This is a genomic window from Paraburkholderia youngii (assembly GCF_013366925.1).
GTDB classification, from domain to species: Bacteria; Pseudomonadota; Gammaproteobacteria; order Burkholderiales; family Burkholderiaceae; genus Paraburkholderia; species Paraburkholderia youngii.
The window spans coordinates 1,430,733-1,486,910 of the sequence record NZ_JAALDK010000002.1 but is presented as its reverse complement, the minus strand read 5'-3'; the positions used below and the strand labels follow the sequence as shown (position 1 = coordinate 1,486,910).

Here is a 56,178-nt window from a genome sequence, read left to right as displayed (position 1 = left end):
TTGCCGCGTGACCAGCGACCCGTCGGCGAACAGCTTCACCAGATGCGGCTTCAGCGTGTTGCGGCTGCTGCCCGCGACGAAGCCTTCGATGTACTCGCGGTTGATCTCGTCGCCGAGCCCCGCGCCCGCGATCAAGGCCAGCGACGCGACGCGTTCGGGAGCCTTCGCGGCGACCGTCATCGACACGGCGCTGCCCATCGAATGGCCGACCAGATGCGCGCGCTCGATGCCCCGGTCATCGAGAAACGCGATCACACTGTCCGCCAGTTCGTCGAGGCTGCCCGTGTCGACCGCCTTGCCCGACTCGCCGTGCCCTGGCAAATCCAGCGCCCACACCGCGCGGTGCGCGGCGAGATCCGCATGGTTGAAGAGCCAGTTGTTCAGATCGCCGCCGAAGCCGTGGATCAGCACAGCGGGCGTGCCGCCGTCGCCGATCTTCAGGTAACGCACGGTGCGCCCGCCGATCTGCGCTTTTTCCGGCTGCGGCCCCGCGTCCGCGGCATCCGCGGTGGCCGGCACGAAGTCGCGCTGGAACGCCTCGACGGCTGCATCGATGTCGGCATCGGAGGTCTCGGCGTCCGCGACCACGCCGAGCAGCGCGCCGATCGGCAGCGTGTCGCCCTGCTGCGCGATCTGCCGGCGCAATGTGCCGTCGAAAGCGCACTCGACGCCCGACGATATCTTGTCGGTCTCGACGTCGAGTATCTCGTCGCCCTTCGCGACTTTTTCGCCGACCTCCTTCAGCCAGCCGTTGACCTGCCCCTGCTCCATCGACAGCCCCCACTTGGGCATCGTGATCATGTGAATCGGCATTGCTCAGCTCCTTACTTTCCGCACGGCCGCGGCGATGTTCTCCGCCGACGGGATATACATGTCTTCGAGCACGCCTGCGAAAGGCGCGGGCGTATGCGGCGCGGTCACGAGTTCGATCGGCGCCTTCAGCGAATGGAACGCGCGCTGCGCGACCAGCGCGGCGATATCGGTCGCAATCGAGCAGCGCGGATTCGACTCGTCGACCACGACGACGCGTCCGGTGCGCTCAGCGCTTTCCAATATCGTTTCCTCGTCGAGCGGCGAGGTCGTGCGCAAATCGATCACCTCGGCCTGGATGCCCTCTTTCGCGAGCGTTTCGGCGGCATCGGTCGCGTGATGAACCATCCGGCCATACGTGACGATCGTCGCGTCGTCGCCTTCGCGCACCACGTTCGCTTCACCGAACGGAATCGCATACGACTCTTCCGGCACGTCGCCGTCGCGGCCATACAGCAGCTTGTGCTCGCAGAAGATGACCGGATCGTTGTCGCGGATCGCCTGGATCAGCAAACCCTTCGCGTCGTACGGCGTCGACGGGCACACCACCTTCAGGCCGGGTATGTGGGTGAACAACGACGTCAGCATCTGCGAGTGCTGCGCGGCCGCGCGCAGGCCAGCGCCCTGCATCGTGCGAATCACGACAGGCGTCACTGCCTTGCCGCCGAACATATAGCGAAACTTGGCGGCCTGATTGAAGATCTGGTCGAAGCACACGCCCATGAAATCGATGAACATCAGCTCGGCCACCGGACGCAGACCGCATGCGGCCGCGCCGACCGCCGCGCCAATGAACCCGCCTTCCGATAGCGGCGTGTCGAGCACCCGCCCCGGATATTTGTGAAAAAGCCCTTTCGTCACACCGAGCACACCGCCCCAGGCATCCTGCTCGCCTGGGGACCCGGCGCCGCCCGCGTTGTCCTCGCCCATCACGATGACGGTTTCATCGCGCGCCATCTCCTGGCTCAGCGCTTCGTTGATCGCCTGAGAATACGTGATCTTCCGTGCCATGACTGTCTCCTGTCGATCGGAGTTAGCGCTTTAGCTGTCGACTGGTGTTGGCGCTTCAGCGCCTACTCCAGTCCCATGCAAAGCTCTTACTGCGATCCCATGCAAAGCTGAAGGTTGATTGATTCGCGCTGTGGATTACGGATAGGACACGTAGACGTCGGTCAGCAGGTCGGCAGCCGTCGGCAGAGGCGCGGCCTTCGCTTCCGTCACTGCGCCGTCGATCAACTGCTTCACCGTCGCATCGATGCCGCGCAGTTCGTCGGCGCTGAGCATTTCGGCCCGCACCACGCGCTCCTCGAAGCGCTTCAGGCAGTCTTTTTCGTCGCGCAGCTTCTGCACTTCGCCGGGCGCGCGATACGTTTGCGCATCGCCTTCGAAGTGCCCGAAATAGCGCGACAACTTCATTTCGACGAGCGTCGGGCCACCGCCGCCGCGCGCCCGCTCGATCGCGGCGCCCAGCGCCTCGTGCACCGCGAAGAAATCGAAGCCGTCGACGATCACGCCGGGCATGCCAAAGCCGCTCGCGCGGTCGGCGATGTTGTCGGCCGCGACCGACCATGTCGACGAGGTCGCCTCCGCATAGCCGTTGTTCTCCGCAACGAAAATCGCCGGCAGGCGCCAGACGGAAGCGAGATTCATCGATTCGAAGATCACGCCCTGGTTCGACGCCCCGTCGCCGAAGAAGCACACGCCGACGCCGCCGGTCTTCTTTAGCTTCGCGGCGAGTGCGGCGCCGCACACGAGCGGACCGCCCGCGCCGACGATCCCATTGGCGCCGAGCATCCCTTTCGACAGATCGGCGATATGCATCGAGCCGCCTTTGCCACGGCACACGCCGGTGCTGCGGCCGTAGATTTCGGCCATCATGCCGCGCACGTCCACACCCTTCGCGATGCAGTGGCCATGACCACGGTGCGTGGTCGCGACATAGTCCGCATCGTTAAGATGCATCATCGTGCCGACCGCCGACGCCTCCTCGCCGGCATACAGATGCACGAAGCCGGGTATCTCGCCGGTCGCGAATTCGACGTGCAGACGCTCCTCGAACTCGCGGATCGTGCGCATCATCCGGTACGCTTCCAGCAGCTTTTCCTTGCTCAACTGCGTCGAAACAGACATGGTGTGTCTCCTGGGAATGATCTCGATGGTCACTGCTACTTCAGCCGGCTTTGCTTCCAGCGTTGGCTTCCTCCTGAGTTGATTAGCTCCGACGCGCCGCCGCTTCGCGCATCAACTGCCGCGACGCGCAAAAGCGCAGCGTGCGGCCGACATCGACCGTGAGCGGTCCCGCCCAGTCGAGCGCGATCTCGTAGCGGTCGTCGCGTTCGAGCTCGATCTCGCGCTCGCCGTCGAAGGCGAGCGTCCCTCGTTCGGTATGCAGCGGCGTCCAGCAACCGGCTTCGAAACGCTCGCAGGTGCGCATCGTCACCTGATCGACACGGCCCGGCGCGAGCGGCGCGAAGATCGGCACGCCGGATTCGCCCGCACGCGCGAACGTCAGATGCAGCCCGTAGGGCGCGCCGCGCTCGACCGGCGCCCACGCGCCGCCGATCGACGACAGGCCGATGCCATCCGGCGCCGCGAACGTCAGAAACAGCGCTTCGAGATCCGCCGGCTCGCAGACCGCCCGCGCGCCGACGAACCGCTGCCGGCTCACGCACACATCGACCAGCGCGATTTCCTCCCGCCCCTTGTTCGGGCCCGCGACGCAGCGGACCACGAGACGCTTGTTGCGCGTCAGCGCGACCTCGGGCGGCACGAGCCCGGAAGCGGCGAGCGCGCCCGCGAGGCCCGCCACCGTCGCTTCGCGCAGTTCTGGAAACGCGTTGTTGGTGCCCGTCGACAGCGTCAGCAGCGGCACGTCGCCGCAATGCGCGGCTACCGCGCGATGCGTGCCGTCGCCGCCGAGCACCGCGATCAAGTCGACACCCAAGCCGACCATTCGCGCGACACCCGCGTGAGTGTCCGCCGCGCTGTCCGTGATCGGCAGTTCGAGGAATTCGACCTTCGGCCAGGGCTGCGGCTCGGCCACGGCTGCATGGGTTTCGAGCGCACGCAGCACCAAGGCGGCGACCCCGGTGCGGTCGCGCAAGGTCAGCACGCGAGCGACGCCGAACATGCCGAGGCCCGCGAGAAGGCGCACGACCATGTTCGCTTTCTCGGCGGTCGGAAACACCGAAGCGTGTGTAGTGAGGCGTCGAATATCACGGCCCGATGCCGGGTTCGCGATCACGCCGACGGTGATGGGCGATAACACTGGCTTGTCTCCGGTGCGCGAGTTGCGAAGCGGACTTGCTGGGGTGAAGCGCGCTTGCTGTCGCGTTTGCTTTCGTCTGCCTGCGATACTGCAAAGGTCGGGCCAGTTGCTTGCGCGCCGTGCGCACGGGCTGGAAGCGTTGTATTCAAAGGGCAGACGCGGGGCCCGCGTTCACGGCCGCTTTCATCGGACCTGCGCCGCGCAGTTCACTGTGTCTCACGAGCGCGCTTCGCGACGAGGCGCGAGGCTCGACACACGCCGCGGCGCTTGAGCGGCACCGCGCCAGACAAGGGTTTGCGCGATGCGACCAGCGTCTCGCCAGCCTCTGAGACGTTCGTCTCACGCGCCTCGGGTGCTGCGCCGCAATGTGATTGCTCGTGGCGGATGTGCTACAAGACAGGGACTCGCCCTACTCGGTGTCGCTCGCCTGGAGCCGGCCATGCCCTATGTTTCTCAAACGCAGCACGTCGATCGCGTACGCGGGGCCATCGAAGGACGCTTGCCCGCGCCAGCGAATTCGCCGCGCCTCGTGTCGTCGTGGCAGCGCTCGTACGAGCAGTACCGGCTCGACCCCAGCTCCGTGATCGGCCCGCGCGTGCTGTCGTCCGCCGAGCTGCGTGAAGTCCAGGGCAAGGAGGAAGCCTTTCTGCGCGCATCGGGCCAGTGCCTGACGCGGCTGCACGAAATGATTCGCGTCGCCGACTATTGCGTGATGCTGTCCGATGCGCACGGCGTCACGATCGACTATCGGATCGACCGCGACCGGCGCAACGATTTCAAGCATGCGGGGCTGCATATCGGCTCATGCTGGTCCGAGCGCGAAGAAGGCACATGCGGCATCGCGAACGTGCTCACCGATCTCGCGCCGATCACCGTGCACAAGACCGATCACTTCCGGGCCGCGTTCACGACGCTCACGTGCAGCGCTTCGCCGATCTTCGCGCCGACCGGCGAATTGATCGGCGTGCTCGATGCCTCGGCGATCCGATCGCCCGACAACCGCGACAGCCAGGGGCTGGTTTTTCAACTGGTGCGGCAAAGCGCGAGTTTGATCGAGGACGGCTACTTCCTGAACCAGACCGCGCAGCACTGGGTGCTGTTCGGCCATCAAAGCCGCCATTTCGTCGAAGCGCAACCCGAAGCGCTGATCGCCTTCGACGAATGCGGCAACATCGCCGCCGCGAACCGCAAGGCGCATGAGAGCATCGCGGGCCTCGACGGTCCGCGCCACATCGACGAAATATTCGATACGTCCGAGGTCCGTCTGCACGACGTCGCGCGCACCGACATGATCGTGGCGCTGAGGCTGCGCGCGACCGGCGCGATGCTGTATGCGCGCATTCGCGCGCCGATGAGACGCGCGGCCCGCCCGCTCGTCACGACACGGCCGGGCGATGTGCACGCCGATGGCAGCATCGGCGCAATGAGCCGCTTTCTGCACAGCTCGGACGAACGGATCGCGCGCAACGCCGAAGTCGCCTTGCGGATTGCCGGCAAGCGGCTGCCGGTTCTGCTCCTCGGCGAAACCGGTGTCGGCAAGGAGGTGTTCGCGCACGCGGTGCACGACTCGGGCTCGCGGCGCACGCGGCCGTTCGTCGCCGTGAATTGCGGCGCGATTCCGGAGCCGCTGATCGAGAGCGAGCTGTTCGGTTATGCGCCTGGCGCGTTCACCGGCGCGCGCAGTCGCGGCGCGCGCGGCAAGATCGCGCTCGCGCATGGCGGCACGCTGTTTCTCGATGAAATCGGCGACATGCCGCTCAGCCTGCAAACCCGCCTGCTGCGCGTGCTCGCCGAGGGCGAAGTGGTGCCGCTCGGCGGCGATACGCCAGTGCGCGTCGATATCGACGTGATCTGCGCAACGCACCGGGATCTGATGCAGATGGTCGATGCCGGATCGTTCCGCGAGGATCTTTACTATCGACTGAGCGGCGCGACGCTGCGGATACCGCCGCTGCGCGAGCGCGCCGACATCCGCGATGTGATCGATACGGTGTTCAACGAGGAAGCACAGGCGGCCAGCCATGTGCTGATGCTCGATCCGCAATTCGCCGAGCGCCTTGCCGCCTTCTCGTGGCCTGGCAATATCCGGCAGTTGCGCAACGTGCTGCGCTATGCGTGCGCGGTCTGCGATTCGGCTCGCGTCGAGTTGCGGCATGTGTCGCCAGACTTTGCCGCGCAACTCGCGCCCGCCGCGACGCCGGCTCTCGCGGCGGCCTCCACGTCGCCGGCCAGCGCCGACGACGAGCGGGCACGGATCGTCGCGGCGCTCACGCGTTGCCAGTGGCGGCCTAACGCCGCCGCGCAGGCGTTGGGCATATCGCGCGCGACGCTGTACCGGCGCATCGCGCGGCTGGGCATCGTCGGGCCGCATCGCGCATAGGCGCCGCGAAAGGCGGCGGGGGTCCAAGCCCGCCGCTGCCGACACCTCGCCCGATTCCCACGCCCGCATCCAGCGAGTGAAATCTTTCCGCAGTTCGTCCATCGCGAGCGAAAAGATTTTATTTCCGCCCCACCCTGCTCCCACGCGCAATTTGTGCCGACAGACAGGCATGACTTGCCGGACTCAGTGATCGGTCGCAACCAAAGACCATCCACTACCGCACATCGCATGTCCTGAACGGCTCACGCGACGCACTCGCGACCCGCAGGACTCCCCCTCTCTCTCCAGATTTTCTCGTGGGCCGCCTCGCGGCAGCCCGCGCTATTGTCATGATTGGACGACGTCAATTTCTTGGCTGTCTTACCGCGCTCGGCGGAACTGTCGCATTGAGCGCGTGCGGCGGTGGTGGTGGTAGTAGTGGTACGCCGGATGCCGGCGGTTCTTCCACGGGCAATTCCGCGAGTCCGTCGGGCACCGCGGCATCACCCTCTACCGGCACGGCAAGCTCCGGAATCGCGGCCTCGACGGGCACGACGGGCACGACCACCGCGAGTATTGCGCCCTCGACGGGTAGCGCGACCACGGTGGCGAACGGCTCGTCGCCGGCTCCATCAAGTGGAACGGGACGCGCCGACACGTCCGGCGCGAGCTCGGGCGACAGCTCCGGCTCAGCATCAGACCCGAACTCGGGGTCGCCCGGCAACGCTTCGAACGCTTCGCCACAGAACACGACGATCCCGCCGGCGACGGTAATCATCGACAGTCAGAACGCGTCGTGGACCCTGGTCGGCGGGTCTGTCTACAGGAACGGAGTCGCAGCGGGCGACACCTACAACGTTTCGTTGATCCTCTGGTACGGGAGCGCGGTCTATCACGAGGGAACCGGCGGTCAGTTTTACGGATGGAATGGGACGACATGGTTTGCGTGCAATGACCCGCGTTTGGGCGGCACCTCCGCCGACGGCGCCATGATCCCGCCCGCGACGTATCTGATCGACAAGGCCGGCTCGATATGGACCGTCGTGAACGGCGTCGTGTATCGCAATCGCAATGCCGTCGGCACGATGTCGAATGCGGCGCTGCTGCTGTGGTACGGCGGCAAGTTCTGGGCACAATCGACCGGCGGTCAGTTCTATGTATGCGGCGATGCGGATCAATGGTTGCCGTGCAGCGATCCGCGCATCGCGACCGCGGCGCCAGCCGGCTCGTTTCACGGTATCAACGGGCATTACGATTACCTGTATTCGACGTCACAGATCGTATCGATCATGCAAGCCCTCGGCTGCTCGACGTACCGGCTCAGCTGTACGGACTACGCACCGCAACTCGCCATGGTCCTGGCGTTGGCGCAAGCATTCCAGCCGGCGGGCTTGACTCTTTTCGTGCTGATCGACGTCGGCATCTACGACGGCAACGGCAACCTGTTCACGAGTGAAGCGGCGGCCTATACGCGGGGCTTCAATTGCGCGGTGACTGTCGCGTCGGCATTGCAACCCCACGGCGTGACCATGTATGAATGCGGTAACGAACTGACGCGCGCGAACGGGATCATTCTCGACTCCACCAGCGCGGGAACGAGCGTCGTCGACTTCAACAATACGAACTGGCCGCTGATGCGCGGTGCGATGCGCGGCATGATCGACGGCGTGAAGTCGGTGCAGGCGGATGCTAAATGCGGCGTCAACTTTTGTGTTGCTGATATCGGCGCGTCCGACGCTCTGTGGGATGGCAAGCAGCCCGATGGCACGAGCGGCCATCCGACCGTGAGGTGGGACCTGACTACGTGGCACAACTACGAGGTGTACGGCGACATCTTCGACATCGGCACCGACGGGTCCGGCCCGGGCTTCGATTTGCCCACTTATTGCAAGGCCCGCTATGGCGTCCCCTTCGTGATCTCGGAATGGAACACGGGGCCGGAGAAGAGCGAGGCATACCGGGCCAACTACATCAGCTCGCGTCTGCTCACTTACTATCAGGCGAGAAAGACGAAGAACATCCAATCGGCGATGTATTACGAGCTCGATAGCGGGGACTCCACCTACGGCCTGATGATCAACGGCACGGCGCTTGCGCTTCCGTATAACGCGTTCGCGAGTTTTATCGCGAGCCATGCCGATAGCTGAGCGTATGTTGCGACGCGTACTTTCCGATCGCCTTAAACAAGGAGAATGGCCACCAACTGACCGGCAGTTGCAATAACGACAGCCAGTTCGACCGGATTGGCCAGAAGAAGGCCGAGAAAATCTGAATCGATAGCGCGCGCGCGCCAGGTCCCGACAAAACCGACCGACAGAATCAGCCCGAATAAAAGATCGAATCCAAATCCTGCGGCGATCCATTTGTTATGCCTGACGACATGCTCAGCGAATGCGAACATTGCCAGAAAGGCGATTTGGGATATGAGAACAACCAGTACCGCAATATGCTGCTGATTATCCTTTTTCATTGGCTGGCGGAAATCCGGTTGCTCGAAGCCGCTAAGACCTCCTTGCTCGTCTGGCCGAACTTCGGCAATACGGGCGCCTACGGGGGCAGACACCCGGGGCAGACACCCGCATGCCCTCAAGTACGAAGTTGGCCCCGGCTTCGGTCGTGGCCTGAGCGCTGTCAGCGCCAGGCCACGACCGACCGTGACCGTCGCACCCACTCCATTCGCGGCGCAACCGTTATTCGACCGCCTCGCCGTGCAGCACCAGGTCCAGTCCTTCGCGCTCTTCTTCTTCGGCAACGCGCAAGCCCATCACTGCGTCGATTACCTTGAGAAGGACGAACGAAACCACCCCGCTGTAGATCAGCGTCGTCGCGACACCCTTGAGTTGCAGCAGCACGTCACCGTCAGCGCCACCGATGTCCTTGACCGCGAACACGCCCGTCAGAATCGCGCCGATGATCCCGCCCACGCAGTGCACGCCGAACGCGTCGAGCGAATCGTCATAGCCGAGCTTGTGCTTGAGCCACGTGGCCGACCAGAAGCAGACCACGCCCGCGACGATGCCGATCACCAGCGCGCCTACCGTGCCGACGAAGCCCGACGCCGGCGTCACCGCCACCAGACCCGCGACCGCGCCCGACACGATACCGAGCACCGACGGCTTACCCTTGGCCGCCCATTCGGCGAACATCCATGCGAGCGCCGCCGCGGCGGTCGCCACCTGTGTCGCGAACATCGCGAAGCCGGCACGGCCGTCCGCCGCTACCGCCGAACCCGCGTTGAAGCCGAACCAGCCGACCCACAGCATCGCGCCACCGATCAGCGTCAGCGTCAGGTTGTGCGGCGCCATCGACTCCTTGCCGTAGCCGACGCGCTTGCCGAGCACCAGACAGCAGACCAGACCCGCGATACCCGCGTTGATGTGCACCACCGTGCCGCCCGCGAAGTCGAGGATGCCCGCGGTAGCCAGCCAGCCGCTCGGTTCCCACACCATGTGCGCGATCGGCGAGTAGACGATGATCGACCACAGCGTCATGAACACCAGCATCGCCGAGAACTTCATGCGGTCCGCGAACGCACCGGTGATCAGCGCCGGCGTGATGATCGCGAAAGTCATCTGGTAGACGAAGTAGACCGTCTCGGGGATCGTCGGCGCGAGATGGCTGACGGTCAGCGTCGTGGCCTTGTCGCCCTTGATGTAGTTCATGCCCGTCATGAACACGCGCGAGAAGCCGCCGATGAACGAGTTGCCCGGCGTGAACGCGAGGCTGTAGCCGACCACGGTCCAGACGATCGTCACCAGACAGGTGATCGCGAAGCTTTGCATCAGCGTCGCGAGCACATTCTTCTTGCGGACCATGCCGCCGTAGAACAGTGCGAGGCCCGGGATCGTCATGAACAGCACCAGCGCGGTGGAAGTCAGCATCCACGCGGTGTCGCCGGAGTTGATCTTCGACGAATCGACCGAGAACGGTGCGGTCGGCGCGGCCGGCGCCGATGCAGCGGCATCCGCCGCGGGAGCCGCGGACGCTTGCGCGACCGGCACGGAGGCGGCCGCGGGTGCCGACGCGTCTTGCGCGAATGCGGGGCTCAGCCCGCCCGCGAGCAACGAGCCCGCCATCAACAAAGTCATCAACAGTTTGCGCATCTCTCTTTCCTCTTGTCCTGTGTCTTTATAGGGCGTCGGCGCCGGTCTCGCCGGTGCGGATCCGGATCACCTGCTCGATCGGTGTGACGAAGATCTTGCCGTCACCAATCTTTCCAGTGCGCGCCGCACGCTCGATCGCTTCGATAGCCTGATCGACGATGTCATCCGGCACGGCGACCTCGATCTTCACTTTCGGCAGGAAATCGACGACGTACTCCGCGCCCCGATACATCTCCGTATGGCCCTTCTGACGCCCAAAGCCCTTGACCTCCGTTACCGTGATTCCAGAGACGCCAAGCGATGACAAGGCTTCACGAGCCTCATCAAGCTTGAATGGCTTGATGACCGCACTTATTAGTTTCAATTTGCCTCTCCGTTGATCGCCCATGCCGATGCTGGCCGCCGTTGACGGTGGCTCAGCGCGCGGGGACGTTCAAAGCAACTGTCATGCCATCCGCACGAACGGTATCGGAGCGGGAGAGTTATCGGAGGAGCCGCGCGTTGGGTTTTCGGCGATCAGATGGATGCCGTGAGAGACGGAGCGCGATTGAATGGCGGGACTGTCAGAAGGCTTCTTCGCGGTATGCGGCATGTACCCTGGCACCATGCGCGAGCGCGCTTTCCTGTTGTCCGTCCAATATGGGGCATGCGTGCACGGTTCCGTCGCCTGCTATTACAGATTCATTAATCGAAGCTTCCAGGTTTCCACTCGCAGGCGCGGCACTCGCGGACGCCTGATCGGTCGAGCGCAACTCCGCGTGCTAACGTGAACAGAGATCGCGACTCTCGAACAGGAACGTAGCAGGATGATTTCGCATGTATTCGTTGGGGTGAATGACTTTGACCGCGCGTTGAAGTTCTATTCGGCTGTCATGAGCGAGTTGGGACATCAACTGAAGTTTTGCGAGCCAGATAGACCGTGGGCTGGTTGGATGGCTGTGGGTATGCCGCGTCCGCTTTTCCTTATCGGCAGGCCATATGATGGCAACCCCGCAGAACACGGGAACGGCCAGATGGTGGCATTGCTTGCGCCTGATCGTCGTTCAGTCGACAACGCACACGCTACCGCGCTGGCAAATTCAGGTTCTTGCGAAGGCCCTCCCGGTTTGCGCGCGCACTATCACCCGAACTATTACGGGGCGTATTTTCGCGACCCAGAGGGAAACAAGATTTGCGTGTGTAGTCACGATCCAGAGTGCGCATAGCTATTCCGGCAGGCTCCGGAGTCCTCCCGCCGATGCGGCTGCGAAGGCGAGCTATGCGCACATGCTTCGGAAAGACGCTCTAGCAGGCTGTTGAAAAGCGCCCCGTCATGACGACCGAAGCTATGTTCAGGAGACTTGCGCGTGCGATATTGCGCTGAATTAACGGTTCACCGCGCGATCTGCGCGGGGCAGGCGCACGCATGCGGCTCGTCTGGCGCGCAGTCTTCGCGCATTGGCGGCTCATCGCGTCGCTCCTCGCGGCACCATCCCTGGCATTCGGGCCATGCGGGTCAGATTGCTCGCAACCATCGTCAGCTTGAAGTGCTGGTCGACGCGCTTGAGGCCGCGATAGACCGTCTGCCGGATCCGCCCGATGGTTTTGCCCCAGCCGAAATGCTCTTCGATTCGTTTGCGGATGATCTGGCTAGTCCGGTAGCCCGCATGCCGCGAAGTGCGACCGTCGATGGCGCTGCCGCCCCAACGCTCATCGTTGCGCGCGACATGCGGTGTCACGTTGCGAGCGCGGCAATCGTTCACGAAGTCACGGGTGTCATACGCCTTGTCGGCGCCAACTGTCTTCGCATGAGTACCTGGCACGCAATCGAGCAATTGCAATGCGCTGGCCCGCTCGGCAAAACCATCTGCGTGACTAACCACGGCGCCGACCACCAGCCCCGAGCGATTCTCCATCAGGATGTGCCCGTGGTAGCACAGGATGGCCGGGCTCTTGTGGCTCTTCTTGAACAATCGCGCCTCCGGATCAGTAGTCGACTCGTGCGTGGCATTGCTACGTCGCTCGCCTTTCCAGTCGGTGTCGGCGTTGCGGCCACCGCCGGCTGGCGGACCATCGTCCGGGCCGTCCTTGCGGCGGAAGCTTTTGTGACTGGCCCACGCCTGAATCAGCGTGCCGTCCACCGAGAAATGCTCTCTCGACAGCAAGCCCCGCTTGTCCGCCAGGCTCATGACTTCGGTGAAGAACGCTTCCACGACTTCATGCTCCAGAAGCCGGTCGCGGTTCTTCGAGAACACCGAGTGGTCCCACACGGCGTCCTCAATCGCCAGCCCGACAAACCAGCGGAACAGCAGGTTGTAGCGCATCTGCTCCATCAGCATGCGCTCGCTGCGTACGGAGTAGAACACCTGCAACAGCAGCGCCCGCATCAGCTTCTCAGGCGCAATCGAGGCACGACCGGTGTCCGCGTAGATGACGCTGAACAGCCCGTTGAGCCGTTTCAACGCATCATTCACCAGCAACCGGATCGGTCGCAACGGGTGATCTGCCGGGACGAAGTCCTCGAGCTTGACCGTCGTGAACAGGGGTTCCTGCATCTCGTCCATTCCGCGCATCGCATCCGCTGCCAAAGATCATGAACACGATATCCATAACGCCCGTCCTTCAAACCCCGTTTACACGGGATCCAAATTCAACAGCCTGCTAGACAATACGGTCCAGCGCCTTGGCGAACCTGGCGACCGAACCCTCGACGTCATGCAGTTTGTCCAGGCCGAATAATCCGACCCGGAAGGTTTTGAAGTCTTCAGGCTCGTCGCATTGAAGAGGAACGCCGGCCGCGATCTGCAAACCGGCATCGGCGAACTTCTTGCCGGATCGTATGCCGTCATCGTCCGTATAGCAGACCACGACGCCCGGAGCCTGAAAACCTTCGGCCGCCACGCTTTTGAAGCCTTTGTCACTCAGCAGTGAGCGAATGCGCTTGCCGAGTTCAAGCTGCTCGGCTCTCACTTTGTCCAAGCCATATGCTTCGGTTTCCTTCATGACGTCGCGCAGCGTCGCGAGACTGTCCGTCGGCATCGTGGCGTGGTACGCGAACCCGCCGTTCTCGTAGGCTTCCATGATCTGCAGCCACTTGCGAAGATCACAGGCGAAGCTGGTGCTGGTCGTCGCGTCGATTCGTTCGCGGGCGAGCGGGCCGAGCATGACCATGGCGCAGCAAGGTGACGCGCTCCACCCTTTTTGCGGTGCGCTGATCAGCACATCGATGCCACTGGCCTGCATGTCCACCCAGATCGTGCCGGAGGCGATGCAGTCGAGAACGAACATGCCGCCGACCGCATGCACGGCGTCGGACACCGCGCGCATATAGGCATCGGGCAGCATCATTCCGGATGCGGTTTCCACATGCGGCGCGAACACCAGATCCGGCTTGTGCTCCTTGATCGCGGCGACCACTTCTTCGATTGGAGCGGGTGCATAGGCGGCCTGCCTTTGTTGGCCGACCGGACGCGCCTTCAACACGATCGATTCGGACGGAATGCCACCCATGTCGAAAATCTGCGACCAGCGATAACTGAACCAGCCATTGCGGATGACCAGACACTTGCTGTTCGTCGCGAACTGCCGGGCGACGGCTTCCATGCCGAACGTGCCGCTGCCTGGAACGATTACGGCCGACTTCGCGTTGTAGACTTTTTTCAGGGCGCCGGAAATATCGCGTACGACGCCTTGAAAGAGCTCCGACATATGATTGATCGATCGGTCGGTGTACACGACCGAATATTCGAGGAGTCCCTCGGGGTCGACATCGGGAAGTAAACCTGGCACGTTCGCCTCCAGTAATTGACGAGTAAAAGAATCGAAAACAGATTCTAACGAAAGCTGCCCGCAGCGGCATCGGCGGAGACGCCTTCGTTACCCATCCGGCCGACGCCGATGGCCTCGTCTCAGGCGCTGCTCACGGGAAGATCGGTGTGGTGGGTTCCGCGCCCTCCAGATCGGCCTTCGGTACATGCTGCGCGACCATCTGCTCGATCTCCTCTTCTCGCGATCCAGGCACGTCGGCCATGATCAGGAACTGGCCGTCGCGTATGGCGCCGCGAAAACGCTCGAGTTGTGCGTTCGGTTCGCCGACGCCGATCATCGCGGCCGTCCAGGCCCCGAAGCCGGCTCCCGCCAACGTCAATGCGACGACGGCTCCGCCAGCAATGGCGAGCTCCGCGGGAGGAAACGCCAGCGCCACGAGGCCAACGAGCGCTCCAGTCGCACCGCCGAGCGCCACGCCGCGTTCGAGCGAGTGCACGACGTCGCTGCTTTGCAGCAAAGTTGCCTCGGGTAACTCTTCGAGTGCGACGCTGTGATTCGCGAGAACATGGATATGCCGCCATGTGATCCGCGACCGCAGCAAGTCGTCTACGATCGCCTTCGCGGTCGTCGTGTCGGGTGCGAGGAAATAAAGGCGTCTCATCTCGATCCTCCATCAATCAAGCCACCCGCCAACGGGACGATGCTGTTTATCGTACGCCTGCCGCAGGCAATACTGTGGGCGGACGATCACTGCTGTATGCCAGCTTACAAATTCAGGAAATTCTCTTAAACACGTATGGTTAAGCATAAATCTGCTGCCCGACAATTTCGCGTAGTTCCGGCAACCATGCAGATTTACAGTCCACATTACGTTAGGCGTCCAATCGGAGGGAAACGATGACACGCGTTCGCGTTCAGGGCTTCACCATCTCGCTCGACGGATACGGTGCAGGCCCGAATCAGGACATTGACAATCCGCTCGGCGTTGGCGGGACGGAATTGCATCAGTGGCTAGTCCCAACCCGCACGTTCCAGCGGGCCTTGTTCGGCAACGACGGCGGTACCACCGGCGTGAACGATGATTTCGCCGCCCGTGGCTTTGAGAATGTCGGGGCCTGGATTCTTGGCAGGAACATGTTCGGCCCCATTCGTGGGGAATGGCCGGACGCCAACTGGAAAGGCTGGTGGGGGGACAGTCCGCCGTATCACGTCCCGGTCTTCGTCCTGACCCATCATCCGCGTGCCCCGATCGAGATGAAAGGCGGCACGACGTTCCACTTCATCACAGGGGGCATTCGCGAGGCGCTCGACCGCGCCCGCGAGGCCGCTGCCGGAATGGACGTGCGGATCGGCGGTGGGCCGCAGACAATCCGGCAGTATCTCCGCGAGGGCCTCATCGACGAACTGCACATTGCCATCGCGCCGGTCCTGCTTGGCCGGGGAGAATCGCTGTTCGAAGGGGTCGACTTGCGGGCCCTGGGGTACGAATGCGTTGAATTCGTAGCGTCGGACAAAGCCACGCATGTCGTTTTAAGGCGCCAGGGACACACGGACACCTAACCCGGTCTCGTACCGCATACTTCGGTGAATCGCCCCCCGAAAGGATCGACATGGTTGCCAACCTTCCACGCTCCTGGTTGACCTGGAGCGCGCCTGCGGCCGCTGCGCAGGCCGCCGGTCGCCCGCTCGTGGCGCTGGAATCGACCATCATCGCGCATGGCATGCCCTACCCGCAGAACGTTCGCACCGCGCGCGAAGTGGAGGCGTTGATCCGTGACGCGGGCGCCGAGCCGGCGACGATCGCGCTGATCGGCGGCCGAATCCACATCGGCCTTTCGGACGACGAACTGGAAATGATCGGCCGTTCCGACCACGTGCATAAGGTCAGCCGCCGTGACCTGCCGGCGGTGCTGGCAGGCGGCGGCCTGGGTGCCACGACCGTGGCTGGCACGATGATCTGCGCGGCGTTGGCCGGCATCGAGGTCTTCGTCACCGGCGGCATTGGCGGCGTACACCGAGGCGCCCAGCACACCTTCGACATCTCGGCGGACCTGCAGGAACTGGCGAAGACCTCGGTCGCGGTGATCTGCGCCGGTGCGAAGTCCATCCTGGACATCGGGCTCACCCTGGAATACCTGGAAACCCACGGCGTGCCGGTGCTCAGTTGCGAACAGGACAATTTTGCGGCGTTCTACACGCGTGACAGCGGCTTTCGCGCGGACTTCAGGCTGGACGACGCGGCGCAGCAGGCACGCTTCATCCGCACCAAGTGGGACCTCGGCCTCGACGGCGGTGTGGTGTTGAGCACGCCGGTGCCGGAAGCGGCAGCGATGTCGGCCGAAGAGATCGAGGCGCTGACTCGGCAGGCGCTCGACGAGGCCGTTGCGCAAGGAATCACCGGTAAGGCCGTCACCCCCTTCCTGCTGGCGCGCATCAAGGCGTTGACAGGCGGGCGCAGCCTGGCGACAAACATCGCGCTCGTAAAACACAATGCCGAGGTCGGCGCAAGGCTGGCGCTGGCGTTGGCACGCTCGAAGCGCGGGGCGGGCGCGGTGTAACCGCGTGCTATCTTTGACGGATTCGAAGCCTTCCTGTGAGGAGGGCTCATCGAGGCGCATTCGCGCTGACTCCGGAATATCTGCAAGCCACACCGCGTGGAATTGCTGCGGCTCCCTGGTTATACGAGTATGGATTGCAGACGTCCAGAGGTTTCCGCGCGCTCAAAGTCTGGATAGCTCTGAAACAGCATGGCGTCGAGAAGTTCGGCCGTCTGATCGATCAAAACATCGCGCAGGGTCGCTACCTCAGTGAGCTCATCGTCTCTGAGCAACGCCAACGGTGCAAGGAGTACATTGCCTCAGGGTCGCGATATGCAATCACCGGACCCGTCGGGACGACCTGGATCTGCTGGTCAGGGAAATCGTTCGACTCGGAGACCAGATTTTGCGTGCAATTCGTAGCAGCTGACTCGGACTGCGTTGGTATGCTTAACGCTATTAACGGCGGAGCCGCGCCCCATCTTTCTGTCTTGAACCGCAAGGTTGACGGAACCCAACGGAGGGCAGCATGAATAAGAGCAATGCGAGCAGAATAATCGGCGCAACGCTAGTCGCGGCCATCGCGAGTGGCTCGGCCTATGCGAACGGGCAACCCGGTCTGAGCGCGACGGCCGACGTGGTCGCGCAAAAGGTGGCGGCATCGGGTTCACCTCCTCGACCCAAGCCGGATACTTCGATAGTTCGCGACGTTCGCCGTGCCCTCAGGCGCGTACCGGATATGGATGATTCAAAGATTCACATCAGGGCGAGCCACGGCGTCGTTACGCTCACCGGCACGGTGCCGGAGAGTTGGCAGATCTCGCGCGCCGCCAATGCGGCGAGATCGGTGCTCGGTGTCAAGACGGTGAGGAACAGATTGACCGTGCGAGAGAGCGACGAAGCAGCCATTGAGCAGCGTCCCGCGGCATCGGCCGGATAAGTAGTTGATGCTCGACAGATCGGACCGGATTGCACCTTTCGTGTAGGCCGGTCGCCTGCGTCTGCTCGCCCTACGTTGTACTCCACCCCAAACTGAATATCGAAGAGGTCTGGGTCGAAGGCCGCTCGACGCCAAGGGGCTCCCCCTAGCGTCAACTGAAACCGGAGGACGTGGCAGCGATTCTCGCTGACGCTATGGAAGGCGTGAACGCGAAGCTGGCGGCGATAGACGCCTCATGGACGCAGCACTAACCATTTCGATTCCTGACGATAAAGGCGGCTTAATGCCGCCTTTTTTAATCCTGCACCAGCAGGAATATGCAATAGAAATCGAGATGTCCGAAACAATCGTAAATAGTTGTCAAAACGGGCTTATCCCGAATTAAAGCGATTGACCAGGCTCCCGCTTCGGCGGGGCTCCGCAAAATCGCGAGTCTTGCAGGCAAGCGGCACCACCATGACTGGGCATAGGCCACGTCCGCGCGTAGTGCCGCGAGTGAGTATGGAAATCGCGCACGCGCTTCGTCATGCGAACGTGCGCCACCCAACGGGAGATATCCGGCGAAGCAGTCTTCCTCACCGACGAGCAGCCCGTCGAACTTACCCATGCTGTCGCCATAGACGATCACGTCTGGATCCGGCCCGTCCATCACTGCGAGTGCCGCCGCCACGACGGTCTCAGCCGCGTTGGTCACGCTGCGGCAACCGGGCGTGTCCACGTCCTGAATGACCGCCACCCCCGAGAAGAAGCCCACCAGCGCGAAGCCACGTGGCTTGGGATTTCCGTGAACATCGGGCGACCTCGCTTTTTTGGAAGTGTGTGGCAATGCGTGGAAAACACTGTGGCCTTGGACTACAACAAAAAGACGCAAAAAACAACATGAACCGGCAGTTGCCGGGAGGCCTGCTGAGAGCGCGGACAGGTGAAAATTCGCCGCAAAGCCGTGGGCTAATGGGTCTTTGACGCATGACCGGAATCCGCGAGACACCTACCCACCTCGCCTTTTTCGAGCGGAGGCCGCGGGCATCGAACCGCAATAAAAATCGCGAACAGCGAGGAAACATGTGTTATTTTGTGGCATTGTGACGGCCGAACCCGACACGCCGTAGCGCGCTGGTGCGCGCGATGAACCCCGACGAGATCGACGTGCTAGTCACCGATGCGCCGCTCGACGCGCACTATGCCCAGATTTTCGCCGCGGCAGGCGTAGAGGTGCGCTATCCGGGCAGCACGGCCGCGCCGATGACCGCTGCCCTCGCAGAAGAGACGGAGGGACCGGGCGAGGCAGCGCATCGATCGCCCCTGCGCGGTCCGCCCGACGCAACTTGCCACGCAACCAGCGACGCCACCGCCGACGATACGCACGGAGAGCCACACCATGCTCGATAACCGCTCAGCGGGGCCCGTGCCCGCTTCATTGAACCCGAACCACCTGCTCGCGATCGAGCGCATCGACTACATCGTGCAAAGCCTCGAGGCGAGCGGCTCGGTCAGCGTCGCGAACCTGTCGGCGACGCTCGGCGTGTCGCGCGAAACGATCCGCCGCGACCTGAAGATTCTCGCGGAACAGGGCCGCGCGAATCTCGTGCACGGCGGCGCGGCGAAGCGGCCCGTCGCCGAACCGTCGCTGGCAAGCCGCGTGGCGGTCAACGCGCTGGGCAAGGCGGCCATTGGTGCCGCGGCCGCACGACTCGTCACGGATGGCATGGTCGTGCTGATCGATTCGGGCTCGACCACGCTGGGTCTCGCCGAGGCGCTGCAGCATCATCGCGACCTGACCGTGATCACCAACAGCCTGCCGATCGCACTGATGCTGTGCCGCGCGCCCGGCGTAAAGGTCGTCGTGCTCGGCGGCGACATCGACCCGAACGACGAAGCCGCTATCGGCGTCGAGACGATGACCGCGCTCAGCCATTTCCGCGCCGATCTCGTGTTTGTCGGCGTGGGCGGCATCTCGCCCGAAGGCGAATTCACCGACTACTCGCGGCTCGCCGCCGAGCAACGTCATCTGATGATGAAGTCGGGCAAAAAGGTTTACGTGCTCGCGGACCACTGCAAGTTTGAACAGCAGATCCCCGTACTGATCGCGCCTGTGCCGCATATCGCCGGACTGATCGTCGACGCCGAGCCGCCCGCGGGCATCGTCCGCGCCTGCGCCGAACAGCGCTGGGAAATCATCATCGCCAATCGCCACAGCTAGCATGACGATGACGCTTCCCGTGTTTTTCGCCGTGCTGTCGGCCGCGCTTTTGCATGCGGGCTGGAACGCGGTGATCAAGGTGCGCCTCGATCCTTTTCTGGCGATGACCCTGCTGTGCATCGCCTGCGGCCTGATTGCGCTGCCGTCGCTCGCGTTCACCGGATTCGCTCGGCCTGCTGCGTGGCCCTGGGTGGCGGGATCGGTGACGCTTCATTTCGGCTACTACGTGTGTCTGAGCGAGGCATACCGTCGTGCCGACATGAGCCAGATCTACCCGATCGCGCGCGGCTCCGCTCCGCTGATCACCGCCCTCGTCTCCGTCACGATCTTGCACGAGACGATGAGCGCGGGCGGCGTCGCGGGAGTCGTGCTGCTCGGCAGCGGCGTGTTGCTGCTGTCGCTGCGCGGACGCCATCACTCCGCATCTGAAAGCCGTGTCGCGCTCGGCTTCGCGCTGCTCACGGCGGTGACGATCGCGGGCTACACGGTCGTCGACGGCGTAGGCGCACGCGTCGCCGGCAATCCGAACTCCTACGCGGCGACGCTATTCGTGTTCGATGCGTTGCCGATGCTGACGCTTTGCCTGTATCGCTACGGGCCGGCCGGCATGGCGCCGATGCGGCGTTTCCTGCTGCCGGGGTTCGCGGGCGGCGCGATGTCGCTCGCGGCGTACTGGATCGTGATCTGGGCGATGACCGTCGCTCCCATCGCCCTCGTGGCGGCAGTGCGCGAGACGAGCGTGGTGTTCGCCGGCATCATCGCCGTGTATGTGCTCAAGGAGCCGTTCAGCCGCGTGCGTACCGCGGCCGCTACGTTGACGTTGGCTGGTCTCGCGCTGATGCGGCTGTTCTGATTCCGAGCGTGGGTTTCGGCGCTGACGGCAGGCCACTGGCCTTCTGACCGGTGCCGCAACCGGCCGCGCGTTGCATTCGATCACCCCCCGTCCCCCTCCAGCCTCCCCATGCGGGTTTGTCCCGATCGGAGGCCGCTTCCCCATATCCTTCGCGGACTTCGCCAACTTCCAGGCGGCGTTTCGCGTGTCCGACCGGAATGTGGCAATTTTTGGCATCTTGACTGTTTTTGTTGCAGCCCCTAGAGTGGGTCTCACGCACCTGCGCAGTACCCAAATCGACCCACAAGGAGACATCGATGACCGGTTCCACGTATGCATCGCCGGCTTGTTCCGAAACCGGCGATCCGCTGTTGCTGACCCCCGGACCACTGACCACGTCACGGACCGTCAAGGCCGCGATGGTTCACGACTGGGGCTCGCGCGACGCCAACTTCATCGAGATCAATCGCTCGGTGCTCGCGCGCCTTGCCGCGATCGCCAATGGCGCGCGCGACTGGGTGACGGTGCCGATGCAGGGCTCGGGCACCTTCGCCGTCGAGGCGATGCTCACCACTTTCGTGCCGCCCGGCGGCGAGGTGCTGGTGCTGATCAACGGCGCGTATGGCAAGCGCGCGAAGCGCATCCTCGAAATCGCCGGCCGCAAAGCCGTGGTGCACGAAACGTCCGAGGACACGCCGCCCGATCTCGCCGAGATCGACAAGGTGCTGGCCGCCTCGCCGTCGATCACGCATGTGTTCGCGGTCCACTGCGAGACCACCGCGGGCATTCTCAATCCGATCGCGCAGATCGGCGCGCTCGCGGCCCGCTACGGCAAGGGTTATCTGGTCGATTCGATGAGCGCGTTCGGCGCGTTGCCGCTCGACGTGCAGACGATGCATATCGATGCGGTCGCCGCGTCGTCGAACAAGTGCATCGAGGGCGTGCCCGGTCTCGGCTTCGTGATCTGCCGACGTGAAGCGCTCTCCCGCACGCAGGGCAACGCGACCACGCTCGTGCTCGATCTGCACGAGCAGTGGACCAACCTCGAAAAGACCAGCCAGTACCGCTTCACGCCGCCCACGCACGTGATCGTCGCGTTCCATCAAGCGCTGGAGGAATTCGATGCCGAAGGCGGCGTCGCGGGGCGCGGCGCGCGTTATCGCAACAACTGCCGGATTCTCGTCGAGGGCATGCGCGCGCTCGGCTTCAAGCCGCTGCTGGCTGAAGCGCTGCAGGCTCCGATCATCGTGACTTTCCATATGCCCGAGGACCCGCGCTTCGAATTCCAGCGCTTCTACGACAGCCTGAAGGCGCGCGGCTATGTGATCTATCCGGGCAAGCTGACCGTCGCGGACTCGTTTCGCATCGGCTGCATCGGCCGGCTCGGCGAGCGCGAGATGCGCGCGGCGCTCGGTGCGATCAGTGAGGTCCTCGATGAAATGGGCATGAACGCGCCAGTCGCGAAAACGGCATGAAGGGGGACATCATGAGTACGCTGCAAGACACCGTCCTGAGCATCAATGGGCGCGACTATCGCTTTCCGGCGGAGCCGGTCGTGGTGATCTGCCTCGACGGTTCGGAGCCCGCCTATATAGAAGAAGCCGCGAAGGCCGGGCACGCGCCGCATCTCGCGAAGCTGCTGCGCACGGGCACGAGCCGCATCGCCCAATGCGTGATTCCGAGCTTCACGAATCCGAACAATCTGTCGATCGTGACGGGCCGCCCGCCGAAAGTGCACGGCATCGCGGGCAACTACTTCTACGACCGCGCGAGCGGCGAAGAAGTGATGATGAACGACGCCCGCTTCCTGCGCGCGCCGACGATCTTCGCCACGTTCCACGACGCTGGCGCGAAGGTCGCCGTCGTCACCGCGAAAGACAAGCTGCGCACGCTGCTCGGCAAGGGGCTCGACTTCACGAGCGGCCGCGCAATCGCCTTTTCGGCTGAAAAGGCCAACGAGGCTACCCGCGCCCAGAACGGCCTCGGCGACGTGCTCGCCTACGTCGGCAAGCCGCTCCCGGATGTGTATTCGGCCGACCTGTCCGAGTTCGTGTTCGCGGCAGGCGTCAAACTGCTCGACACGTTCCGGCCCGACCTGATGTACCTGTCGACGACGGACTACGTGCAGCACAAGGCGGCGCCGGGCTCGCCCAAGGCCAACGACTTCTACGCGATGTTCGACCGCTACGTCGGCGCGCTCGATGCGGCAGGCTGCGTGCTGGCGATCACCGCGGACCACGGCATGAACGGCAAGCATCGCGCGGATGGCGCGCCCGACGTGCTGTACCTGCAAGACCTGTTCGACGAATGGACCGGCGCAGGCCGCTCGCGCGTGATCCTGCCCATCACCGATCCGTACGTCGCGCATCACGGGGCGCTTGGCTCTTTCGCCACCGTCTATCTGCCCGAGGGGCTCGCAGCGGCTGAAGCAGCGGCGCTGCTCGAACGGCTGCGCCAGACCGAAGGCATCCAGCTCGCGCTGACGAGCGCCGAGGCCTGCGAACGCTTCGAGCTGCCCCCCGACCGTATCGGCGACGTCGTCGTGGTCGGCACACGCGCCAAGGTATTCGGCACCAGCGCCGCGCGTCACGACCTGTCGGGACTGACCGAGCCGTTGCGTTCGCATGGCGGGCTAACGGAGGAGAACGTGCCGCTGATCGTCAACCGCAAGACCGACTGGCCGGCGGACCGCGCGCTGCGCAACTTCGACATCTTCGATGTCGCGCTGAACCACGTAGCGCGGTCCGCCGCGGCATAACGCGTCGATCACAACAACCCGCGCGTCCCGCATCTCGCGGCGGCCTGCGGGCTCCACCGGATCATTGAACGAGGTATTCGATGAACGTCATGACCAAACCCGCCTTCAGGCAGGAATCGATGCGCATCGCCGGCCAACACACGAGCACCGACGAGCTGATCGAAGTCTTCAACCCGTACACGAACGAGGTCGTCGGTACCGTGCCCGCGGGTCGTCCCGAACACGTGCAACAGGCGTTCGCAAAAGCGCACGCATTCAAGCCGCGGCTCACGCGCTTCGAGCGTCAGCGCATCCTGCAGCGCACGGCCGAGATCCTGAGCGAACGCAAGGAAGACTTCGCGCGCCTGATCACCGCGGAGTCGGGGTTGTGCTGGAAGGATGGGCTTTACGAGGCGAGCCGCGCCTACGACGTGTGGTCGTTCGCGGCGCAGCTCACGATCAAGGACGACGGCGAGGTCTATTCCTGCGATATCAGCCCGAACGGCAAGAACCGCAAGATTTTCACCACGCGGCTGCCGCTGCTCGGCGTGATTTCGGCGATCACGCCGTTCAATCATCCGCTGAACATGGTGAGCCACAAGCTGGCGCCCGCGATCGCGACCAACAACCGCGTGGTGCTGAAGCCCACCGAGCTCACGCCGCTCACCGCGCTCGCGCTTGCCGACGTGCTCTATGAAGCGGGCCTGCCGCCCGAGATGCTGAGTGTCGTCACCGGCAATCCGCGCACGATGGGCGATGCGATGATCACCGATCCGCACTGTGATCTCGTCACGTTCACAGGCTCCGTGCGGATCGGCAAATATATCGCGCAGCACGCCGGCTATCGCCGCACGGTGCTGGAACTCGGCGGCAACGATCCGCTGATCGTGATGGAGGACGCCGATCTCGACAAGGCCGCGCAGCTCGCGGTAACCGGTGCGACGAAAAATTCGGGGCAGCGCTGCACGGCGGTCAAGCGGATTCTCGTGGTGCAAAGCGTGGCCGACGCGTTCGTCGAGCGCGTGCTCGTGCATGCGAAAAAGCTCAAGTGCGGCGATCCGATGGACCCGTCCGTCGACGTGGGCACCGTCATCAACGAGGCCTCCGCGCAACTGTTCGAGCGACGCGTGGCAGACGCGCAGGCCCACGGTGCCCGGGTGCTTTACGGCGCGCCGCGCGAGGGCGCGCTGTTCCATCCGACAGTCGTCGATCACGTGCCATACGACTGTGAGCTCGTGCGCGAAGAGACCTTCGGCCCGGTGATTCCGATCATCCGCGTGCCCGATGCGCTCGATGAAGTGATCCGGGTTTCGAACTCGACCGCATATGGCCTTTCGTCGGGCGTCTGCACGAACCGGCTCGACTACATCACGCGCTTCGTCAGGGAGCTGGAAGTCGGCACCGTGAACGTCTGGGAAGTGCCCGGCTATCGCACGGAGATGTCGCCGTTCGGCGGCATCAAGGATTCAGGCAATGGTTACAAGGAGGGCATGGTCGAGGCAATGAAGAGCTACTCGAATGTGCGGACCTGGTCGATCCCCTGGGAGTGACCGGCCGCGCGACCAAGTGAAATGCTGACCTCATCCGAACTCAACGCAAGGAAGGATGGATATGAAAACTCGTCTGATGGCTCTCGCCGCCTGCGCGCTCGCCATGGCAACGCCCCCCCTTTACGCACAGTCCGACGTCGTGACCATCTATGCCGCGGATGGTTTGCACGACGGTTCGCCGAGCTGGTTCGGCAATCAGTTCGAAGCCTTCACGCAGGCGACCGGCATCAAGGTGCAGTACATCGAGGCCGGCTCGAGCGGCGTGGTGGACCGGCTGAGCAAGGAGAAGTCGAACACCCAGGCGGACGTGCTCGTGACGCTGCCGCCCTTCATGCAGAAAGCCGCGGCTGACGGCCTGTTGCAGTCCTATTCGCCGGCGGGCGCCGACAAGATCGAGACGCGCGACAAGGACCCGAAAGGCCTGTACTACGCGATGGTCGGCAACTATCCGAGCTTCATCTACAACTCGGCGGTGCTGAAGAGCCCGCCCAAGACCTACGCAGACCTGCTCGCGCCGCAGTTCAAGCAGAAGATCCAGTACTCGACGCCGGGCCAGGCCGGCGACGGCACCGCGCTGATGCTGCAGACCTTCCACGCGTTCGGTGGCAAGCCGGCCGGCTTCGACTATTTGCGCAAGCTGCAGACCAACAACCTCGGGCCTTCCGCATCGACCGGCAAGCTCACGGCGCTCGTCAACAAAGGCGAGCTCTTCGTGGCCAACGGCGATATGCAGATGAACCTCGCGCAGATGCACGACAACCCGAACGTCGCGATGTTCTTCCCGGCCGGTCCCGACGGCCGCCGCACGACCTTTGCGTTGCCCTACTACGTCGGCCTCGTGGCGAACGCGCCGCATGCCGGCAACGGCAAAAAGCTGATCGATTTCCTGTTGAGCGCGCCGGCGCAGCAGGAGGTCAGCAAGGTCGCGTACGGCTTCCCAGTGCGCACCGATGTTCATCCGTCGGACAGCAACTTCCAGACGTTGAACACGTTGCTGAAGGGCGTCGACATCTGGCAACCCGATTGGAACCAGGTGCTCCAGGAGTTGCGTCCCGACGTGGCCGCCTACAACCAGGCGATTTCCATCGACTAACCCAGCTACCGACGAGCGACTAATGGCAAACACCATGACCATGGAACGGGGGCCGCAGCGGCGCGCCTCCGCTGCGCCGACCGTCATCGCGCACGGAGCGAGCGGTATCGGTTTCGAAGGCGTGTCGGTGGCTTACGGCAGCCAGACCATTCTGGAGTCTCTGACGCTGACCGTGAAGCCCGGCGAGATCGTCGCGCTGATCGGCCCGTCCGGCTCCGGCAAGACGACCGCGTTGCGCGCCGTCGCCGGCTTCGTGCAGCCGAGTGCCGGGCGCATCACCATCGGCGATCGCGACGTGACCCGGCTGCCGCCGTACGCACGCAACATCGGCATGGTGGTGCAGAACTACGCGCTGTTTCCGCATATGCGCGTCGAGGACAACGTCGCCTTCGGGCTGCGTGCCCGTGGCGCGGATGCCGAGGTGATTGGCGAACGGGTGCCCGAGTGCCTCGGGCTCGTCGGCATGGCGAAGTATGCGAAGCGCTATCCGCGCGAGCTGTCGGGCGGCCAGCAGCAGCGCGTGGCGATCGCCCGCGCGCTCGCGATCCGTCCGCAGGTGCTGCTGCTCGACGAGCCGCTGTCGGCGCTCGACGCGCAGATCCGCCGCTCGATGCTCGACGAACTCGCGAAGCTGCACCGCACGCTGCCGTCGCTCACGGTGCTCTACGTGACGCACGACCAGACCGAAGCGCTGACACTCGCGAACCACATCGGCATCATGCGCGACGGCCACCTGGTCGCTTACGGCGACGCGCAAGGGCTCTATCGTCATCCGCCGAACCGCTTCGCCGCCGAGTTCCTCGGCCGCGCGAACGTCTTGCCGGCGCAGCAGCTCGAACCGATGGCCGACGGGCGCGCCCGCGTGCGCTTTCATGGCCAGCCGCTCGAGGGCTGCAACCATCACGGACTCGCGGCCGGCGCCCCCTGCTTCGTGTGCGTGCGGCCGCATCATCTGCAGTTCGTTGCGGGTGGCAGCACGCCAGGCGCCGATGGCCAACGCATGAATCAGATGACGGGGGCCGTCGTCAGCGTGCAGTGGCTCGGCGAAATGCACAGCATCGTGCTCGATGTCGAAGGCGAGCTGCTGCGGCTCACCTGCGCGCCGCTCGCGGAGCCGCCGGAGCCGGGCGCGGCGCTCAGCGTACGTTTCGATCCCGCGGATGTCACGCTCGTACCGGAGGCTGAACGTCATGGCTGATATCGTGATTGCGCCGCCGGCCCGTGCGCGGGCGCCGGCCGCGGCGCTGGGGGGCCTGTGGATCGCGCCGCCGCTCGCGGTGCTCGCCGCGCTGTTCTTCTACCCGTTCGGGCTGATCGTCGTCCAGGCGTTGGGCGGCGACCAGCATGTGCTGTCGTTCGCGAACTTCGAGCATGTGCTGCGCTCACGCCAGTTCCTGAGCGGGCTTTATCACACGATCGCGATCGCAGTATCGGCCTCGGCGGGATGCCTCGTGCTCGGCTTCGTGTTCTCGCTCGTGATCGCGTTCGTGCCGTTCCCGGGCGCGCGTTTCGTGGGCCGGCTCATCGATACGTTCATCGCGCTGCCCACCTTCCTCGTCGCGCTCGCGTTCACCTTCGTGTACGGTTCGGCCGGACTGCTGAACCAGTCGCTGATGGAGATGTTCCATCTGCCGCTGCCGCCGCTCAACTTCCTGTACACGCAATGGGGTGTCGTGCTGTCGGAGATCACGGTCTATACGCCGTTCATCATGCGTCCGTTGCTTGCGTGCTTCTCGCAGATCGACAGTGCGCAGATCGAGATGGCGGGCAGCCTCGGCGCGCGGCCGCTGCGCATCATCCGGCAGATCATCCTGCCCGCCGCGTTGCCGGCGCTGCTGGCGGGCGGCAGCCTGTGTCTGCTGTTGACCGTCAACGAGTTCGGCATCGTGCTCTTCATCGGCGCGAAAGACGTGATCACGTTGCCGCTGCTGATCTACGACAAAGCGATCCAGGAATTCGACTACACCACCGCGTGTGTGATCGCCGTCGTCAATATCGCGCTGTCGCTCGGGCTTTATGCCTGCTATCGGGCCGTCGTGTCACTTTGCGGAGGTCGCCGTGCTGCTCTGGGCTAGATGGGGTAAATCGCTGACGTGGGGCGGCACGGCGTTGCTGTTCTGCGCGGTCTACGGGCTGCCGGTCGCGATGATCGCGCTCGCCAGCATCAGCGGACAGTGGAACGGCATCCTGCCGAGCCACCTGACACTCGAACACTACGCGCGGGTGCTGCATACCGATTCGGCGAGCCAACTGCGAGTGAGCGTATTGACCGGCGTGGTTGCAAGCGTCGCGGCGCTCGTCAGCGGCACGTGGGCCGCGCTCGCGCTGCGCCGCATCAAAGGCCTGCCGCGCCGCGTGCTCGACGTGATCTTCTTCGTGCCGAGCGCGGTGCCGTCGGTTTCGATCGGGCTCGGGTTGCTGGTCGCGTTCAGCCGGCCGCCGGTGTTGCTCAACGGCACGGCGACGATCGTCTTCATCGCGCACTTCCTGCTGATCTCGGCGTTCACCTACGGCAACGTGGCGGCAGGGCTTGCGCGGGTCGCGCCCGAATACGGCGAGGTGGCCCAGAGTCTCGGCGCCCGGCCGCTCTACCAGCTCTCGCGCGTGACGCTGCCGCTCGTCGCGCCGTACTTGCTCGCATCGTTCAGCCTGAGCTTCGCGCTGTCGATGGGCGAACTCGGTGCGACGCTGATGATCTATCCGCCGGGCTGGGTCACGCTGCCGGTGGGCATCTTCGCGCTGTCGGACCGTGGTGCGATCTTCGACGCCGCCACGCTCACGATGATCCTCGGCATCGGCACGCTCGCGGTATTGATGGGGCTCTCGCGCATCTCGAACCGTGCAATGGTGCGTGGATGACGGTGTCCCTGCAGGTACGCGAGGAGGCAATCGCGGCGGGCGCTGACCCGGCCTGAAGGATGCGCACGACAAAAAACATAAAGGGAGGTGCCGGATGATCATGATCGTGCTTCATCTCGCGGGTGGCGTCGCGCTGCTGACGTGGGGCCTTCATATGGTCGAGTCCGGTCTGATGCGCGCGTTCGGCGCGTCGCTCAAGCGCTTCATGGCGAAGAGTCTCGGCAACCGGCTGAACGCGTTCTGCGCCGGGCTCGCGATCACCGGCGCGCTGCAGAGCAGCACGGCGACCGGCATGATCGCGTCGTCGTTCGCGGCACGCGGTTTGATGCGGCCTGTTACCGGACTCGCGATCATGCTGGGCGCCAACGTCGGCTCGACGCTGATCGTGCAGGCGTTCTCGCTCGATCTGAGCTGGATCTCGCCGGTGTGTCTGCTGGTTGGCATGACGCTCTTCGAGAAGGGCAAAGGCTCCCGCAATCGTGATCTCGGCCGCGCGTCGATCGGGCTCGGCCTGATGTTGCTTGCGCTCACGCTGCTCGTCTCGACCGTGCAGCCCGCCGAGACTGCCCCCGCCCTGCGCACGGTACTCGGCGCGCTGACAGGCGAGCCGGTGCTGAATGCGGCGCTCGCGTGCGTGCTCACTTGGGCCGCGCATTCGAGCATTCCGGTCGTACTGTTCGTGATGTCGCTCGCCAACCTGCATACCGTGCCGATGGACACAGCGATTGCGATGGTGCTCGGCGCGAACATCGGCAGCGCGCTCAACCCGTACTTCGAGGCCGCGAAAGGCGCCGACCGCAGCCGCCGGCGCCTGCCGGCCGGCAACCTCGTGCTGCGCGGCGGCGTGTGTCTGCTGATGCTCGCCGCGTGCGCGCCACTCGCAACGTTGCTCCAGCAGGTCTACGGCAGCCCCGCCCGTGCAATCGCCGACTTCCACACGGGCGTGAACGTGGCGATCGCCGTGGTCTTCATCGGGCTGCTCGCCCCTGTCGCGCGCCTTCTCGAACGGCTGCTGCCGGCGCCGGGCGCCGCCGAGAACGGCGACGCGCCGCGCTACCTCGACGAAGCCGCGCTGCGGGTGCCCTCGCAGGCGCTCGCATGCGCGACCCGCGAATTGATCCGGATGGGCGATATCGTGGAAGCGATGCTGTGCGCGAGCGTGCCGGTGCTGATCGCAAACGACCGGCGCGCGGTGCACGAGATCGCGGCGCGCGACGATGCGGTGGATATGCTGCACGATGCGATCAAAAGCTACGTGACCGAGGTGACGCGCGAGTCGCTCGACGACGAAGACCGGCGCTGGGCCTCGGCGATCATGACCTCCGTGATCAACCTCGAACATATCGGCGATATCGTGGACAAGAATCTGATGGAGCTGGCGCAGAAAAAGATCAAGGCACAGGTGAGCTTTTCCGCTGAAGGCGCCGAGGACTTGCGCGCGCTGCACCAGTTGGTGATCGACAGTTTTCACCGGGCTCAGGCGCTGCTCGTGTCGGGAAGAACGCAGACCGCGGAGCAACTGCTCGAGGACAAACAGGCGCTGCGGCGCCTTGAACGCGCCGCGCGGGATGCTCATCTCGACCGCCTGCGCGAGGGCAAGCCCGACAGCATCGCGTCGAGCTCATTGCATCTCGACGTGCTGCGCGATCTCGTGCGGATTCAGTCGCACATCTGCGCGCTCGCTTATCCGCTGCTCGAGCGCGAGGCAGCTAACGATGGCGATGCGCAGGTTGCATGAGGCGAGACACGGCGCTTGCGCTACGAAGCTTCATCGAGCGACGACGACATTCGCCGCGTCTCGAGCATACTGCGTCGGCGGCAGTCCGACATGACGCGTGAACGCGACGCTGAATGCGCTTGCCGAGCTGTAGCCGACACGTTCCGCGACCGCCGCGATGCTGACTTCGTTCGAGCGCAGCAGATTCTTGGCGATAGCCATGCGCCACGACAACAGATACTCCATCGGTGCGACGCCGACCGCGCGGCTGAATCGATCGAAGAAAGCGGACCGTGAAAGCGCGGCGGCTTTTGCGAGTTGCGCGATCGTCCAGGGCTGGTGCGGGCTTTCGTGCATATGACGGATCGCGAGCGCGAGACGGGGGTCGGCGAGGCCGCGGACGAGTCCGGGCGATGCCCCGGTTCCCGTGGCTCGCAACGCTTCGATGAACAGCACCTCGAGCAGTCGCGCCAGCACGACCTCGCGCGCGGGCCGCTGCGCGCGCGATTCCTCCCTCACGAGCTTGACGAGTGTCGCGAGCCTGCGTTCACCGCGCACGTGCACGAGCTTGGGCAACAGCGAGACAAGCAAGGCCGCATCCGGCGAACCGAACGCGCAGAGGCCCGCAAGCCATTGGGCTTCCGGCGCGCCCGATGCATCGCCGAAACGAAAACTGCCGTCGGGCAGCGCCGCCGGCGCGCTATTGGAGACGTCGTTATCGTCGGGCGGATCGATGCTCGTCATCGTGAAACTGAACACCTCGGGCACGAGTACGAAGTCATCGGCCTGAAGAATCAGCGGCTCGCAACCATTGACGGATAGACGCAGCGACCCTTCGAGCACCACGCAGTAGAACGGCTGGCCGACGTCCGTGCGGCTCGCGCGCCAGCGCCCTGCGCCGCTGAGCACTTTCGAGAACGTGGGCGTCGGCTTGAGCAGTGTGACGATTTCGGCGAGCGGGTCGATCATGATCGGACGATTTCGAATGAAACCTGGACGCTCGATTGTAGCGAGTCCTCGCGGTCAGGACTTATTGTGTCGGGACTGTCACCAACCACAGGATTCGACATGAAGACCGTCTTGATTACCGGCTGCTCGTCCGGCTTTGGCCTCGAAATCGCGCGTTATTTTCTGGATCGCGACTGGCGCGTGATCGCGACGATGCGCACGCCACGTGAAGACGTGTTGCCGCGCTCCGATCGTCTTTCGATTCTCGCCCTCGATGTGAAGGACCCGCAAAGCATTCGCTCGGTCATCGATGCGGCCGGCCGGATCGACGTGCTCGTGAACAATGCGGGTATCGGCTTTCTGAATGCGCTCGAAGGAACGCCGATGGACACCGTGCGCGATATCTTCGAGACCAATACGCTCGGCACCATCGCGATGGCGCAGGCCGTGTTGCCGCAGTTGCGCGAGCGCCGCGAAGGGGTGATCGTCAATGTGACGTCGACCGTCACGTGCAGACCGCTGCATCTGCTGTCGGTCTACACCGCGAGCAAGTCCGCGGTCAACGCGTTCAGCGAATCGCTCGCACTCGAACTGGAGCAGTTCAATGTGCGCGTGCGTGTCGTGCTGCCGGGACGCGCGCCTTCCACCCGCTTCGGCGAAAACGCGCGGGCACGCATGAAAGACGGATTTCCCGAGCCGTACGACGCGCTCGCTCAGCAGGTTTTCGCAAGGTGGGAGAAAGAAACGGCCGTCACGCATGCATCGGATGTCGCCGAAGCGGTTTGGCTCGCCGCGACCGATTCATCGAGCCCGTTCAACATCCCCGCCGGCGAGGACGCTGTCGAGTGGTACCACGAGCGCGTCAGATAGCACACGCCGGGCGAACATCGCCGCGGCTTTTTCGACCGTCACACCTGGCCGATGCCACCGTCATTCATCAAATCGGCACCCGTCATATAGGAACTCTGTTCTGAGGCGAGAAAGAGCGCCGCGCCGGCCATCTCCTCGGCGCGGGCGAGTCGGCCGATCGGGACCATGCTCTTGTACATCCTCACCAGATCCTCGCGTGTCGCCGACTGGGAATCGAGTATCGGGGTGTCGGTGACACCGGGGCTCAGCATGTTGACGCGAATGCCGCGATCCTTGAATTCGGCAGCCCACGTGCGGGCATAGGAACGCAACGCGGCCTTCGTCGCCGCGTAGGCGGTGTGTCCTGGGATGCCCATCACGTGCATGGCCGACGAAACCAGAATGATCGACCCACCACCCGTCATCATCGGCAGCAGCTTTTTCACCAGAAAGACTGGGCCGCGCGCCATCAGGTTGAATGCCTTGTCGAAATGCTCAGGCGTGATGGTGTCGATCGAAGCCTGCTCGGTATAACCCGCGTTCGACACGATGATATCGACGACACCCTTTTCTTCCCTGACAACCGCAGCAACACGATCGAGGTCATCGAGATTCGCGGCGTCGGCCTGAATCGCGGTAACGTTGCGTCCGATCAGTTTGACGGCCTCCTCGAGCTGGCCTTGCCGACGGCCGAAGATAAAGACGTGAGCGCCTTCGGCGACGAACCGCTGGGCGATCGCAAAGCCGATACCGGTCGTTCCGCCGCTAATGACGGCGATCTTGCCTGCGAGAGTATTCATTGAAACTTCCGTCCGATGTTGAATGGAAGTCCCATCGTAATGGCGGCCGCCACGAATGATAATCGGCGGATTTATCATAAGATCCATTCACCGAAAGAATAGGTCCCACGAGAGGAATGCAATGGATCGGTTTCACGAATTGAACGCCTTCTTCGCCGTTGTCGAAGCGGGCGGCTTTTCCGCCGCGGCGCGCAGAACCGGCGAGTCACAGTCCTCTATCAGCAAGTCGATCGGCGCGCTGGAAAAGCGCCTCGGGGTACTGCTATTCAACCGCAGCACACGCAGCGTGACCTTGACCGATCAAGGGCAGAAATACTACGAGCGGACCAAGCCGTTGCTCGACGAGATCGAGGTGGCCGACAGCGAACTGACCAGCAGCACGCTGGATGTCTCGGGCCTTGTGCGGATCGCCTGCGCTTCTACATTCGGCCGCCTGCACGTTCTTCCGCTGATTCCCGAGCTGCTGTCGCGCCATCCCGGTCTTCGGGTCGATCTTGTGTTGTCGGATTTCGTGCGCGATATGGTGGAGGATCGAATCGATCTCGCGATTCGAGTGGGCTCCGTCAACGATCCGGATTCGGTTGTGAAGCGAATTGCCAGCACGCCGCTGGTCTGTGTCGGATCGCGTCGCTATTTCGAGCAACACGGAGTACCGAGGGAACCTGCGGAACTCGCCAATCACAACTGCCTGCTCTACGGTGGTCTGCTGGAATCGGCGAACTGGCCGTTTCATGGGGCACGAGGCCGGTTCAGCGTGCCGGTGCGAGGCAACCTGTCGTCGAATAGCGTCGAGACGATCCGATCGGCCGTGCTCGCGGGCGTGGGAATCGGCCTCTTCGCGAAGCTCTCGCTTGCCGACGAACTCAAGCATCCGGACATCGTGACCGTGCTCGACGATTTCATTCGGGACGCCCGTGATGTGAGCATCATCTGGCCGCGGCGGCGTTTCGTGCCTGCGCGCGTGCGCCGGGTCACTGATTTTTTCGCGGCTGCGCTGCCGCAGCGCTTGTAGGAACGCTCCAGAACGCACTTCAAACGCAGTACGTCACGCGATGTTCGCTAGCGGCGCGCGTCGCGTGCTTGCGTCGCTCGACATCGACTCGCGTACATGGCGCGCGAATTCCTGCGCCGCTGGCTGAACCGTCGCGGGCAAGCGCAGACATATCGCGAATGGAGGCAGTGCAGGCAAGCCGCTTACGCGAGGCGTGAGCGTCTCCAGATCGGCCGGCACCATGGAGGCGAGCCAACTCGTGACCGCGAGGCCCGCGCGCACCGTTGCGGCGGTCGCCTCGATGTTTCCGCTCTCGAACACCGTTCGCCACGCGATGCCCTCGTCCGCGAGCGCACCGAGCACCACCGAACGGAAAGCACAACGCTCGTCTACCATTGACAGCGGCAACGGCCGCTTCTGCCATACCTCACTGCCGCGCCCCTTGACCCACACCAACGGCTCGATGCAGACCACTTCACCTTCGGCTTCGCTCGCGACATATTCGACCAAGGACACGTCCACGCGACCGCTATTCACCGCCTCGCTCAGTTCTGGCGACGCCGCGCACATCAAGGTTATTTCGACGTGCGGATGCGCGCCGGCGAATGCCTTCATCGCGGGCGCAAGCCGCGTCACGAGATCGGGAGGCACGCCCACACGCAAGGCGCCGCGCAACGGCTGCGCGGTCATGTCGGCCCAGATTTCATCGTTCAACTGAAGCAGCTTGCGCGCCTTCACGAGAAACTGCTCGCCCTGGCGCGACAGTTCCAGCCGGCGCGTCTTGCGAACGAACAGAAGGCAATCCAGCACATCTTCGAGGCGCTTTATCTGCTGGCTCACCGCGCCTTGCGTCATGTGCAGCAAATTCGCAGCGACCGTCATGCTGCCGCTATCGGCGACGGCAACGAAGGTGCGGATCAGATCGAGGTCGAGATTTCGGCTCATCTATGCATTATGTCGCGTAATGTACCGCATCAATATTATTAGCTTTTACGATGCTTTGACGATCCGTACAGTGCAAATTCCTTGATTTCGGATCTGCACCGATGACCTCGATACTCCCGCTTCTGCTCTTCGTCGCCGTCGCGACCGCGACGCCCGGTGGCGCGACCACGCTCGCCACCGCCTCGGGCGCACGTTTCGGTTTCGTACGCTCGATACCGCTGATGCTCGGCATCGCTCTGGGCCTTGCGTTGCTCGCTGCGCTCGCCGCGCTCGGGTTGGGCGGTCTGCTTCTGGCGCTGCCGTCGCTGCAAACGGCGGTGAAAGCGCTCGGCTCCGCCTATCTGCTATGGCTCGCCTGGCGCATCGCGCGCAGCGGGCCGCCAAACGCGGGCAACGGCCCCGCGCGTCCGGTTACGCTCGTGAACGGTTTCCTGCTGCTCTGGCTCAACCCGAAAGGGTGGGCGATGACAGTCGGCGCGGCGGCGTCGTTCGCGCTGCTCGCAAACAACCCGAACCGCCTCGCGATGCTGCTCGGGGGAGCGTTCGGGGTGGCTGCCTGCGCGTCGCTCGCGCTATGGTGCGCGCTCGGCGTGCTACTCGCGCGGCTCTTTCGGACGCCACGCCACTGGCGCCTTCTCAATCTCGCGATGGGCGTGCTGCTCGCCGCATCCGTCATTCCGACCTGGCGATAAGCCTGACGCCGCGTTCGTCGATGTGTCGGAAGTTTGGTCGCCGCCCTGGTCGCCGCCCCGTTATCGACGAAGCCGATTCAAACGAACACCTTTCGCAGCCGACCGGGCTGAGAGCGAAGATACTGGTTCGGCGCCTTGACTTGAGTCCCAAAGTGACCGGCAGCGTGCCAGGGCCAGCGAGGGTCAAAGAGCACGGCCCGAGCAAGCGCGATCAGATCGGCGTCTCCGGTGCTGAGGATGGATTCGGCTTGTTCGAACTCGGTGATCATGCCGACGGCGATGACAGGGAGCGTCGTCGCCTGCTTCACTGCCCGCGCGAAGGGAACCTGATAGCCAGGCCCGATCGGAATTTGCGCGGCTGGGTTCGAACCGCCACTTGAGACATTGATTGCGGCGCAGCCTCTAGCCTCCAGCGCGTGGACAAAAGCGATCGCGTCCTGCACGGACCACCCGCCGTCCACCCAGTCGGTAGCGGATACTCGCATCGTCACGGGGCGATCATGCGAAAACGCTTCTCGCACGGCTTCGAAAACTTCAAGTGGAAAGCGCATCCGGTTTTCCAACGAACCGCCGTATTCGTCGTCCCTGTGATTTGACAGAGGCGACAGGAATTGATGGAGCAGATAGCCGTGCCCACCAAGAATCTGAATGAAATTCAACCCGAGCCGGGAGGCGCGCTGCGCTGCGGCCGAGAACGCGTCGCGAATGGCGGCCAGGCCATCGCGGTCCAAGGCGGTGGGTGGTGTCTCTCCGGCGGCAAAAGCGACCGGAGACGGGCCGTAGGTGTGCCAACCATTCGCGTCATCATAGGGAATCTGTGCGCCGCCGTCCCATAGCTTCTGTCGAGACCCCTTTCGGCCAGCATGGTTGAGCTGGATTCCAATCGGCGTGTCAGACCACCGCCGAATGCCGCCCAGCACTCGTGCCATGGCGGCTTCGCACTCGTCCGAATAGAGCCCGACGTCACCATAGCTGGTGCGTCCGTCGGGGGTGACCGCCGTCCCCTCGATCGTGAGTGCCGCCGCACCTGAAAGCGCCAGGTGGCCGAGGTGAATCAGGTGCCAATCGTTCATCTGGCCGTGTTCGGCGGAGTACTGGGCCATCGGGGCGATCACGATCCGGTTGGCCAATTTCAGGTTGCCGACTTGTATCGGCGTGAATAGCGTTGGCTGATTCATATCGACTCCTTGACTCAACGCCACCGCAAACCAGGCTGACTCCGCGAATCTCGATGACCTCGACTATTGACGGCGATTTTGCCTGCGAGAGAGAGGCATGGAGATCTTCTGTCTGGTGATGGATGAAAGCCAGATCATAGTTGCAAGATCGGGGAGTGATAATGCGCAGATTGTTCATAAGGCCAATTCCGGACCAGAATAGCCGTGAGCTCCGGCTCAATCGGTGAGTTGCCCGTTTCGTGACCCGAAGCGTATCAGTTGTAGCCAAGAACAGCGGCAGACGACACGTCTGGCCTCTCAGGCACATTCGAGGCGATCGTCGATACCGTCGATGCAAGAAACGATCGGTACACGGAGCGCGATCGATTTTCAGAGCCATCCTTGCCGTTTCGAGCGCGCGTGGCGCCACTGCTCGAGTCGACGCTGAAAGGCGATTGGTCGAAGCTGTTCATGGTTTCTCTCCGTCTTGCTGGTGTTTGGAATCGGTTGATTTATTTGTCACGGCCAGACCCTTCGGCCATTCACAACGAACTGTTGCTCAGTGCAGTTTGACGTGCGGCGCCGTGCTTCGACGGAGCCGATGCGCGAGGGTATTGACGATCATGCGTGCATAGCCATGCAGCGCTGCAACGTGCATCCGATACAGCGACAGGTACATGAAGCGGGCAAGCAGTCCGTCCACGAGCATGCTGCCGCCGATAAGGCCTCCCATCAGACTCCCCACCGCATTTGCATGCCCGAGCGACACTAGCGAGCCGAGATCGCGATAGGCAAACTCCGGAAGCTTTTGTCCCTCGATGCGTCGCCCGAGTGCCTTGACTAAAAACGATGCCTGCTGATGAGCCGCCTGGGCGCGCGGTGGCACATTGCGCTCGAAGCCCAACCATGGACACGCCGCGCAATCGCCGAATGCAAAGATATGGTCGTCCAGCTCGGTTTGAAGCGTGCGACGCACACTGAGTTGCCCCAGATGATTGACTGTCAGATCATCGAGAGTTGAAAGCACCGTGGGCGCCTTGATACCGGCGGCCCACACAGTGAGATCCGCACGTATCGTCTTGCCGTTCTTCGTGCGGATAAATCCGGGCGTGACCTCTGCGACCCGCTCGTCGACCATCAACTTGACATTGAGTTTGCCCAGCAATCTTGCAGCCGCGGTGGACACGCGCTCTTTCAACGCTGGCAGAATCCGCGGCCCTGCTTCAATCAGCACGATCCCGACGTCGTGTGTGGGGTCGAGCCGATGCAAGCCGTACGATGACAGTACCTTCGCGGTATTGCGCAATTCTGCGGACAATTCCACGCCCGTAGCGCCACCACCAACGATCACGACCTGAACACGAGGCGCGCGTTCGCCAGGCACTTCGCCAGCATCCCGCTCACCTGCGTTTTGTGTTTGTTCCGCGCGAATGCAAGCTGCAATCAGGCGCTTTCTGAAGCGTTCCGCTTGAGCGACGTTGTCAAGCGCGAGCGAGTTCTCCGCCGCGCCCGGCACGCCGAAGTAGTGCGTTGTACTACCGATGGCCAGAATCAACGAGTCGTACTCGATTCGGCGCGGCGGAATCAGTTCGGTTCCGTCGTCGTCGAGCAGTGGCGAAAGCAGGACGTGTCTGGAGCCACGATCCAGTCCGACGAGTTCGCCCTGGATGAACTGGAAGCCGTGCCACTGTGCTTGCGCGGCATACGCCAGTTCCTGTGCGAATGGATCGAGACTTCCCGCTGCGACCTCGTGCAATAGGGGCTTCCAGATATGCGTCGGGTTGCGGTCGATCAACGTAATGGACGCACGTTGCGCCCCGCCTCTTCGTCGACCGCCATAACGATCGCCTAGCCTCGTTGCGAGTTCAATGCCGCCCGCCCCTCCTCCCACGATCACAAAACGATGCATGAAGATCCTCCCTGGTCGACGACGCGCGGTACGGTAATCCAACGCAACGGTTGAGAACCACTATCGCAGATGCCCGATGGCAGGAAAATCTCATAGTTCTGATGGCTGCCTTCAGCTTTTCTGATTGACGAATCGCGCCGTCTGAAAACCGCTTGAGATCGTCTGCTGGGAGATAAGGATCGTTGTCAACGCAGACCCATTGGACAACTTCGGTCAGCGCCAATGGGATGCGGTCGCGGCGGCCATCGACTTATCCATTGCTCGAACACGACGACGCCATCATCGCCGGCGCGATCGGCATTGATCGCTAGCGCATGGTCAGGAGCGCGGGATTGATACGGTCGTCAGGTGTGCAGCGCTCACGCCGTTGATTCCTTCTTTATTCTGCAATGCGCTTAAAGCTGGCGTAGTAATCGTCGGTGTAATAGCACTCGCCGATCTGCTTGCGCGGCCCGCCACAGACTATCCGGCGTTGCCCGCGATCCGTCGCGCCAGGTGTGCGAACCGTATAGGTGTGGTAGTAGCCGCGCGGATGTTTCGGCAGCAAGCCCGCGGTGTTACGAAACAGGACGCCGTCGTCGCTAAACGGGAAGGGGCCGCCTGCTTTGATCAGGCGCAGTGTTTCGGCAGCCTCCGCCGGCAACTGCGCCTTGGTGACAGTGACCAGCGCCACCGTGCCTTGCGCGCCCGAGGCGGCGGCCGCTTCGCTCGCGCTTTGTGCAGGTTGAACCGGCGCCGAGCTCGCAGATGCGCCCGATGCCTCAGTGGCGTTTTGCGGTCCCTGCTTGCCGCATCCGCCGAAGATCACGCTCAACGCGACGATGCAGGAGAAAGCTGACGCTCTCTTCACGAAACGGTTCTCCCTTCGTTGACCAGCGCCCGACGACCAGGATAGATGTAAAGGTATCGCTAATGACGGGGCGAATCAACGTTCGATCGGAAATTGGCACTTTTACATGACAACCAGGCCGATGGGTTCCACCGCACCTGACGATGCTGTTTGTGAGGCTTCGTCTGGAGAGCGTCATCGGGCGGCCAGATGGCTCCGCTGGCGCGAACATTCGTCGCATGTGGCGAAAAGGCAGGACCGTCAGGATCGCATCAGGTCAAGTCGACACACCACCCCGCATCGCTCTGTTGGCGCTCGCGATTCATACCTTCACGGTGGGAGTCATTGGAACCGCGATCATCGCGACGATCACGCGGACCGCACGCGGACACACCGGACGCGAACTCGTGGCCGGTAAGGTCGAGGTCGCCTGCTACGGTCTGTTCATTCTGGCGACCTTGGTTCGGGTGCTCGGCCCTGGCTCGCGCCGCAGTTCACGATGGCCTGGATATACGCATCCGGTCTATGCGGGGCGGCCGCGCTGGTTCTCTATTGCGTGCGATACGGAGCGTGGCTTGTCCTCGCCCGTGTCGATGGCAAGCCGGGTTGAAGAACGCGTCCTCCTCGAAGCGGCTAGCAAGCGAGATCCGTCGTAGCCGCTTCGAACGCCTTCATTTCGCCCCGACGCCCGCTCGCTCGCGGCGTTGCCATCGAACCCGTCGAAACAGAGTCTCCTTCCCTGGCGGCAAGCATCGGCGCCGACGCTTCGGTGACCGAGTGCGGGCCCGCGCCGTCGATATGACCCATCCGCTTTTGTGGTCGGACGACCGGACGCGCGAACGATCGTTCGCACTGACTTCAAGAATGCGTGGGCGATAGTCGGCAGGCCAACGATGTACAAAAACTACATTTCTTTCATTGCAAAGATGTAGTTTTTCTACTACCATCGCCTCGTCGGTCGAACTTACGGCCGTTGCGAGACCTAGCCGACACGGTGCGCCTATCGCAATCGAAGGACAACAGATGGCTTCTCCGTACCTTCAGTTGTTACCGGTACCATTCGGGGCAAGGTAAGCGTACGCGAGGCGCGTCTTCTTGTGCAATCAGGTCTTTGTCGAATCCCCTTCGGGGTTTCATCTGATTAATTAGTCCTGCCAATGAAGTCATCAGAAGCGGAGTGCTCGCCCCACCTGGTCAGCAGACGAATGCGTGCGGAACCCCGCAAGGCAGGCCGTGCCATTTGTCCGCGACAGAGACAGAGGACCGATTCATTTTCGCCGCACGACCTGACGCAATTCAGGTCGCGGCAATACGTTGTGCCAAAGCAATGGCGGGTTGTGCGAGACGGCCATTGGGTTATTCACGATCCTCGCAGATATGACGATCACGGATGGAAAGAATGACGAAACGAATTGCTGTAGTGACTGGCGGTATGGGCGGTCTGGGAGAAGCGATCAGTACGAAACTGCACGATGCAGGTTATGCGGTGGTAGTCACGTACTCGCCGAACAACACCGGCGCAGCGGCATGGCTCGCGAACATGGAAGCTCAAGGCAGGAACTTTCGCGCGTATCCGGTCGATGTGGCCGACTACGATTCATGCCAGCACTGCGCAGCCAAAATTCAGTTTGAAGTCGGCCCGGTCGACATTCTGGTGAACAACGCCGGAATCACCGAGGACATGACGCTCCGGAAGATGAACAAGGTCAACTGGGACGCGGTCATCCGCACCAACCTGGACTCGGTGTTCAACATGACGAAGCCGCTGTGCGAGGAGATGGTCGCGCGGGGTTGGGGACGCATCGTCAACGTTTCGTCCGTCAACGGCTCGAAAGGCTCGATCGGCCAAACCAACTACGCAGCTGCCAAGGCCGGCATGCACGGCTTCACGAAATCGCTGGCGCTGGAAGTAGCGCGTAAGGGCGTTACCGTCAACACGGTTTCGCCGGGATACCTGGCCACCAAGATGGTCACGGCGATCCCTCAAGAGATCCTCGATACGAAGATCCTGCCGCACGTTCCTGTGGGGCGTCTGGGCAAGCCCGAGGAAGTGGCGGCGCTCGTGCTTTACCTCTGCTCGGACGACGCCAGCTTCGTGACGGGCGCCAATGTTGCGATCAACGGCGGCCAGCACATGCAGTAACAGTCGCGCGACGCCCGCGCCAGCCGGTTCGTGCAGAGACACCGCACGAACCGGCCCGAACCGCTGACGCAACACACCTATGCTTTCCAGAGAGGAACGTGTGATGAGTGAAACCTGGATGGGACTGGTGATCGGAGGCACTGCCCTTGGTATCGCAATGTTCATGGTCGTTAGCCACTATCGCCGCGAGCGAATGCGGGCACGAATGCTGCGGGAACTGAATCGTCACGACTCGTGGCATCAAACGCGCGCACGAAAGTGATTGCACGCCGTACATGGATATCCACCAGCGCATATGTATTGCCTGAAAGAAGCAGGCTCACCTGACGCCTGACGTACAGACCGGATTCAGTCGGTCACCACATTGAGAGAAGTGGATGAAAACTACAAGCAGAAAACCGTCTGGAGACAGAGCGAGCCCCTATACGCCCCAGACTGCCGAGGATGCGATTTCCCATCTCGAACGGATCCTGTCGGCGGGTGCCGCGGAATCCCTGTTCACCGGCGTCTACTGGCGCGCGCGGGTTCAGCAACTGAGCGCTACGCGAGGGCTGACTCCGTTGCAGCGAGCAAGGCTCGTGAGACTACTCAAATCTCTTCCATTGCCGGTACGGGGCGAAGATCGATCGTAGACCTGTACGATCATGCGCGCGAGAATCGTGATTCAACGATAGGTTTCCACGTTTGCAGCGGAGTACGAAATGGACGATCCCTACGACCTTCAACGCTTCCTCGATGCACAGGACCCGGTCTACGCCCAGGTATGCGATGAACTGAAGCATGGACGTAAGCGAAGCCACTGGATGTGGTTCGTGTTTCCTCAAATCGAGGGGCTCGGCACCAGCGCAATGGCTCAGCGATTCGCGCTTTCGTCGCTGGCCGAAGCGCAAGCGTACCTGCGCCACCCGATACTTGGCGCACGGCTGCGCGAAACCACGCAACTGGTCAACCTCGTCAGCGACCGCTCCATCGAAGAAATTTTCGGCTATCCGGATCACCTCAAGTTTCGCTCGTCGGTGACCCTGTTCGCGCGCGCCACGAACGACAACGATGTATTTGTCGAAGCTTTGCGCAAATATTTCGGCGGCGAGGCCGATCCGCGAACCCTCCAACTGCTCTAGCCATTTTGATAGCGGGCCCGCGCACGTGGGGCGCAGCGGACTGCGCAATTCCGTTCTCGGGGAAAGTGTGGCGTCACTGCCGGCCCGCACCGGCTGCACGGGACCGGTAAAGCAGCAGATGATCGGTCGCGGATTCGGACAGCCAGACCTCGCCTGGACGGCCCATCATTTGACGCACGTTCGCGTGGTCACGCGGCAGTGGCAAGACGTCGAACCGCTCGGTACGCGGATCGAAGCGCACTAGCGCATTAGCGCTCCATTCACTGAGCCAGACGATGTCCTGGTCGTCGACGAATATTGCGTACGCGTGCGGACCGTTACCGGGCAGCCGCCATTCGCGCCATTGATGCGTCGCGGGATCGAATACGCCGACTTTGCCGGCGTTCCACTCACTGATCCAGACGCGCCCGCTGGAATCGGCCCAGACGCGACGCGCGCCTTGATTCGCCGTTGGCGGCTCGATGATCTGTGCCGCGCCCGTCGTCCGGTCGATGCGACCGAGGTAGCTTCCCGCCAGCGAAGCGAAATACAGATCCCCAGTGCGCGTCACGCAGATACCGTAGGGCCCCGCGCCGCGTGGAGCATCGAAGACGCGCATGCGTCCGCTTTGCGGATCGAGCTCGCCGTAGACACCACTTTGCCCGGTAAACCACAGATGCCCCTGATTATCGAACACGGCGGTATTCAGATTGGCGTCTGACCGGTCCTTGGGCAGCGGAAAACGGGTGACGGCGAGCGTCTTCGGATCGATGCGCACGATTGCATTCTGGCCGCCGTCAGTGACCCACGCCGCACCATCGGGACCGACGATCACGCCATGTGGCGCCGATCCGGTGCCGAGCGCGATCGTGTCGATTTTGCCGCTGCGCGGGTCCAGCCGCCCGAGCGCTCCCCGCGCCTGCGCGGTGTACCACACGGTGCCGTCATGCGCCGGTGCGACGTCATGCGGTGCGCTGCCGGCCGGCACGGCGAAGCTTTCGAACGACGATGGCCGCTGTGCTTGCGCCTGCGCGAGGCCAAGGTTGCCCGCACTCATCGCGCAAGCGCTGGCGCAGATCGTCAAGGCAATCACAAACCGGGCGGTCGATCGCGGGGCACAGTTCGTGAGATGAATCAGCATCTGCGGTCTCCGTCGCTGTCTGTGTCAGCTAACGTATCACGAATACCACTTGCCGAGCTCAACCCGACGCTTCAGTGCCCGGCAGCGCTCTCGACATTGAGCGCGCCTTGCCGGATGGCGGCGAACACATCGTCCGCTCGCCGCTGCACCGTGGCGGCATCGGCGAGATGATCGGCCAGCCGCGGACGCGTGAGAAACAGCGAGCCCGCCTCACCAAGTTCGCAGGGATCGAGGTCGCGCATCGGTCCCGTGACCGAACCATAGTTGATGATCAGGCCGCGCACGCGTGCGGCGCGAAAGCTATCGCGCAAGGTAGCCTTACCGACCGCATCGAACACCACATCGACGCCCCTCCCGTGGGTCAACTCGCGAATCCGATCAGCGAAGGCGCCGTTTTTATAGAGCATCACATGATCCGCGCCGCGCGCTCGCGCGATAGCAGCCTTTTGCGGCGTACTCGTCGTCGCGAACACTTCCGCGCCGCGACGTCTCGCAAGCTGCACGAGCAACTGTCCGATGCCTCCTGAGGCCGCATGCACGAGACAGGTCATGCCCGCTTCGAGCTTCGCCACGTCTTCGATCAGATAGTGCGCCGTCGAACCCTGAAAGATCGACGCAGCCGCAATGTCGTAGCGATATCGTCCGGCAGGCGCGCGAGCCGCGCGGCGGGCCCGATCGCAAAGTCGGCGTATGCGCCCCACGATATCAGCACCTCGCCGGAACCCGGCTTCGGTATGTCGAGTTCGACACGGCGCAGCACCTCGGGACCGCCGTATTCATGAATCTGGATCGCTCGCATAAACCCGTCTCCGCTGGTTTCGCTCAGTCGTGGCGGTCCGGTTGTCGATTCACACACCGTCGAATGATCGTCGGCACAACTGCGTAAATCAACACGAGGAGACCCGCCGCACGGACGATCAGCGGCGACCCCGCAAGGTCGGGCACTAAATTCAGCCCTGCCAATAGAGGGTTTACCCTGGCAAATCTCAATGAAAGCTATTTGAAATGAATGTGACGTTCGTTAGAATGGGTCCTGTGCTGAGACGAATCCGAAAGAGTCCATCAGCGCCTCGCTGTACCGGAGGCAACCGCAGTCGGCTGACAACCTCACCTCACTTAGAAGACAGTCGTCATTATTCAGTAGACCTCAATTGAACGGAGAGTAAATCATGAGCCGCCTTACCAACCGAATCGCCACAACGCTCGTCGTGCTCGGCCTGATGACTTCGGGCGCAGCTATCGCGCAGCAGCCAACCACGACGGCGCCCCCGGTCGCAGAGGTTGCTACCGTGCCGGCGACTACCCACAATGACCCTATCGTTCAGAAGCGAAACGAGATTCGCGAGGCCAACCGCGAACAACGCGCCCGGACCGCGGAAGCCAGAAAGGCATTCAGGGCCGAAGCTCGCGATGCCCGGCAAGAACGCAACCAGGCGGCGAGCGAATCCCGCGACCGCGCACGCGCGGCCTTGGCTGAATCGGCACAACCTGGCACGACTCAGGCCGGCGCGGCGCATACCACCCAATGAGTCATAAACGCTACGGGGTTTGTTCAGGAAGAGCGGGGGCCGGTCCTCAGCGGAGAAGAATCAAATCGAAGATGATCAGTCGGCACCCGGCCCTTCCTAACAGCGGAGCCCTCGCATGTGCGAGCGGCTCCGCAATTTTTTATATGGCAGTTTTTAGCAACTTCACCGTAGCAAGCCGGCCGGCCATCTCACTCAAAACCTGAACTGTGCGACGCAGTCAACGAGGTTTGCAGCCTGTTGCCTCGAGCTCTCCGCCGCCGAAGCCCTTTCGTCGACGCGCGCTACGTTTTGCTGCGTTGTTTCGTCTATCTGATTGACCGCTTCACCGACTTGCCCGACGCCGACGCTCTGCTGCGCACCAGCGTTGCTGATTTCCGCGATGAGAACACTCACTCGCTGAATCGCCTCCACGACCTGCGAGTCAGCGATTTCGTTGCAAGGTCAGCACATGCGGGAGCAAACCGCACCAGGGTAAATACAGATTCGATCGCTCGAAAAGCTTTATAAAATGAGCAGCATTAGCAAGGAGCAATAGTGCTTGCTATAGATTAATCGAAGATATCCGCAGAACCGGAGACGCCATGCAGATCGACTACCAAACGATGCGCTTCGACTACGAGCGAGCCGCCGACCACGATGCCGGTGCCCCGCTCACCTATCCGGTCGTCGTGATCGGCGCTGGCCCGGTCGGGTTGTCCGCGGCCATCGATCTGGCCCAGCAGGGCGTTCGCACCGTGCTGCTCGACAACGACGACACGCTGTCGAGCGGTTCGCGCGCAATCTGTTTTGCGAAGCGCACGCTGGAAATTTTCGACCGCCTCGGCTGTGGCAAGCAGATGGTCGACAAAGGCGTGAGCTGGAACGTCGGCAAGGTGTTCCTGCAGGACGAGCTGATTTATACCTTCAACCTGCTGCCCGAAACAGGCCACGCGCGACCTGCGTTCATCAACCTGCAGCAGTACTACGTCGAAGGCTATCTGGCAGACCAGGCGAAGCAGACCGCGAATCTGCAAATGCGCTGGAAAAGCAATGTGATCGGAGTGACGCAGCAAGACGACCATGTCGAGTTGCAGGTCGAAACGCCCGACGGCATTTATCCGATGCGCGCTCAATACGTGGTCGCCGCCGACGGCGCGCGCAGCGCGGTGCGCAAGGCGCTCGGTCTCGACAGCCACGGTCGAACCTTCAAAGACCGCTTCCTGATCGCGGATGTGAAAATGAAGGCGCCGTTTCCGACCGAACGCTGGTTCTGGTTCGATCCGCCCTTCCATCGCAATCAATCGGTACTGCTGCACAGGCAACCCGACCACGTCTGGCGCATCGATTTCCAGCTCGGCTGGGACGCCGATCCGGTCGCGGAGAAACAGCCTGAAAAAGTGATTCCGCGCGTCAAAGCGCTGCTCGGCGACGATGCCGAGTTCGAGCTCGAATGGGTCAGCGTCTACACGTTTTCGTGTTTGCGGATGGACAGCTTCCGGCATGGCCGCGTGCTGTTCGCGGGCGATTCGGCGCACGGTGTCTCGCCGTTCGGCGCGCGCGGCGCGAATAGCGGCGTGCAGGATGCCGACAATCTCGCCTGGAAGCTGCGGCTCGTCGTCAACGGCGACGCGCCGCCGGCGCTGCTCGATACTTATGCATCGGAGCGCGAATACGCGGCGGACGAAAACATCCTGAACTCATCGCGCGCCACCGACTTCATCACGCCGAAAAGCGCGGTGTCGCGTATGTTCCGCGATGCGACGCTCAAGCTTGCGAAAGAGTGTCCGTTCGCGCGGCGCATCGTCAACAGCGGCCGTCTGTCGGTGCCGGCGATTCTGCGCGACTCGCCGCTGAACACACCCGACGCCGACGTGTTCACCTGTGGGATGGTGCCCGGTGCGGCAAGCACCGACGCGCCCGTCAAGGTGGCTGGCGAAAGCGCCTGGTTCCTGAATCAGACCGGACATGGCGGCTTCACGGGCGTGCACTTCTGCGGCCAGGGAGACGACCTGACGAAATGCGCCGAACAGCTTCGCGCGCTCGCCGGTCTCGCGGTGCCGGTCCACTCGTTGATCGTCGTGCCGCGCGGCGCGCCCGTGACCGCTTTGCCGGACATGCCTCACGTCACGGTGATCGAAGATGTAGAAGGCATTCTCACGCATCGCTTCGATGCGCGGCCCGGCACGTTTTATCTGCTGCGTCCGGACCAGCACGTCTGCGCGCGCTGGCGCGCTCTCGACACCGCATCGGTCACCAAGGCAGTGGATCGCGCAACTTGCAACGGATAACCATCATGACCAAGCTGAACATCGAAACGAACATGGCCGATCCCGATGCGTTCTATGAAAAACTCATCGACGCGCACAACGGACTGACCGACGAGCAAAGCCACTTCATGAACGCGAAGCTCGTGCTGCTGCTCGCGAACCACATCGGCGATGCCGACGTGCTGCTCGAAGCGCTTGCGCTGGCGCGCGCGGATTGAACCAGGTTCAGTGCCCAATCCAGCCGAATCGCCACGACAGCCGTCGTGTCGTGGCGAGCAGCCTCTGCGCGGTCGCGCCGCCCAGGCTGAAATCAGCGCCGCCCGACGGACCGATCACCGCGACCACCAGACTGACGCTGCCTGTGTGATCGAACACGGGCGCGGCCAACGCGCCGATGCCCGGCACCGGCGCATCGAGTGCGTCATCGATACCGTCGTTGCGCACTTTCGCGCGCCGTGCCAGATAGGTCGGGACCAATGACGGCGCGCCCTTTTTCGACGACACGAACACCTCCGCGGCCGGCGCGCCAGCAAGTCTGATCGATTCCTGCGACAACAGCCCGACCAATACGTCGTCCGCGAGATGCGCGGCGAACACGCGCCCTATCGCCGTGTTGACGAGCGACATCACGGTGCCCACGCGCAGGCTCACGTGTTGCGGTCGCGCCGATTCCTCGAAGCGGATAACGGTAGGCCCCAAAGGTCCAAGAATCGCCACTGCGACGCTCATGCCGGACTCCGCCGCGAGCGTGACGATCTCCGGTTCGGCATCGCGAATCGGCGACATGCGCTGCAACGCGATCAGGCCGAGCTCCATGCCGAGCGGTCCCGCGCCGAAAAGACCCGCGTCGTCGCGGCTCAGCAAGCCCACCTTGAGCAGACTCACCAGATGCGGAAACGCCTTGGCGGCGGGCATATCGGCGGCGGCGGCCAGATCGCGCAGCGACAGCGGGCGGCCGGCGGCAACGAGTGCCAGCAGGAGATCACCGGTGTTGTCGAGCGCGCTGATGCCGCGCTGAGCTTTCGTATCGCTGAGTGGGGGCGTGTTCGCGTCGGACGCGTCCGGGGTTTCGATCTGCATGATTCTCAGGTGGGTATAACCAGCGCTGCGGTGATGCGTCGGGAAGTTTCGAGCAACTGACGTGCGACCGCGCCATCCCACGCGACGTCGATCGAGCCCGACGAGCCGATCGCCGTCAACGCGAGCTGCATCCGTTGGTCGCCATCGAACACCGGCACGCTCAGACTGCTGATGCCAGGACTCGGCGCATCGATACCGCGCTCGATGCCGCGCGCGCGGATCTCATCGAAGCGCTTTCGCCATTCGGCGCTAGCCGACCCTTTGGCAGCGCGGCCGCGCGCCGGCGTCGGCTCCGCCGACTGCGCCTGGCTTCGCGCCATTTCCGCGACCTGCTCGGGTGGGCAAAACGCGCAGAAGACGCGGCCCGTCGATGTCGCTTCGAGCGACATCACCGTGCCGATGTGCAGATTGACATGCAGTGGCGCACCGCTGCGCTCGTACCGGACGATGGTCGGTCCCTGCACGCCCGCCACGCAGATCGCGACGCAAAGACCGATCCGCTCCGCGAGCGCAGCCGCGTGGGGCGCCGCGATGCGATAGACGGGCTGCTGTTCGATATGCATCAGGCCAAGCCGCAACGATAGCGGCCCCGGCTCGTAGTTTCCGGTTAGCGCGTCGCGCTTGACGAGGCCGAGCCGCGTCAGGCTCACCAGATACGTATGCGCCTGCGCCGACGACAACTGCGCCTCGCCGGCCAGTTCGGTCAGCCCGAGCGGCTCGCGCTGTCGCGCCAGCGCCTGCAGCAGCCGTCCGCCGACCTCGACGCTTTGAATGCCCCGCTGTTTCTTTTCGCTTGTCGTATCAGCCATCGTGTTGTCCGACCTTGCCTCGAAGGAGATTCGGCCCGTTCGGTGTCGCCCGTGGAAGGCCTAGATGGTATCCGATCGGACCGTGCCGACCAACCAACGGAGTTTACCCTGGCTTAGTGAATGACAAGGTATTTTGTCATTGACAAATGTCCGTGCGACGACGACTATTAGTCATCCCCCAAACGAATCGCGAGACGGAGACAGACATGGCGAAGGCTTTCGCATCCCAGACCGACCTGGAAGAAAAGAAGATCACGTGGACCCAATTGTCGGAAAACGCGTATGCGTACACGGCCGAGGGCGACCCTAACTCGGGCGTGATCGTCGGCGACGACGGCGTGCTGATCGTCGACACCACCGCCACGCCGGCCATGGCGCAAGACCTGATCGCGAAGATCCGCAGCGTCACCGACAAGCCGATCAAATACGTCGTGCTGTCGCACTATCATGCAGTGCGCGTGCTGGGGGCGTCGGCGTACTTCAAGGAAGGCGCGCAGCAGGTGATCGCCAGCCGCGGCACTTACGAAATGATCGTCGAGCGCGGCGAAGCCGATATGAAGTCGGAGATCGAACGCTTCCCGCGCCTTTTTGCAGGCGTCGAAACGGTGCCCGGCCTGACGTGGCCGACGCTGGTGTTCGAAAAGGAAATGACGCTCTTTCTCGGCAAGCTCGAGGTGCGCATCGCGCATCTCGGCTCGGGCCACACGAAGGGCGACACTATCGTCTGGCTGCCATCGCAGAAGGTGTTGTTCTCCGGCGACCTGGTCGAGTACGACGCGGCCTGTTACTGCGGCGACGCGCAACTCGAACAATGGCCGGCAACGCTCGAAGCATTGCGCGCGCTGAATGCGGAGAAGCTGGTGCCGGGCCGCGGCCCCGCGCTGCTGTCGCCGGCGGAAGTGAACAAGGGCCTCGACTACACGAAAGACTTCGTGACCACGCTATTGCAGGCGGGCCGCGATGCGTTCAGGGACAAGCTCGATCTGAAGGGTGCGATGGCGCTAACGCGCAAGGCGATGGACCCGAAGTTCGGCAACGTCTTCATCTATGAGCATTGCCTGCCGTTCGACGTGTCGCGAGCCTACGACGAAGCGAGCGGCATCAGCCATCCGCGCATCTGGACCGCGCAGCGCGATAAGGAGATGTGGGACGCCCTGCAGAGCTGATCGCCCCACGCACTCCGGGAAAGACCGTCCGGTCTTTCCTTTTCCCCGTTCAAACCATGAAGGCGCGCTAGACGCCTCGGGCGCGCTCGTCTTCGTACAGGCGCGCTCCGCACCTGGAGCGAGACATGCAGCATTCCCTCGATGGCAACGCCATTGGCCACGCCGCGTCCGTCGCTAGCGACGATTCGATGTTCAGAAAGGTCGCGTGGCGCATCGTGCCGTTTCTGTTTCTTTGCTACGTCGTGTCGTTTCTGGACCGGATCAACATCGGCTTCGCGCAATTGCAGATGAAGCATGATCTCGGCTTCAGCGACGCGATGTATGGACTCGGCGCAGCCGTGTTCTATGTCGGCTATGTTCTGTGCGAGGTGCCGAGCAACATCCTGTTGGCCAAATACGGTGCGCGTAAAACCTTCATGCGGATCATGCTGCTGTGGGGCATCGCGTCGATGTGCATGATGTTCGTGTCGAAGCCCGCGCACTTTTACGTTCTGCGCTTCATGCTGGGCGTGTTCGAGGCGGGCTTTTTCCCGGGCATCGTGCTGTATCTGACGTACTGGTTTCCGGCCAGCCGGCGCGCCGCCGTGATCTCGGTGTTTTTCGCGGGCGTGGCGGTCGCGGGCGTGCTCGGCGGACTTTTCTCCGGCTGGATCATGCGGGACATGGGCGGCGTGCTGAAGCTGTTCGGATGGCAATGGATGTTTGCGATCGAAGGCGCACCGGCTGTGATTCTCGGATTGCTGTCGTGGCGCTATCTGGTCGACAAACCTCACGACGCGAGCTGGCTCACGCAGGCAGAAAAGGACCGGCTCGTCGCGCTTTGCGTGCAAGGTCAGGCGAAAGACAGTGGGCATCATGGTCGCAGCTTCGCTGCGGCGTTGCTCAATCCGCGCGTCTATCTGTTCGCGTTCATCTATTTTTCGCTGACCTGTGCATCGCTGACACTCAACTTCTGGATGCCGTTGATGGTTCGTGATTTCGGCGTTCAGGATGTCGTGGCGGTGAGTCTTTACACCGTGGTGCCGAATGCGATCGGCGCGGTGGGTTTGATTCTGATTGCGCGTCGTTCGGATCGAACTGGGGAACGGCGTAAGCATTTTGCTTTCTGCACGGTGGGCGGGGGTCTCGCGCTCGCGGCACTTACGCTGCACCTGAGCAGCTTTGCTGCGATGCTGGGTATCTTGTCGCTGGCTGCCGTGTTGATTTTCGCGGCGCTGCCGATCTTTTGGGCGGTGCCTACGGGCTATCTGTCCGGGAAAGCGGCTGCGTCGGGGATTGCGTTTATTAGCAGTATTGGGATTACGAGCGGGATCATCAGTCCGTGGGTGATCGGTCAGATACGTACGATGACGGGGAATATGGATGTCGCCATCTATTTGCTTGCGGGTTTGCTTGTGGTTAGTGGGGTTGCGTTGATGGTTGGTGTGAAAGCCGAGGCGGGGCGGCGTTAAAATGCTCGCCCAGCGGTAGTCATACTGCACCGTTCGACCTGCCGCGCTGATCCTCTTGACGATGCGGCCATCGATGTCCTGGTACGTGCGCTCGCGATTACCCAGCGCATACCACGACTTCGACACGGCGGGTTGCGCGAGACCGCATTTCCGCTGCTGCGTGCTCAGATGCCCGTTCGCATCCTTCAGGCCCACGAGGTTGCCCGTCACATCGTAGTAGTACGTGGCAGCGGGGGCATCTCAATCTGCGCCCCGCTCTCCAGGTAACCATCACAGTCGACGCGCGCTTGGGAGTGAGAAAACCCATCGTGTCATACGACGGGTTTCAGACTCACATCCCAGCTTTGTTCCTGCGCGATGATACTTCGGCCTTCATCGACGGCTGGTACCGGACTACTGCTGCCGCTTTAGATCTGGCCGCTGAACATCAGATTCCCGATCGGAAATGAACCACCATTGCCAGGGATGTAGATGCCGCCGTTCTGAAGCCATTGCCCGGATGACGAGTTTTCCGACTTTCCGATCGCATGGCCGGTCGCGTCGTACTGAGTTGACCAGTAGCTGCCGTCATTGTTATAGCTGTACTTGTAGAACCCCGTCAGATTCCCAAGTGCATTGAACGAGTCAAATTCTGTTTCCTGCAAGGCCGAGTTAAACAGATATGCGTCATAGCTATTGTCGGCGTGAAACTGAAACACGGTCCGGCTTCCATCAGCGTTGAAGTTGATCTGCTGCGTGATGTGACCGGACGAGTCCCACTGGAAGTCCTGGTACAGTCTGCCACTGTAATCGTACTTCGCGAGCTCCTGTTGCATTCCGTTCGCGCCATATAGCGTCGCCGTTTCCGAATTGTCGCCGTTGATCATATGGACAATGATGTTGCCGTTACTCAGGAAGTCATTTTCCTGCGTCAGATGGCCGTTCGTGAAAAACCGGTCCTGCGTCTTGGAGCCGTTGGCGGCGAACGTCGCGTACTCGGTGAGCTGGCCACTGGGGCCGAACAGGGAGACATTCTGCGTGCCGTCCACATGGAACTCATACTTGGTGGTGTTGCCACCCTCGACGAAGTCGTAACGCGTGGTCTCCGTCGCGTTCGTGAAATACCGGTCCTGTGTCTTGAAGCCGTTGGCGGCGAACGTCGCGTACTCGGTGAGCTGGCCGTTCGGGCCGAACAGGGAGACATTCTGCGTGCCGTCCACATGGAACTCGTACTTGGTGGTGTTGCCACCCTCGACGAAGTCGTAACGCGTGGTCTCCGTCGCGTTCGTGAAATACCGGTCCTGTGTCTTGAAGCCGTTGGCGGCGAACGTCGCGTACTCGGTGAGCTGGCCGTTCGGGCCGAACAGCGAGACATTCTGCGAGCCGTCCACATGGAACTCGTACTTGGTGGTGTTGCCACCCTCCACGAAGTCGTACCGCGTGGTCTCCGTCGCGTTCGTGAAATACCGGTCCTGTGTCTTGAAGCCGTTGGCGGCGAACGTCGCGTACTCGGTGAGCTGGCCGTTCGGGCCGAACAGGGAGACATTCTGCGTGCCGTCCACATGGAACTCGTACTTGGTGGTGTTGCCACCCTCCACGAAGTCGTAACGCGTGGTCTCCGTCGCGTTCGTGAAATACCGGTCCTGTGTCTTGAAGCCGTCGGCGGCGAACGTCGCGTACTCGGTGAGCTGGCCGTTCGGGCCGAACAGCGAGACATTCTGCGAGCCGTCCACATGGAACTCGTACTTGGTGGTGTTACCACCCTCCACGAAGTCGTACCGCGTGGTCTCCCTCCCGTTCGTGAAAAACAGGTCCTCTGTCTTGAAGCCGTTGACGGCGAACGTTGCGTATTCGGTCATCTGGTCGTTCGGATCAAAAACTCCTGCGACCTGAGTGCCATCCGAGTTAAAGACATGCACAACATAGCTGCTGTCCAGGTTGAAGTCGTACTGCTGCGTCTTATTACCGTTGCCATCGAAATAAATGTCCTGCAGCTTAAAATTCGATGCGGAAAACGACGTAAATTCTTCGATCTGACCACCAGCGCCGTACAGCGACGACGTATAGGCAAGGCTGGCATCGAATTTCACGATCTGCACTTGACCTGATGTCAGATCGCGCTCGATCGATTCAATAAGCCCTGTTGTTGCATTTGTTCTATATTCGATACTTGCCGCAGGCGAAACCGGAACGCCTGTTGAATGGGCGCCCCAAGCCGTGCCATAAAAAGCCTCGTAGGTCTGGCCGCTCACGCTGGTAGGTAATGATGCAAAATAACCGCCAGCGGGGTCTATCAGAAGATTCTTGATGACGTCACTGGATATACCGTTAGCTATACTTTGAGCGTACAACCCGTCCAGAACGGTAATCAACGCCGTACCTGCAGGCGATGAGGTCCCCCCGTTAACTGTGATGGATGGTCCACCCGCACTTCGGATTTCCTGATAAATTATAAAATTATTATAGACAGTTGTGCCTGTAGATCCAGATCACCCTTGTTATTGATGTAGTGCCCGAGCTCGTGCGCAAGTGTTCCGACAAAGAGTGTAGCGTCGAGCTGAGACGCGCTACTTCCACCGAACGTCCCGAATTGAATGTAATTGTTATTGGGGTCCCAATCAACGCCTTGCTTCGCGGGGTTGCTCACGATGGCGTTTACTTTGTGCGCCAGCACATCGGCATTGTATTGAAGAAGCTCGCTAACCAATGTCGGACTCATATTGATCAACTTGATGTCGTCGGCTGACAGCACGACGTTAGCGAACATCGCTTCTTGACCCGTTATAACTGCTTGACTCATTAATTAATCCCTGTTTGCGTTTTGCGACATTGAAATGGAAACCAAACACTTACTATTACTTACGTAATCAAAAGAAATCCTTATCCCCTTATCTTCTTGATAAAAAAAGCCAACCGAATTTGAATGCGGGTTGGGGTGTCGATGGGCAGTGTTACCGAACACCCCCTTGATCTGTTCTGTCTTAACGCACAAGGAGTCTCTGTTAATAAAAATTAGAAACTGCACTCGTGAAAAATCACGATCAGTGGGTTGAAAATAGCTATACGATAGATTCCCTCTTTCATACTCCGAGGGAATACTTGAAAATGTAAAATTGGTCGTATACCCCAGAAGCTTGTCATCGAGGGGGTTTATCGTCTTTTCTTCCGGGCGACGCACAATGCCGAGATGCAGCGCTTCCCCCAAAAACTTGTAGTCACTCAGATCACCATGATCCACAACGAGTTTTAACGATCTTGCGAACTCGCTTGACGAAAGCGGGATGCTCTGCCCTCGGTCTTCCGTTATACAGGCCGACAGAGATAGCGTCGCGAGCAAGAAAAATACGTTTATTTTTTTTGACATTACGAAAGTCCTCCAATTCATGACGAAAAGACTTCTATCGCAGCAGAGACCTGAGGGTATTCGGACTGCATCCTGCGGAATATGAGACACTCTGCGATGCCAGCATCGATTTCTTCCGTCATTGGAAAACACCCATAGAAGCCGGGAATGGTCCAGTCTTTTGGTGATTTCTGATGTGAAGTTCACGATCAGGAGTGGCGCATCGCGGTCAATCCCGCATGGATTTACGGATTCCATCCTTCATCGGCTCAAGCAGGTAATCCAGCGCCGAGCGCGCATACGTCTGAATGAATACCTC

At 62.4% G+C, this 56,178-nt stretch carries 54 protein-coding genes and 1 pseudogene (2 of these 55 running past the window's edge); 29 read left to right on the top strand and 26 right to left on the bottom strand.

Annotation, left to right across the window (positions count from 1 at the left end; translation table 11 throughout):
- The 4 genes from G5S42_RS38145 to G5S42_RS38130 form a co-directional block, all read right to left on the bottom strand.
- Positions 1–813: the 5' portion of an acetoin dehydrogenase dihydrolipoyllysine-residue acetyltransferase subunit gene (locus G5S42_RS38145; protein WP_176111858.1), read on the bottom strand. It extends 297 nt beyond the left edge of the window; only the first 813 of its 1,110 coding nucleotides appear in the window; the start codon lies at positions 811–813; its stop codon lies off the left edge, out of view.
- 3 nt (positions 814–816) lie between these two features.
- Positions 817–1,821 (bottom strand): alpha-ketoacid dehydrogenase subunit beta, encoded by a 1,005-nt coding sequence (locus tag G5S42_RS38140; protein WP_176111857.1) that lies wholly within the window; start codon positions 1,819–1,821, stop codon positions 817–819.
- A gap of 135 nt (positions 1,822–1,956) precedes the next feature.
- The gene (locus G5S42_RS38135; RefSeq protein ID WP_176111856.1) at positions 1,957–2,940 is read right to left on the bottom strand and encodes a thiamine pyrophosphate-dependent dehydrogenase E1 component subunit alpha; all 984 of its coding nucleotides are present in this window, start codon (positions 2,938–2,940) and stop codon (positions 1,957–1,959) included.
- An 82-nt stretch (positions 2,941–3,022) separates the two neighbouring features.
- Positions 3,023–4,078 (bottom strand): ATP-NAD kinase family protein, encoded by a 1,056-nt coding sequence (locus G5S42_RS38130; RefSeq protein ID WP_176111855.1) that lies wholly within the window; start codon positions 4,076–4,078, stop codon positions 3,023–3,025.
- A gap of 439 nt (positions 4,079–4,517) precedes the next feature.
- Here G5S42_RS38130 and G5S42_RS38125 point away from each other — a divergent pair, with 439 nt between their 5' ends.
- Positions 4,518–6,458, top strand: a complete 1,941-nt coding sequence (locus G5S42_RS38125) for a sigma-54-dependent Fis family transcriptional regulator (protein WP_176111854.1) — start codon at positions 4,518–4,520, stop codon at positions 6,456–6,458.
- Between the two features lie 329 nt (positions 6,459–6,787).
- Positions 6,788–8,584 (top strand): hypothetical protein, encoded by a 1,797-nt coding sequence (locus G5S42_RS38120; RefSeq protein ID WP_176111853.1) that lies wholly within the window; start codon positions 6,788–6,790, stop codon positions 8,582–8,584.
- Positions 8,585–8,616: 32 nt separating this feature from the next.
- Here G5S42_RS38120 and G5S42_RS38115 read toward each other — a convergent pair whose 3' ends face one another.
- The 3 genes from G5S42_RS38115 to G5S42_RS38105 form a co-directional block, all read right to left on the bottom strand.
- Positions 8,617–8,907: a hypothetical protein gene (locus G5S42_RS38115; RefSeq protein ID WP_176111852.1), complete on the bottom strand. Its 291-nt coding sequence runs from the start codon at positions 8,905–8,907 to the stop codon at positions 8,617–8,619.
- 220 nt (positions 8,908–9,127) lie between these two features.
- Positions 9,128–10,540 (bottom strand): ammonium transporter, encoded by a 1,413-nt coding sequence (locus G5S42_RS38110; protein WP_176111851.1) that lies wholly within the window; start codon positions 10,538–10,540, stop codon positions 9,128–9,130.
- Between the two features lie 25 nt (positions 10,541–10,565).
- The gene (locus G5S42_RS38105; protein ID WP_013094289.1) at positions 10,566–10,904 is read right to left on the bottom strand and encodes a P-II family nitrogen regulator; all 339 of its coding nucleotides are present in this window, start codon (positions 10,902–10,904) and stop codon (positions 10,566–10,568) included.
- Between the two features lie 442 nt (positions 10,905–11,346).
- On the opposite strand from G5S42_RS38105, the gene G5S42_RS38100 reads away from it, so the two are divergent.
- Positions 11,347–11,745: a VOC family protein gene (locus tag G5S42_RS38100; RefSeq protein ID WP_176111850.1), complete on the top strand. Its 399-nt coding sequence runs from the start codon at positions 11,347–11,349 to the stop codon at positions 11,743–11,745.
- Positions 11,746–11,985: 240 nt separating this feature from the next.
- Here the strand turns inward: G5S42_RS38100 and G5S42_RS38095 are convergent, their stop codons facing one another.
- The 3 genes from G5S42_RS38095 to G5S42_RS38085 all read right to left on the bottom strand — a co-directional run bounded on the left by G5S42_RS38095 (position 11,986) and on the right by G5S42_RS38085 (position 14,948).
- Complete coding sequence (locus tag G5S42_RS38095; protein ID WP_376776852.1) at positions 11,986–13,092, bottom strand: IS5 family transposase; 1,107 nt, start codon at positions 13,090–13,092, stop codon at positions 11,986–11,988.
- A gap of 88 nt (positions 13,093–13,180) precedes the next feature.
- Positions 13,181–14,308, bottom strand: a complete 1,128-nt coding sequence (locus tag G5S42_RS38090) for an aminotransferase class V-fold PLP-dependent enzyme (RefSeq protein ID WP_176111849.1) — start codon at positions 14,306–14,308, stop codon at positions 13,181–13,183.
- Between the two features lie 130 nt (positions 14,309–14,438).
- Positions 14,439–14,948, bottom strand: a complete 510-nt coding sequence (locus G5S42_RS38085; RefSeq protein ID WP_176111848.1) for a DUF1269 domain-containing protein — start codon at positions 14,946–14,948, stop codon at positions 14,439–14,441.
- Positions 14,949–15,184: 236 nt separating this feature from the next.
- Between G5S42_RS38085 and G5S42_RS38080 the strand changes: the two genes are divergently transcribed.
- The 4 genes from G5S42_RS38080 to G5S42_RS45520 are packed head-to-tail and all read left to right on the top strand — an operon-like array spanning position 15,185 to position 17,764.
- Complete coding sequence (locus G5S42_RS38080; RefSeq protein ID WP_176111847.1) at positions 15,185–15,847, top strand: dihydrofolate reductase family protein; 663 nt, start codon at positions 15,185–15,187, stop codon at positions 15,845–15,847.
- A 50-nt stretch (positions 15,848–15,897) separates the two neighbouring features.
- A complete protein-coding gene (locus G5S42_RS38075; protein WP_176111846.1) occupies positions 15,898–16,845 on the top strand; it encodes a pseudouridine-5'-phosphate glycosidase in 948 nt (315 codons plus the stop codon).
- A gap of 35 nt (positions 16,846–16,880) precedes the next feature.
- Positions 16,881–17,357 carry a pyridoxal-dependent decarboxylase gene (locus G5S42_RS38070; RefSeq protein ID WP_312883697.1) on the top strand — a complete coding sequence of 159 codons (477 nt, stop codon included), beginning with the start codon at positions 16,881–16,883 and terminating at the stop codon, positions 17,355–17,357.
- Positions 17,354–17,764 (top strand): BON domain-containing protein, encoded by a 411-nt coding sequence (locus tag G5S42_RS45520; protein WP_176111845.1) that lies wholly within the window; start codon positions 17,354–17,356, stop codon positions 17,762–17,764. The genes G5S42_RS38070 and G5S42_RS45520 overlap by 4 nt, the downstream gene beginning before the upstream one ends.
- Before the next feature lie 295 nt (positions 17,765–18,059).
- Here G5S42_RS45520 and G5S42_RS38060 read toward each other — a convergent pair whose 3' ends face one another.
- Positions 18,060–18,752, bottom strand: coding sequence for a hypothetical protein (locus G5S42_RS38060; protein WP_176111844.1), 693 nt, complete (start codon positions 18,750–18,752; stop codon positions 18,060–18,062).
- A 137-nt stretch (positions 18,753–18,889) separates the two neighbouring features.
- On the opposite strand from G5S42_RS38060, the gene G5S42_RS38055 reads away from it, so the two are divergent.
- From G5S42_RS38055 to G5S42_RS38005, 11 genes are all read left to right on the top strand, one after another.
- Positions 18,890–19,153: a hypothetical protein gene (locus tag G5S42_RS38055; protein WP_246392357.1), complete on the top strand. Its 264-nt coding sequence runs from the start codon at positions 18,890–18,892 to the stop codon at positions 19,151–19,153.
- Positions 19,143–19,964: a DeoR/GlpR family DNA-binding transcription regulator gene (locus tag G5S42_RS38050; RefSeq protein ID WP_176111843.1), complete on the top strand. Its 822-nt coding sequence runs from the start codon at positions 19,143–19,145 to the stop codon at positions 19,962–19,964. The genes G5S42_RS38055 and G5S42_RS38050 overlap by 11 nt, the downstream gene beginning before the upstream one ends.
- Position 19,965: 1 nt before the next feature.
- Positions 19,966–20,817: an EamA family transporter gene (locus G5S42_RS38045; RefSeq protein ID WP_176111842.1), complete on the top strand. Its 852-nt coding sequence runs from the start codon at positions 19,966–19,968 to the stop codon at positions 20,815–20,817.
- A gap of 296 nt (positions 20,818–21,113) precedes the next feature.
- Positions 21,114–22,271: a 2-aminoethylphosphonate--pyruvate transaminase gene (locus G5S42_RS38040; RefSeq protein WP_176111841.1), complete on the top strand. Its 1,158-nt coding sequence runs from the start codon at positions 21,114–21,116 to the stop codon at positions 22,269–22,271.
- Between the two features lie 11 nt (positions 22,272–22,282).
- Positions 22,283–23,554, top strand: a complete 1,272-nt coding sequence (gene phnA / locus G5S42_RS38035; RefSeq protein WP_176111840.1) for a phosphonoacetate hydrolase — start codon at positions 22,283–22,285, stop codon at positions 23,552–23,554.
- A gap of 80 nt (positions 23,555–23,634) precedes the next feature.
- Complete coding sequence (gene phnY, locus G5S42_RS38030) at positions 23,635–25,083, top strand: phosphonoacetaldehyde dehydrogenase (protein ID WP_217710255.1); 1,449 nt, start codon at positions 23,635–23,637, stop codon at positions 25,081–25,083.
- A gap of 61 nt (positions 25,084–25,144) precedes the next feature.
- Complete coding sequence (locus G5S42_RS38025; RefSeq protein ID WP_176111839.1) at positions 25,145–26,176, top strand: 2-aminoethylphosphonate ABC transporter substrate-binding protein; 1,032 nt, start codon at positions 25,145–25,147, stop codon at positions 26,174–26,176.
- A 22-nt stretch (positions 26,177–26,198) separates the two neighbouring features.
- Positions 26,199–27,374, top strand: coding sequence for an ABC transporter ATP-binding protein (locus G5S42_RS38020; protein ID WP_176111838.1), 1,176 nt, complete (start codon positions 26,199–26,201; stop codon positions 27,372–27,374).
- Entirely contained in the window at positions 27,367–28,251 is an 885-nt protein-coding gene (locus G5S42_RS38015) for a 2-aminoethylphosphonate ABC transporter permease subunit (RefSeq protein WP_176111837.1), read from the top strand. The genes G5S42_RS38020 and G5S42_RS38015 overlap by 8 nt, the downstream gene beginning before the upstream one ends.
- The gene (locus G5S42_RS38010; protein ID WP_176111836.1) at positions 28,235–29,035 is read left to right on the top strand and encodes an ABC transporter permease subunit; all 801 of its coding nucleotides are present in this window, start codon (positions 28,235–28,237) and stop codon (positions 29,033–29,035) included. The genes G5S42_RS38015 and G5S42_RS38010 overlap by 17 nt, the downstream gene beginning before the upstream one ends.
- A 100-nt stretch (positions 29,036–29,135) precedes the next feature.
- Positions 29,136–30,773: a Na/Pi cotransporter family protein gene (locus G5S42_RS38005; RefSeq protein ID WP_246392355.1), complete on the top strand. Its 1,638-nt coding sequence runs from the start codon at positions 29,136–29,138 to the stop codon at positions 30,771–30,773.
- 30 nt (positions 30,774–30,803) lie between these two features.
- Here G5S42_RS38005 and G5S42_RS38000 read toward each other — a convergent pair whose 3' ends face one another.
- On the bottom strand, positions 30,804–31,721 hold the full coding sequence (locus G5S42_RS38000; RefSeq protein WP_176111834.1) for an AraC family transcriptional regulator: 918 nt from the start codon (positions 31,719–31,721) through the stop codon (positions 30,804–30,806).
- A gap of 99 nt (positions 31,722–31,820) precedes the next feature.
- Between G5S42_RS38000 and G5S42_RS37995 the strand changes: the two genes are divergently transcribed.
- Complete coding sequence (locus G5S42_RS37995; protein WP_176111833.1) at positions 31,821–32,570, top strand: SDR family oxidoreductase; 750 nt, start codon at positions 31,821–31,823, stop codon at positions 32,568–32,570.
- A gap of 38 nt (positions 32,571–32,608) precedes the next feature.
- On the opposite strand, the gene G5S42_RS37990 is transcribed toward G5S42_RS37995, so the two are convergent.
- On the bottom strand, positions 32,609–33,349 hold the full coding sequence (locus G5S42_RS37990; protein ID WP_176112020.1) for an SDR family NAD(P)-dependent oxidoreductase: 741 nt from the start codon (positions 33,347–33,349) through the stop codon (positions 32,609–32,611).
- A gap of 121 nt (positions 33,350–33,470) precedes the next feature.
- Between G5S42_RS37990 and G5S42_RS37985 the strand changes: the two genes are divergently transcribed.
- Positions 33,471–34,361 (top strand): LysR family transcriptional regulator, encoded by an 891-nt coding sequence (locus tag G5S42_RS37985; protein ID WP_176112019.1) that lies wholly within the window; start codon positions 33,471–33,473, stop codon positions 34,359–34,361.
- 33 nt (positions 34,362–34,394) lie between these two features.
- Here G5S42_RS37985 and G5S42_RS37980 read toward each other — a convergent pair whose 3' ends face one another.
- A complete protein-coding gene (locus tag G5S42_RS37980; protein ID WP_176111832.1) occupies positions 34,395–35,285 on the bottom strand; it encodes a LysR substrate-binding domain-containing protein in 891 nt (296 codons plus the stop codon).
- A 101-nt stretch (positions 35,286–35,386) separates the two neighbouring features.
- Here G5S42_RS37980 and G5S42_RS37975 point away from each other — a divergent pair, with 101 nt between their 5' ends.
- The gene (locus G5S42_RS37975; RefSeq protein ID WP_176111831.1) at positions 35,387–35,977 is read left to right on the top strand and encodes a LysE family translocator; all 591 of its coding nucleotides are present in this window, start codon (positions 35,387–35,389) and stop codon (positions 35,975–35,977) included.
- Positions 35,978–36,054: 77 nt separating this feature from the next.
- Here G5S42_RS37975 and G5S42_RS37970 read toward each other — a convergent pair whose 3' ends face one another.
- From G5S42_RS37970 to G5S42_RS37955, 4 genes are all read right to left on the bottom strand, one after another.
- Entirely contained in the window at positions 36,055–37,155 is a 1,101-nt protein-coding gene (locus tag G5S42_RS37970; RefSeq protein ID WP_176111830.1) for an NADH:flavin oxidoreductase/NADH oxidase, read from the bottom strand.
- 254 nt (positions 37,156–37,409) lie between these two features.
- Positions 37,410–37,607, bottom strand: coding sequence for a hypothetical protein (locus tag G5S42_RS37965; RefSeq protein WP_176111829.1), 198 nt, complete (start codon positions 37,605–37,607; stop codon positions 37,410–37,412).
- A gap of 86 nt (positions 37,608–37,693) precedes the next feature.
- Entirely contained in the window at positions 37,694–39,043 is a 1,350-nt protein-coding gene (locus G5S42_RS37960; RefSeq protein ID WP_176111828.1) for an NAD(P)/FAD-dependent oxidoreductase, read from the bottom strand.
- A 379-nt stretch (positions 39,044–39,422) separates the two neighbouring features.
- A complete protein-coding gene (locus G5S42_RS37955) occupies positions 39,423–39,893 on the bottom strand; it encodes a ribonuclease (protein ID WP_176111827.1) in 471 nt (156 codons plus the stop codon).
- A 143-nt stretch (positions 39,894–40,036) separates the two neighbouring features.
- Here G5S42_RS37955 and G5S42_RS44650 point away from each other — a divergent pair, with 143 nt between their 5' ends.
- From G5S42_RS44650 to G5S42_RS37940, 3 genes are all read left to right on the top strand, one after another.
- Positions 40,037–40,528, top strand: coding sequence for an NnrS family protein (locus tag G5S42_RS44650; protein ID WP_246392352.1), 492 nt, complete (start codon positions 40,037–40,039; stop codon positions 40,526–40,528).
- Positions 40,529–41,271: 743 nt separating this feature from the next.
- Positions 41,272–42,015 carry an acetoacetyl-CoA reductase gene (gene phbB / locus G5S42_RS37945; protein WP_176111826.1) on the top strand — a complete coding sequence of 248 codons (744 nt, stop codon included), beginning with the start codon at positions 41,272–41,274 and terminating at the stop codon, positions 42,013–42,015.
- A 701-nt stretch (positions 42,016–42,716) separates the two neighbouring features.
- Positions 42,717–43,136 carry a DUF1810 domain-containing protein gene (locus tag G5S42_RS37940; RefSeq protein WP_176111825.1) on the top strand — a complete coding sequence of 140 codons (420 nt, stop codon included), beginning with the start codon at positions 42,717–42,719 and terminating at the stop codon, positions 43,134–43,136.
- Between the two features lie 73 nt (positions 43,137–43,209).
- On the opposite strand, the gene G5S42_RS37935 is transcribed toward G5S42_RS37940, so the two are convergent.
- Both G5S42_RS37935 and G5S42_RS37930 read right to left on the bottom strand, forming a co-directional pair.
- Complete coding sequence (locus G5S42_RS37935; protein WP_246392437.1) at positions 43,210–44,172, bottom strand: Vgb family protein; 963 nt, start codon at positions 44,170–44,172, stop codon at positions 43,210–43,212.
- 173 nt (positions 44,173–44,345) lie between these two features.
- A pseudogene (locus G5S42_RS37930) lies at positions 44,346–45,055 on the bottom strand (zinc-binding dehydrogenase); the annotation flags it as partial.
- A 370-nt stretch (positions 45,056–45,425) separates the two neighbouring features.
- On the opposite strand from G5S42_RS37930, the gene G5S42_RS37925 reads away from it, so the two are divergent.
- From G5S42_RS37925 to G5S42_RS37915, 3 genes are all read left to right on the top strand, one after another.
- The gene (locus G5S42_RS37925) at positions 45,426–45,785 is read left to right on the top strand and encodes a hypothetical protein (protein WP_176111823.1); all 360 of its coding nucleotides are present in this window, start codon (positions 45,426–45,428) and stop codon (positions 45,783–45,785) included.
- 581 nt (positions 45,786–46,366) lie between these two features.
- Positions 46,367–48,052: an FAD-dependent oxidoreductase gene (locus G5S42_RS37920; RefSeq protein ID WP_176111822.1), complete on the top strand. Its 1,686-nt coding sequence runs from the start codon at positions 46,367–46,369 to the stop codon at positions 48,050–48,052.
- A 5-nt stretch (positions 48,053–48,057) separates the two neighbouring features.
- Positions 48,058–48,249, top strand: a complete 192-nt coding sequence (locus G5S42_RS37915; protein WP_013094246.1) for a DUF2783 domain-containing protein — start codon at positions 48,058–48,060, stop codon at positions 48,247–48,249.
- Between the two features lie 7 nt (positions 48,250–48,256).
- Here G5S42_RS37915 and G5S42_RS37910 read toward each other — a convergent pair whose 3' ends face one another.
- Both G5S42_RS37910 and G5S42_RS37905 read right to left on the bottom strand, forming a co-directional pair.
- On the bottom strand, positions 48,257–49,111 hold the full coding sequence (locus G5S42_RS37910; protein ID WP_176111821.1) for an IclR family transcriptional regulator: 855 nt from the start codon (positions 49,109–49,111) through the stop codon (positions 48,257–48,259).
- A gap of 5 nt (positions 49,112–49,116) precedes the next feature.
- Positions 49,117–49,920, bottom strand: coding sequence for an IclR family transcriptional regulator (locus tag G5S42_RS37905; protein WP_176111820.1), 804 nt, complete (start codon positions 49,918–49,920; stop codon positions 49,117–49,119).
- Positions 49,921–50,126: 206 nt separating this feature from the next.
- Here G5S42_RS37905 and G5S42_RS37900 point away from each other — a divergent pair, with 206 nt between their 5' ends.
- Both G5S42_RS37900 and G5S42_RS37895 read left to right on the top strand, forming a co-directional pair.
- Positions 50,127–51,086 (top strand): MBL fold metallo-hydrolase, encoded by a 960-nt coding sequence (locus G5S42_RS37900; RefSeq protein ID WP_176111819.1) that lies wholly within the window; start codon positions 50,127–50,129, stop codon positions 51,084–51,086.
- Between the two features lie 125 nt (positions 51,087–51,211).
- Positions 51,212–52,537, top strand: a complete 1,326-nt coding sequence (locus G5S42_RS37895; protein ID WP_176111818.1) for an MFS transporter — start codon at positions 51,212–51,214, stop codon at positions 52,535–52,537.
- Between the two features lie 407 nt (positions 52,538–52,944).
- Here G5S42_RS37895 and G5S42_RS37890 read toward each other — a convergent pair whose 3' ends face one another.
- From G5S42_RS37890 to G5S42_RS37875, 4 genes are all read right to left on the bottom strand, one after another.
- Positions 52,945–54,888, bottom strand: coding sequence for a hypothetical protein (locus tag G5S42_RS37890; RefSeq protein ID WP_176111817.1), 1,944 nt, complete (start codon positions 54,886–54,888; stop codon positions 52,945–52,947).
- 77 nt (positions 54,889–54,965) lie between these two features.
- Entirely contained in the window at positions 54,966–55,316 is a 351-nt protein-coding gene (locus G5S42_RS37885) for a hypothetical protein (RefSeq protein WP_176111816.1), read from the bottom strand.
- Positions 55,317–55,319: 3 nt separating this feature from the next.
- On the bottom strand, positions 55,320–55,880 hold the full coding sequence (locus tag G5S42_RS37880) for a hypothetical protein (protein WP_176111815.1): 561 nt from the start codon (positions 55,878–55,880) through the stop codon (positions 55,320–55,322).
- A 208-nt stretch (positions 55,881–56,088) separates the two neighbouring features.
- Positions 56,089–56,178 carry the end of an HlyD family type I secretion periplasmic adaptor subunit gene (locus tag G5S42_RS37875; protein WP_309235055.1) on the bottom strand. The gene runs 1,290 nt beyond the window's last position, so the window shows 90 of its 1,380 coding nt (coding positions 1,291–1,380); the start codon falls outside the window, past its right edge — the gene reads right to left on this strand; it ends in the stop codon at positions 56,089–56,091.

Excerpts from the sequence above, each read along its gene's own strand:
- G5S42_RS38140 (WP_176111857.1), bottom strand. The coding sequence starts at position 1,821 with ATGGCACGGAAGATCACGTATTCTCAGGCGATCAACGAAGCGCTGAGC.
- G5S42_RS38135 (WP_176111856.1), bottom strand. The coding sequence starts at position 2,940 with ATGTCTGTTTCGACGCAGTTGAGCAAGGAAAAGCTGCTGGAAGCGTAC.
- G5S42_RS38125 (WP_176111854.1), top strand. The coding sequence starts at position 4,518 with ATGCCCTATGTTTCTCAAACGCAGCACGTCGATCGCGTACGCGGGGCC.
- G5S42_RS38120 (WP_176111853.1), top strand. The coding sequence starts at position 6,788 with ATGATTGGACGACGTCAATTTCTTGGCTGTCTTACCGCGCTCGGCGGA.
- G5S42_RS38115 (WP_176111852.1), bottom strand. The coding sequence starts at position 8,907 with ATGAAAAAGGATAATCAGCAGCATATTGCGGTACTGGTTGTTCTCATA.
- G5S42_RS38110 (WP_176111851.1), bottom strand. The coding sequence starts at position 10,540 with ATGCGCAAACTGTTGATGACTTTGTTGATGGCGGGCTCGTTGCTCGCG.
- G5S42_RS38100 (WP_176111850.1), top strand. The coding sequence starts at position 11,347 with ATGATTTCGCATGTATTCGTTGGGGTGAATGACTTTGACCGCGCGTTG.
- G5S42_RS38095 (WP_376776852.1), bottom strand. The coding sequence starts at position 13,092 with ATGCGCGGAATGGACGAGATGCAGGAACCCCTGTTCACGACGGTCAAG.
- G5S42_RS38085 (WP_176111848.1), bottom strand. The coding sequence starts at position 14,948 with ATGAGACGCCTTTATTTCCTCGCACCCGACACGACGACCGCGAAGGCG.
- G5S42_RS38080 (WP_176111847.1), top strand. The coding sequence starts at position 15,185 with ATGACACGCGTTCGCGTTCAGGGCTTCACCATCTCGCTCGACGGATAC.
- G5S42_RS38075 (WP_176111846.1), top strand. The coding sequence starts at position 15,898 with ATGGTTGCCAACCTTCCACGCTCCTGGTTGACCTGGAGCGCGCCTGCG.
- G5S42_RS45520 (WP_176111845.1), top strand. The coding sequence starts at position 17,354 with ATGAATAAGAGCAATGCGAGCAGAATAATCGGCGCAACGCTAGTCGCG.
- G5S42_RS38055 (WP_246392357.1), top strand. The coding sequence starts at position 18,890 with ATGAACCCCGACGAGATCGACGTGCTAGTCACCGATGCGCCGCTCGAC.
- G5S42_RS38050 (WP_176111843.1), top strand. The coding sequence starts at position 19,143 with ATGCTCGATAACCGCTCAGCGGGGCCCGTGCCCGCTTCATTGAACCCG.
- G5S42_RS38045 (WP_176111842.1), top strand. The coding sequence starts at position 19,966 with ATGACGATGACGCTTCCCGTGTTTTTCGCCGTGCTGTCGGCCGCGCTT.
- G5S42_RS38040 (WP_176111841.1), top strand. The coding sequence starts at position 21,114 with ATGACCGGTTCCACGTATGCATCGCCGGCTTGTTCCGAAACCGGCGAT.
- phnA (WP_176111840.1), top strand. The coding sequence starts at position 22,283 with ATGAGTACGCTGCAAGACACCGTCCTGAGCATCAATGGGCGCGACTAT.
- phnY (WP_217710255.1), top strand. The coding sequence starts at position 23,635 with ATGAACGTCATGACCAAACCCGCCTTCAGGCAGGAATCGATGCGCATC.
- G5S42_RS38025 (WP_176111839.1), top strand. The coding sequence starts at position 25,145 with ATGAAAACTCGTCTGATGGCTCTCGCCGCCTGCGCGCTCGCCATGGCA.
- G5S42_RS38020 (WP_176111838.1), top strand. The coding sequence starts at position 26,199 with ATGGCAAACACCATGACCATGGAACGGGGGCCGCAGCGGCGCGCCTCC.
- G5S42_RS38015 (WP_176111837.1), top strand. The coding sequence starts at position 27,367 with ATGGCTGATATCGTGATTGCGCCGCCGGCCCGTGCGCGGGCGCCGGCC.
- G5S42_RS38005 (WP_246392355.1), top strand. The coding sequence starts at position 29,136 with ATGATCGTGCTTCATCTCGCGGGTGGCGTCGCGCTGCTGACGTGGGGC.
- G5S42_RS38000 (WP_176111834.1), bottom strand. The coding sequence starts at position 31,721 with ATGATCGACCCGCTCGCCGAAATCGTCACACTGCTCAAGCCGACGCCC.
- G5S42_RS37995 (WP_176111833.1), top strand. The coding sequence starts at position 31,821 with ATGAAGACCGTCTTGATTACCGGCTGCTCGTCCGGCTTTGGCCTCGAA.
- G5S42_RS37990 (WP_176112020.1), bottom strand. The coding sequence starts at position 33,349 with ATGAATACTCTCGCAGGCAAGATCGCCGTCATTAGCGGCGGAACGACC.
- G5S42_RS37985 (WP_176112019.1), top strand. The coding sequence starts at position 33,471 with ATGGATCGGTTTCACGAATTGAACGCCTTCTTCGCCGTTGTCGAAGCG.
- G5S42_RS37980 (WP_176111832.1), bottom strand. The coding sequence starts at position 35,285 with ATGAGCCGAAATCTCGACCTCGATCTGATCCGCACCTTCGTTGCCGTC.
- G5S42_RS37975 (WP_176111831.1), top strand. The coding sequence starts at position 35,387 with ATGACCTCGATACTCCCGCTTCTGCTCTTCGTCGCCGTCGCGACCGCG.
- G5S42_RS37970 (WP_176111830.1), bottom strand. The coding sequence starts at position 37,155 with ATGAATCAGCCAACGCTATTCACGCCGATACAAGTCGGCAACCTGAAA.
- G5S42_RS37965 (WP_176111829.1), bottom strand. The coding sequence starts at position 37,607 with ATGAACAGCTTCGACCAATCGCCTTTCAGCGTCGACTCGAGCAGTGGC.
- G5S42_RS37960 (WP_176111828.1), bottom strand. The coding sequence starts at position 39,043 with ATGCATCGTTTTGTGATCGTGGGAGGAGGGGCGGGCGGCATTGAACTC.
- G5S42_RS44650 (WP_246392352.1), top strand. The coding sequence starts at position 40,037 with ATGCTGTTTGTGAGGCTTCGTCTGGAGAGCGTCATCGGGCGGCCAGAT.
- phbB (WP_176111826.1), top strand. The coding sequence starts at position 41,272 with ATGACGAAACGAATTGCTGTAGTGACTGGCGGTATGGGCGGTCTGGGA.
- G5S42_RS37940 (WP_176111825.1), top strand. The coding sequence starts at position 42,717 with ATGGACGATCCCTACGACCTTCAACGCTTCCTCGATGCACAGGACCCG.
- G5S42_RS37935 (WP_246392437.1), bottom strand. The coding sequence starts at position 44,172 with ATGAGTGCGGGCAACCTTGGCCTCGCGCAGGCGCAAGCACAGCGGCCA.
- G5S42_RS37925 (WP_176111823.1), top strand. The coding sequence starts at position 45,426 with ATGAGCCGCCTTACCAACCGAATCGCCACAACGCTCGTCGTGCTCGGC.
- G5S42_RS37920 (WP_176111822.1), top strand. The coding sequence starts at position 46,367 with ATGCAGATCGACTACCAAACGATGCGCTTCGACTACGAGCGAGCCGCC.
- G5S42_RS37915 (WP_013094246.1), top strand. The coding sequence starts at position 48,058 with ATGACCAAGCTGAACATCGAAACGAACATGGCCGATCCCGATGCGTTC.
- G5S42_RS37910 (WP_176111821.1), bottom strand. The coding sequence starts at position 49,111 with ATGCAGATCGAAACCCCGGACGCGTCCGACGCGAACACGCCCCCACTC.
- G5S42_RS37905 (WP_176111820.1), bottom strand. The coding sequence starts at position 49,920 with ATGGCTGATACGACAAGCGAAAAGAAACAGCGGGGCATTCAAAGCGTC.
- G5S42_RS37900 (WP_176111819.1), top strand. The coding sequence starts at position 50,127 with ATGGCGAAGGCTTTCGCATCCCAGACCGACCTGGAAGAAAAGAAGATC.
- G5S42_RS37895 (WP_176111818.1), top strand. The coding sequence starts at position 51,212 with ATGCAGCATTCCCTCGATGGCAACGCCATTGGCCACGCCGCGTCCGTC.
- G5S42_RS37885 (WP_176111816.1), bottom strand. The coding sequence starts at position 55,316 with ATGAGTCAAGCAGTTATAACGGGTCAAGAAGCGATGTTCGCTAACGTC.
- G5S42_RS37880 (WP_176111815.1), bottom strand. The coding sequence starts at position 55,880 with ATGTCAAAAAAAATAAACGTATTTTTCTTGCTCGCGACGCTATCTCTG.